This is a genomic window from Citrobacter sp. MGH 55, from assembly GCF_016906145.1.
Taxonomy (GTDB): Bacteria; Pseudomonadota; Gammaproteobacteria; order Enterobacterales; family Enterobacteriaceae; genus Citrobacter_A; species Citrobacter_A amalonaticus.
In genome coordinates, this window is sequence record NZ_CP070239.1 from 2,698,399 (window position 1) to 2,740,711 (window position 42,313).

36 protein-coding genes (1 of these 36 cut by a window edge) are annotated in these 42,313 nt (G+C 54.1%); 18 read left to right on the forward strand and 18 right to left on the reverse strand.

Translation table 11 applies throughout. The features are described 5' to 3' along the window. Positions 1-704, forward strand: partial view of an MFS transporter gene (locus JTI98_RS10615; RefSeq protein ID WP_044328039.1) — the 3' portion only. The gene continues 430 nt to the left of window position 1, outside the view; 704 of the gene's 1,134 nt are visible here — the last part of the coding sequence; the start codon falls outside the window, past its left edge; the stop codon is at positions 702-704. A 7-nt stretch (positions 705-711) separates the two neighbouring features. Here JTI98_RS10615 and xseA read toward each other — a convergent pair whose 3' ends face one another. Continuing rightward, entirely contained in the window at positions 712-2,082 is a 1,371-nt protein-coding gene (gene xseA / locus JTI98_RS10620) for an exodeoxyribonuclease VII large subunit (RefSeq protein WP_042999841.1), read from the reverse strand. A gap of 161 nt (positions 2,083-2,243) precedes the next feature. Between xseA and guaB the strand changes: the two genes are divergently transcribed. Both guaB and guaA read left to right on the forward strand, forming a co-directional pair. Further along, positions 2,244-3,710 (forward strand): IMP dehydrogenase, encoded by a 1,467-nt coding sequence (gene guaB / locus JTI98_RS10625; protein ID WP_042999842.1) that lies wholly within the window; start codon positions 2,244-2,246, stop codon positions 3,708-3,710. Positions 3,711-3,777: 67 nt separating this feature from the next. Further along, positions 3,778-5,355, forward strand: coding sequence for a glutamine-hydrolyzing GMP synthase (guaA, locus tag JTI98_RS10630; RefSeq protein ID WP_044264876.1), 1,578 nt, complete (start codon positions 3,778-3,780; stop codon positions 5,353-5,355). 112 nt (positions 5,356-5,467) lie between these two features. Here the strand turns inward: guaA and JTI98_RS10635 are convergent, their stop codons facing one another. After that, positions 5,468-5,659: a YfgG family protein gene (locus JTI98_RS10635; protein ID WP_042999844.1), complete on the reverse strand. Its 192-nt coding sequence runs from the start codon at positions 5,657-5,659 to the stop codon at positions 5,468-5,470. Between the two features lie 348 nt (positions 5,660-6,007). Here JTI98_RS10635 and JTI98_RS10640 point away from each other — a divergent pair, with 348 nt between their 5' ends. Continuing rightward, positions 6,008-8,248, forward strand: coding sequence for a sensor domain-containing phosphodiesterase (locus tag JTI98_RS10640; RefSeq protein ID WP_216081229.1), 2,241 nt, complete (start codon positions 6,008-6,010; stop codon positions 8,246-8,248). Between the two features lie 7 nt (positions 8,249-8,255). Here JTI98_RS10640 and ppx read toward each other — a convergent pair whose 3' ends face one another. The 4 genes from ppx to purM all read right to left on the reverse strand — a co-directional run bounded on the left by ppx (position 8,256) and on the right by purM (position 13,732). Then, positions 8,256-9,797: an exopolyphosphatase gene (gene ppx / locus JTI98_RS10645; RefSeq protein WP_044328043.1), complete on the reverse strand. Its 1,542-nt coding sequence runs from the start codon at positions 9,795-9,797 to the stop codon at positions 8,256-8,258. 4 nt (positions 9,798-9,801) lie between these two features. Beyond that, positions 9,802-11,868, reverse strand: a complete 2,067-nt coding sequence (ppk1, locus tag JTI98_RS10650) for a polyphosphate kinase 1 (RefSeq protein WP_042999847.1) — start codon at positions 11,866-11,868, stop codon at positions 9,802-9,804. 188 nt (positions 11,869-12,056) lie between these two features. Beyond that, a complete protein-coding gene (gene purN / locus JTI98_RS10655; protein ID WP_044328044.1) occupies positions 12,057-12,698 on the reverse strand; it encodes a phosphoribosylglycinamide formyltransferase in 642 nt (213 codons plus the stop codon). Then, on the reverse strand, positions 12,695-13,732 hold the full coding sequence (purM, locus tag JTI98_RS10660) for a phosphoribosylformylglycinamidine cyclo-ligase (protein ID WP_046402140.1): 1,038 nt from the start codon (positions 13,730-13,732) through the stop codon (positions 12,695-12,697). The genes purN and purM overlap by 4 nt, the downstream gene beginning before the upstream one ends. Positions 13,733-13,994: 262 nt before the next feature. Between purM and JTI98_RS10665 the strand changes: the two genes are divergently transcribed. The 4 genes from JTI98_RS10665 (at position 13,995) to JTI98_RS10680 (ending at position 18,416) form a co-directional block, all read left to right on the forward strand. Then, positions 13,995-15,425: a 6-phospho-beta-glucosidase gene (locus tag JTI98_RS10665; protein WP_216081230.1), complete on the forward strand. Its 1,431-nt coding sequence runs from the start codon at positions 13,995-13,997 to the stop codon at positions 15,423-15,425. 182 nt (positions 15,426-15,607) lie between these two features. Continuing rightward, entirely contained in the window at positions 15,608-16,234 is a 627-nt protein-coding gene (gene upp / locus JTI98_RS10670) for a uracil phosphoribosyltransferase (RefSeq protein ID WP_003037929.1), read from the forward strand. Positions 16,235-16,329: 95 nt separating this feature from the next. Continuing rightward, the gene (gene uraA, locus JTI98_RS10675) at positions 16,330-17,619 is read left to right on the forward strand and encodes a uracil permease (protein WP_042999850.1); all 1,290 of its coding nucleotides are present in this window, start codon (positions 16,330-16,332) and stop codon (positions 17,617-17,619) included. A gap of 95 nt (positions 17,620-17,714) precedes the next feature. Next, entirely contained in the window at positions 17,715-18,416 is a 702-nt protein-coding gene (locus JTI98_RS10680; protein WP_061069784.1) for a DnaA inactivator Hda, read from the forward strand. Positions 18,417-18,535: 119 nt separating this feature from the next. Here the strand turns inward: JTI98_RS10680 and JTI98_RS10685 are convergent, their stop codons facing one another. Genes JTI98_RS10685 through celB form a run of 3 tightly spaced genes read right to left on the reverse strand, consistent with a single transcriptional unit; the run spans position 18,536 to position 22,260 of the window. Further along, on the reverse strand, positions 18,536-19,981 hold the full coding sequence (locus tag JTI98_RS10685; RefSeq protein WP_216081231.1) for a M17 family metallopeptidase: 1,446 nt from the start codon (positions 19,979-19,981) through the stop codon (positions 18,536-18,538). After that, entirely contained in the window at positions 19,981-20,937 is a 957-nt protein-coding gene (locus JTI98_RS10690; protein WP_216081232.1) for a N(4)-(beta-N-acetylglucosaminyl)-L-asparaginase, read from the reverse strand. Before JTI98_RS10690 ends, JTI98_RS10685 begins: the two co-directional genes overlap by 1 nt. A 3-nt stretch (positions 20,938-20,940) precedes the next feature. Further along, positions 20,941-22,260 (reverse strand): PTS cellobiose transporter subunit IIC, encoded by a 1,320-nt coding sequence (celB, locus tag JTI98_RS10695; protein WP_042999854.1) that lies wholly within the window; start codon positions 22,258-22,260, stop codon positions 20,941-20,943. Between the two features lie 156 nt (positions 22,261-22,416). Here celB and JTI98_RS10700 point away from each other — a divergent pair, with 156 nt between their 5' ends. After that, positions 22,417-23,259 carry a helix-turn-helix domain-containing protein gene (locus JTI98_RS10700; protein ID WP_216081233.1) on the forward strand — a complete coding sequence of 281 codons (843 nt, stop codon included), beginning with the start codon at positions 22,417-22,419 and terminating at the stop codon, positions 23,257-23,259. Here the strand turns inward: JTI98_RS10700 and arsC are convergent, their stop codons facing one another. Both arsC and bepA read right to left on the reverse strand, forming a co-directional pair. Further along, positions 23,260-23,619: an arsenate reductase (glutaredoxin) gene (gene arsC / locus JTI98_RS10705; protein ID WP_130098146.1), complete on the reverse strand. Its 360-nt coding sequence runs from the start codon at positions 23,617-23,619 to the stop codon at positions 23,260-23,262. Between the two features lie 12 nt (positions 23,620-23,631). Next, a complete protein-coding gene (gene bepA, locus JTI98_RS10710; protein ID WP_054176570.1) occupies positions 23,632-25,095 on the reverse strand; it encodes a beta-barrel assembly-enhancing protease in 1,464 nt (487 codons plus the stop codon). Between the two features lie 223 nt (positions 25,096-25,318). Between bepA and JTI98_RS10715 the strand changes: the two genes are divergently transcribed. Beyond that, positions 25,319-26,383, forward strand: a complete 1,065-nt coding sequence (locus tag JTI98_RS10715; protein WP_042999858.1) for an AI-2E family transporter — start codon at positions 25,319-25,321, stop codon at positions 26,381-26,383. 184 nt (positions 26,384-26,567) lie between these two features. On the opposite strand, the gene bcp is transcribed toward JTI98_RS10715, so the two are convergent. Then, positions 26,568-27,038 (reverse strand): thioredoxin-dependent thiol peroxidase, encoded by a 471-nt coding sequence (gene bcp, locus JTI98_RS10720; protein ID WP_042999859.1) that lies wholly within the window; start codon positions 27,036-27,038, stop codon positions 26,568-26,570. Next, positions 27,038-27,610 (reverse strand): glycine cleavage system transcriptional repressor, encoded by a 573-nt coding sequence (locus tag JTI98_RS10725; RefSeq protein ID WP_042999860.1) that lies wholly within the window; start codon positions 27,608-27,610, stop codon positions 27,038-27,040. Before JTI98_RS10725 ends, bcp begins: the two co-directional genes overlap by 1 nt. A 145-nt stretch (positions 27,611-27,755) precedes the next feature. Between JTI98_RS10725 and dapA the strand changes: the two genes are divergently transcribed. The 6 genes from dapA to ypfH all read left to right on the forward strand — a co-directional run bounded on the left by dapA (position 27,756) and on the right by ypfH (position 34,298). Continuing rightward, positions 27,756-28,634, forward strand: coding sequence for a 4-hydroxy-tetrahydrodipicolinate synthase (dapA, locus tag JTI98_RS10730; RefSeq protein WP_042999861.1), 879 nt, complete (start codon positions 27,756-27,758; stop codon positions 28,632-28,634). 16 nt (positions 28,635-28,650) lie between these two features. Further along, positions 28,651-29,685, forward strand: coding sequence for an outer membrane protein assembly factor BamC (gene bamC / locus JTI98_RS10735; RefSeq protein ID WP_042999862.1), 1,035 nt, complete (start codon positions 28,651-28,653; stop codon positions 29,683-29,685). A 112-nt stretch (positions 29,686-29,797) separates the two neighbouring features. Continuing rightward, complete coding sequence (gene purC, locus JTI98_RS10740) at positions 29,798-30,511, forward strand: phosphoribosylaminoimidazolesuccinocarboxamide synthase (protein WP_216081234.1); 714 nt, start codon at positions 29,798-29,800, stop codon at positions 30,509-30,511. A 124-nt stretch (positions 30,512-30,635) separates the two neighbouring features. After that, positions 30,636-31,502 carry a neutral zinc metallopeptidase gene (locus JTI98_RS10745; protein ID WP_042999864.1) on the forward strand — a complete coding sequence of 289 codons (867 nt, stop codon included), beginning with the start codon at positions 30,636-30,638 and terminating at the stop codon, positions 31,500-31,502. Between the two features lie 14 nt (positions 31,503-31,516). Further along, complete coding sequence (locus JTI98_RS10750; RefSeq protein WP_216081235.1) at positions 31,517-33,526, forward strand: tRNA(Met) cytidine acetyltransferase TmcA; 2,010 nt, start codon at positions 31,517-31,519, stop codon at positions 33,524-33,526. Positions 33,527-33,599: 73 nt separating this feature from the next. Beyond that, positions 33,600-34,298: an esterase gene (gene ypfH / locus JTI98_RS10755; protein WP_044256912.1), complete on the forward strand. Its 699-nt coding sequence runs from the start codon at positions 33,600-33,602 to the stop codon at positions 34,296-34,298. Between the two features lie 40 nt (positions 34,299-34,338). On the opposite strand, the gene JTI98_RS10760 is transcribed toward ypfH, so the two are convergent. Genes JTI98_RS10760 through JTI98_RS10770 form a run of 3 tightly spaced genes read right to left on the reverse strand, consistent with a single transcriptional unit; the run spans position 34,339 to position 36,053 of the window. Further along, positions 34,339-34,539 (reverse strand): YpfN family protein, encoded by a 201-nt coding sequence (locus JTI98_RS10760; protein WP_012906607.1) that lies wholly within the window; start codon positions 34,537-34,539, stop codon positions 34,339-34,341. Between the two features lie 26 nt (positions 34,540-34,565). After that, on the reverse strand, positions 34,566-35,693 hold the full coding sequence (dapE, locus tag JTI98_RS10765; protein ID WP_042999867.1) for a succinyl-diaminopimelate desuccinylase: 1,128 nt from the start codon (positions 35,691-35,693) through the stop codon (positions 34,566-34,568). Between the two features lie 3 nt (positions 35,694-35,696). Next, positions 35,697-36,053 (reverse strand): ArsC family reductase, encoded by a 357-nt coding sequence (locus JTI98_RS10770; protein WP_042999868.1) that lies wholly within the window; start codon positions 36,051-36,053, stop codon positions 35,697-35,699. Between the two features lie 388 nt (positions 36,054-36,441). Here JTI98_RS10770 and ypfM point away from each other — a divergent pair, with 388 nt between their 5' ends. Further along, complete coding sequence (gene ypfM / locus JTI98_RS10775; RefSeq protein WP_001386977.1) at positions 36,442-36,501, forward strand: protein YpfM; 60 nt, start codon at positions 36,442-36,444, stop codon at positions 36,499-36,501. Positions 36,502-36,594: 93 nt separating this feature from the next. Here the strand turns inward: ypfM and acrD are convergent, their stop codons facing one another. Continuing rightward, complete coding sequence (gene acrD, locus JTI98_RS10780; protein ID WP_054176573.1) at positions 36,595-39,708, reverse strand: multidrug efflux RND transporter permease AcrD; 3,114 nt, start codon at positions 39,706-39,708, stop codon at positions 36,595-36,597. Positions 39,709-39,876: 168 nt separating this feature from the next. Then, positions 39,877-41,583, reverse strand: coding sequence for a nitrate/nitrite two-component system sensor histidine kinase NarQ (gene narQ, locus JTI98_RS10785; protein ID WP_216081236.1), 1,707 nt, complete (start codon positions 41,581-41,583; stop codon positions 39,877-39,879). A gap of 212 nt (positions 41,584-41,795) precedes the next feature. On the opposite strand from narQ, the gene JTI98_RS21190 reads away from it, so the two are divergent. Continuing rightward, the coding region (locus tag JTI98_RS21190) for a 4Fe-4S dicluster domain-containing protein (RefSeq protein WP_252869578.1) at positions 41,796-42,313 on the forward strand (518 nt) is incomplete at its 3' end.

Genomic DNA, 42,313 nt, shown 5'->3' on the forward strand with positions numbered 1-42,313 from the left:
TCATCCTGTCGGTTCTGGTGTTACGGGTTATGTCGGGCAACTGGCGCCTGGCATGCATCGTCTTTGCAGTCATGGCGCTACTCTGTCTGTTTGCCGCACTGCGTACGTTGCCTGGGGAACACGCGGAACAGCTCCGAGCGCCGCCGCGCTGGCGCGTTGTCCTTGCGAAATCGGGGATGTTTCGCCTGCTGGTGATAGCCTTTGTTAGCGGTGTCGCCAGCGCGGCATGGTGGAGTTTTGGCCCCGAATTGCTGCAGCGTCATACCGGGCTGGACAGTGCCATCACCCATATGCTGTGGCTGGTCAGCGGTGGTGCAGGAATTGCCGCTGTATTTACCGGAAGTGCGGCAAAGCGTATCGGTATGCGCGGGGTTTACTGTTGCTCGCTGCTGTTTATGGCGGTTTCGCTAGTGTCCCTGGCGCTAAGCCACGGTTTCGCCTGGTGGCTGTTTCCGGTCGCGGCGTTAAACGGGGCGGGATATGTCATTTTATCCGGTGTGCTGTTGGTGCGGGGCGCCGCGCTGGCGGAGCCTTCACCGGCGGCGGGCGTCAGTCTGGCTTTCCTGATGCTGGCCGTTGGGCAAATTGTTGGCTCAGTGGCATTTGGTCAGCTTTATGGCGCGATTAGCGCGGCGGGGGCACTGGTTGTTTTTTCTGGGCTGTCGGGGGCATTGCTGTTCATTTCACCTGAAGGTGAACGCTAGCCTGATGTCAGGCTTTTTTTCGCGCGCGTTTTTTCACCGGCGTTATGCTTTTGACTTCACTTTCTACCCAGCCGTCTTCCAGCCGGGTCGTCATCACATCACCGGCTTTCACTTGTGTCACTTTTTTCAGCACTTTGCCGTCGGTGGCCGTAGAGACGCTGTAACCACGCGCCAGGGTCGAGAGTGGGCTGACCGCTTCCAGGTGGGTAACTGCGTTGCCAAAGCGTTCCCGCGTGGCGCTCAGACGGGAACGTACATTCTCCGCCAGACGATATTCCAGTTGCTGAATGCGGGTTTGCGCACGATGAATGCGTGGCTGCGGATTTTGCTGGTTCAGGCGTTGCAGCAGACGGGATTGCCGCTGGCTGGTGCGCTTCAACTGGCCGTCGATGGCCACGTTCATACGCTGATGCAACCTCTCCAGTGCCGTCTGCTGACGAGCGAGACGCAACTGCGGATGTTGCTGTTGCAGGCGATGATAAATCTGAGTGAATCGACGACTGCGGTTCGCCAGAAAGTAATCCATCGCCATGCCGAGACGCTGCTGTGCAGACAGGATCTGACGCAGCAACTCCTGCTGATTGCGACTGACCATTTCAGCGGCGGCCGAAGGCGTCGGCGCACGCAGGTCGGCAATAAAATCGGCAATGGTGACGTCCGTTTCGTGGCCGACGGCGCTGACTACCGGAATCGCGCTGGCAAAAATAGCCCGTGCGACACGCTCGTCGTTAAAGCTCCATAAATCTTCCAGCGAACCGCCGCCGCGACCGACGATCAGGACATCACACTCCTGGCGCGCATTCGCCAGTTCGATTGCACGGACAATCTGCCCCGGTGCGTCGTCACCCTGGACGGCGGTCGGATAGATGATAACCGGTAAAGAGGGATCGCGACGTTTCAGAACATGGAGAATATCGTGCAGTGCGGCCCCGGTTTTCGAGGTAATCACCCCCACGCAGTGGGCGGGAGAGGGAAGTGACTGCTTATGCTGCTGATCAAAAAGCCCTTCAGCCTGCAGTTTAGCTTTTAACTGTTCATACTTTTGCTGGAGCAGACCTTCACCGGCAGGCTGCATGCTTTCGACGATAATCTGATAGTCGCCGCGCGGCTCGTACAGGGTGATATTGGCGCGAACCAAAACCTGCTGGCCGTGCTGGGGGCGAAAGGTCACCCGACGATTGCTGTTGCGGAACATGGCACAGCGAACCTGTGCCGTATCATCTTTTAGCGTGAAGTACCAGTGCCCCGATGACGGCTGTGAGAAATTGGAAATCTCGCCGCTGATCCAGACCTGTCCCATTTCCTGTTCTAACAGCAGACGAACCGTCTGATTAAGGCGGCTAACAGTAAAAATTGCGGAGGTCTGAGAGGATAACATGTGAGCGGGATCAAATTCTAAATCAGCAGGTTATTCAATCGATAGTAACCCGCCTGAGCAGGAGCGCAAGCATTATTTGCAAAAAAGTGTGGATGCAACCGATTACGCTCTGTATAATGCCACGGCAATATTTATCCACCCCCAGGTTAGAGATATTGCCCATGCTACGTATTGCTAAAGAAGCTTTGACGTTTGACGACGTCCTCCTCGTTCCCGCTCATTCCACCGTTCTGCCGAATACTGCTGACCTCAGCACGCAGTTGACGAAAACGATTCGTCTGAACATTCCTATGCTCTCCGCAGCGATGGATACCGTGACTGAAGCGCGCCTCGCGATTGCACTGGCACAGGAAGGTGGCATTGGTTTTATCCACAAAAACATGTCGATTGAGCGTCAGGCAGAAGAAGTCCGCCGCGTGAAAAAACATGAATCTGGCGTAGTAACTGACCCGCAAACCGTTCTGCCGACGACTACCCTGCGTGAAGTGAAAGAACTGACTGAACGCAATGGCTTTGCAGGTTATCCTGTCGTGACCGAAGACAATGAGCTGGTTGGGATCATCACCGGTCGTGACGTGCGTTTTGTCACCGATCTGAGCCAACCGGTCAGCGTTTACATGACGCCGAAAGAGCGTCTGGTCACCGTTCGCGAAGGCGAAGCGCGTGACGTCGTGCTGGCAAAAATGCACGAGAAACGCGTTGAGAAAGCGCTGGTTGTTGATGACAGTTTCCATCTGCTTGGCATGATCACCGTAAAAGATTTCCAGAAAGCTGAACGTAAGCCGAACTCCTGTAAAGATGAGCATGGCCGTCTGCGCGTTGGCGCTGCGGTTGGCGCAGGCGCTGGCAACGAAGAGCGTGTTGATGCGCTGGTCGCGGCAGGTGTTGACGTGCTGCTGATTGATTCTTCTCACGGCCATTCTGAAGGTGTTTTACAGCGCATTCGTGAAACCCGTGCGAAATACCCGGATCTGCAAATCATTGGCGGTAACGTGGCGACCGGCGCGGGGGCTCGTGCCCTGGCGGAAGCGGGCGTGAGCGCGGTGAAAGTGGGTATTGGCCCTGGTTCCATCTGTACCACTCGTATCGTGACTGGCGTGGGTGTTCCGCAGATCACCGCAGTGTCTGATGCTGTTGAAGCGCTGGAAGGGATGGGGATTCCCGTTATCGCTGACGGCGGTATCCGTTTCTCTGGCGATATCGCCAAAGCTATCGCGGCTGGCGCAAGTGCGGTGATGGTGGGTTCCATGCTGGCGGGCACGGAAGAATCCCCGGGTGAAATCGAACTTTACCAGGGCCGTTCCTACAAATCCTACCGCGGTATGGGCTCTCTGGGCGCAATGTCCAAAGGCTCTTCTGACCGTTACTTCCAGAGCGATAACGCCGCAGACAAACTGGTGCCGGAAGGTATTGAAGGCCGCGTTGCCTATAAAGGCCGCCTGAAAGAGATTATTCACCAGCAGATGGGCGGCCTGCGCTCCTGTATGGGGCTGACCGGCTGTGGTACTATCGACGAATTGCGTACTAAAGCGGAATTCGTACGTATCAGTGGTGCGGGTATTCAGGAAAGCCACGTTCACGACGTGACCATCACCAAAGAGTCCCCGAACTACCGTATGGGCTCCTGATAAGTTTCCGCGCCCGGTTTTAACCGGGCGTTTTGTTATTGTTTCACTTGCCTCGGAATTAGCGTCAATGACAGACAATATTCACAAGCATCGCATTCTCATCCTTGATTTCGGATCGCAGTACACACAGCTGGTTGCACGTCGCGTACGTGAACTGGGTGTTTACTGTGAACTGTGGGCGTGGGATGTAACTGAAGCACAGATTCGCGAGTTTAATCCTAGCGGTATCATTCTTTCCGGTGGCCCGGAAAGCACCACGGAAGACAACAGCCCACGTGCACCGCAATACGTTTTCGAAGCCGGCGTTCCGGTCTTCGGCGTGTGCTACGGCATGCAGACGATGGCGATGCAGTTGGGCGGTCATGTTGAAGGGTCGACTGAGCGTGAATTCGGCTACGCGCAGGTTGAAGTTGTAACCGACAGCGCGCTGGTTCGCGGTATCGAAGACTCCCTGACCGCTGACGGCAAACCGCTGTTGGATGTGTGGATGAGCCACGGCGATAAAGTGACGGCAATTCCGTCCGACTTCGTCACCGTTGCCAGCACCGAAAGCTGCCCGTTTGCCATTATGGCGAACGAAGAAAAACGCTTCTACGGCGTTCAGTTCCACCCGGAAGTGACCCATACCCGTCAGGGGATGCGTATGCTGGAGCGTTTTGTCCGCGATATCTGCCAGTGTGAAGCGTTGTGGACGCCGGCAAAAATCATCGACGACGCCGTTGAGCGTATCCGCCAGCAGGTTGGCGATGACAAAGTGATCCTCGGCCTTTCCGGTGGCGTGGACTCTTCCGTCACGGCGATGCTGCTGCACCGTGCGATCGGTAAAAACCTGACCTGTGTCTTCGTCGATAATGGTCTGCTGCGTCTGAATGAAGCTGGGCAGGTGATGGATATGTTCGGTGATCACTTTGGTCTGAACATTGTGCATGTTCCGGCTGAAGATCGTTTCCTGACCGCGCTGAAAGGCGAGAACGATCCAGAAGCGAAACGTAAGATCATTGGCCGCGTCTTTGTTGAAGTCTTCGACGAAGAAGCGCTGAAGCTGGAAGATGTGAAATGGCTGGCGCAGGGCACCATCTATCCTGACGTTATCGAATCTGCCGCTTCTGCGACCGGTAAAGCGCATGTCATCAAATCTCACCATAACGTAGGTGGTCTGCCTAAAGAGATGAAGATGGGTCTGGTTGAGCCGCTGAAAGAGCTGTTCAAAGACGAAGTGCGTAAAATTGGTCTGGAACTGGGCCTGCCGTACGATATGCTCTACCGTCACCCGTTCCCGGGACCAGGTCTGGGCGTGCGCGTGCTGGGTGAAGTGAAGAAAGAGTACTGCGACCTGCTGCGTCGTGCGGACGCTATCTTCATTGAAGAACTGCACAAAGCCGACCTGTACAACAAAGTGAGTCAGGCGTTCACCGTGTTCCTGCCGGTTCGCTCTGTTGGCGTGATGGGCGATGGCCGTAAATACGACTGGGTGGTTTCTTTGCGTGCGGTCGAAACCATCGACTTCATGACCGCGCATTGGGCACACCTGCCGTATGACTTCCTGGGCCGTGTGTCTAACCGCATCATCAACGAAGTGAACGGCATTTCCCGCGTCGTGTATGACATCAGCGGTAAGCCGCCAGCTACGATCGAGTGGGAATAATATCCCCACACGTCACTGACGTATAATCGACAAAACCCTCTGTTTATACAGGGGGTTTTTGTTTTATTTGGGCGTATAAAAGACCAAATGGCGTCTGTCTGAAATAACAGGATTAACGTTGAGCAGGCGTTTCGACAGACAGAGTAGACTGTTGCGCGTCTTTTTTGTCCTGATGATGATGCCAGGCACCGATAGAAGAGTAGACAAAACGTCCAAAAAAGAAGATAAAGCTGATAAGCAATACGATACGGGTCATGCGACTGTTAAATCGATGTCGTTTTCGCATACTGGTTGCCTGACTCACAAAAGGTTCCTTAAGGGATGCCCATACGGGCGATAGATACATTAAGGCACACTGTGTCAGGCGGGTCAATTCTTGATTATGTAAAATTGCGTCAGTTGAATCATATCTCGTTGTTATGAAGAATAATGATATTATTTACATTAATAATATGAGAATGATAACAACGTGAAATAAAGGTAATAATTGATTAATGGGGACGGAATTATTTGATATACGTCAAATATAACTTCCCGTTGATAACTAAAATCTGTGCGACATGTATGGTGAGTTTTTCATCTTAATTTTGACGTCAGGTGGGATGCCTGTCTGATTCACCCCTTAAGGATCCAGGGGTTCCGCTGAGCGTCTATGCGACTGAATAAAACTTATATTGCAATCAGAGATAAGTGGTGGGGACTGCCTCTGATTTTGCCTTCCCTGTTTTTACCGCTCGTGAGCCATACGAATACCTATGCGCATGTGGCCACCGGGGATGTCATCCTTTTCTACTTACCGTTATCACTCATGATGAGCCTGATGATTTTTTTCGGTTGGGCGGCATTACCCGGTATTGTTCTGGCGGTTTTTATTCGCAAATATCCGCAGGTAGGTCTGGCGGAAACATTGCCTGTTATTGCGCATTTTCTTATTGCTGTCGTGCTCAGTTGGGGCGGTTACCGCGTTTTTACGCCCCGACGTAACAACATCTCGCATGGTGACACGCAGCTGGTCTTCCCCCGCATTTTTTGGCAAGTTTTTTGTCCCGCAACGCTATTTCTGGTGCTTTTCCAGTTCGCAGCCTTTGTGGGATTGTATGAAAGTAAGTTGAGCTTAATGGGGGGAACACCATTTAACATCAATGCATTAATAAACTATCAGGGCATTCTGGTGGGCAATTTGATTGGTGTACCGCTCTTCTATTTTATTATTCGCGTTATTCGTAACCCGCTACATTTACGCGGCTATTATTCACAATTAAAGTTACAGTTTGACACCAAGGCCTCGCAAAAAGAGATCATTATTTGGTTGCTGGTATTGTCCGCCTTAATGTCTTTGCTTTGTATGCCACTGAATGAAAATAGTTCCATATTCAGCACGAACTATACTATGTCATTATTACTCCCGGTTATGTTATGGGGAGCGATGCGTTATGGCTATCGATTCATATCACTGCTATGGGCGCCAGTTTTAATTATTGCGATCCATAATTACAGAAGCTATACGCCCTATTATTCAGGTTACGATGTACAACTGGCGATTACCTCTTCCAGTTTCCTGGTTTTTTCTTTTATTGTGAATTACATGGCGGTGCTGGCGACGCGTCAGCGGATTGTGAGCAGTCGTGCCCGACGGCTTGCGTTTCTTGATCCGGTTGTCCATCTTCCCAATCTTCGTGCGCTCAACCGCGCGCTGAGAAATACGCCCTGGTCTGCGTTGTGCTTTCTGCGCGTTCCTGAACTCGAGTTTCTCGTGAAAAATTACGGAATAATGCTGCGTATCCAGTACAAGCAACAGCTCTCCCACTGGATTGCCGAAAAGTTGGGTCCTGATGAACATGTTTATCAAATGTCCGGGCCTGACCTGCTGCTACGCTTAAATACGGAGTCACATCAGCAACGCATTGACGATCTGGATGAGCATATCAAGATGTTCCGGTTTGTCTGGGATGGCATGACGTTCCAGCCACAGGTGGGGATGAGCTATTGCTATGTGCGTTCCCCGGTAAATCACATTTACCTGTTGCTGGGGGAGTTGAGCACGACGGCTGAGCTGTCCATCATGACCAACACGCCGGAAAATTTAGAGCGTAGTGGTGCGATGAACATGCAGCGTAATCTGCGAGACAAAGTCGCAATGATGAACCGGTTACAGCATGCGCTGGAGCATGACCGTTTTTGTCTGATGGCGCAGCCAATCGAAGGGCTTCGCGGCGATGTTTATCATGAGATTTTACTGCGATTGCTGGATGAGGACGGCGGCATGATCAACCCTGATGCCTTCCTGCCCGTCGCGCATGAGTTTGGTCTCTCCTCGAGAATTGATCTCTGGGTTATCGAACACACGTTACGCTTTATGGCGGAGAATCGTGCGCAGATGCCTGCCCGTCGCTTTGCGCTTAACCTGTCGGCGTCCTCGGTCTGTCGGGCCAGGTTTGCGCAGGATATCAGCAAACTACTGAGCAAATACCAGATCGAAGCCTGGCAATTGATATTTGAAGTGACAGAAAGTCAGGCGCTGATGAATGCCGGACAGGCGGAGGCAACGCTGCAAAACCTGCAACAACTGGGCTGCCAAATCGCTATTGATGACTTCGGTACGGGTTACGCCAGTTATGCAAGGCTGAAAAACGTTAACGCCAATATTCTGAAGATTGACGGTAGTTTCATCCGCAATATCGTTTCGAATAGCCTCGACTATCAGATTGTGGCCTCAATCTGTCATCTGGCGCGTATGAAGAAAATGCAGGTGGTCGCTGAATTTGTCGAAAGCGAGGAGATTCGCCATGCCGCGATCTCTCTGGGGATTGATTATATGCAGGGATATTTAATCGGTGTGCCGCAGCCGTTAAGCGACACGCTGAAAGAGCAGGTGCCAGTGACTGGCACCTGAGTGTGCTTCACGCGGCGATTTCCGGTGAGCGTTCTTCTTCAATTTTCAGACGCCAGCCGGTCACCGCTTCCCAGTATTGCTGTTCTTTTTCCAGATCGAGCAAAACCAGCGCGTTCTGGCTGAACCAGTCGTGAGGGAAACGCAGGGTCCAGTGGTTGTCATCGGTGATGAGCGTCAGCGTAGGCGGTGTGGTTGTGGCCTGGCGCTGGTTGTTCAGCAGTACGCCAAGACGCAATAGCTGAATGAGCGGCAGGAACTGCTTCTTCTTAAACAGCGTAAAGCGCGGGAGATCGTCCAGCTTCACCGCCTTACGATGATAGCGAACCAGCGTCGCCATCATGGTTTGCTGCTCCTGATTAAAACCAGGCAAATCGCTGTTTTGCAGGATATACGCCGAGTGGCGATGCAGACCGCTGTGATTAATGTTCAGTCCAACCTCGTGCAGCATCGCTGCCCATTTCAGCAGCGCTTCTAACTGCGGATGCGCCAGTTTAGGCTGCTGCGCCTGCCACTGCTCATACATCTGCATGGTGGTTTCCAGCACGCGTCGCGCCTGTTCGCTGTCGATATTGTACTGATTTGCCAGGCTGCTGGCGGTGCGACTGCGAACATCCTGATGACGAAAGCGACCTTCCATTTCGTACAGCACGCCTTCGCGCAGCGCGCCATCGGAAAGGCGTAACTCGCGGATCGCCAGCGCATCAAAGACACCGCATAAAATCGCCAGACCTGGAACAAAGACCGCTTTTCGCTCTTCAGATAACCCCGGCAGGCTTAGCGATTCGAAACTGCGGTGTTGCAGCAGTTCGGTTACCAGTCGGTCCAGACGCTCTGGGGTGATGAACCCGTCTTTCTCGCCCATTTCTAAGAGCACTTCGTGCGCGGCTTTGATGGTGCCAGAGGCCCCCAGCGCAACGTTCCAGCCCTGAATACGGAATTGCCAGGTCAGGGTTTCAAGCTTCTGCGCCGCCGCCATTCTGGCACGCTGGAAGTTTTCCTTGCTGATGACGCCGCCGGGGAAATAGATCTGGGCAAAACTGACGCAACCCATACGACGGCTTTCAACCAGCTTCGGTTCGAAGTTTTCGCCAATGACCAGCTCCGTCGAGCCGCCGCCAATGTCGATGACCAGCTTGCGGCCTTTTTCCGGTTGCGTATGTTCTACGCCCATAAAGATCAGACGCGCTTCTTCATTACCGGAAATGATCTCGATCGGATAGGGGATAACCTTTTCCGCTCGTTTGAGAAAATCGGTGGCGTTTTGCGCCTGACGAAGCGTATGGGTACCGACAATACACACGCTGGAGGGGGCGAACCCCTGAAGACGTTCAGCAAACAGTGACAGGCAGCTTAGCCCGCGCTCCATTGCCTCTTCGCTCAGCATGTTGTCTTCGCCGAGACCGTCCGCCAGATGCACGCGCTGTTTCAGGCGACCGATAATCTGCATGGCGCCATCCACCACACGGGCAATCACCATGTGAAAACTGTTTGAACCGAGGTCGACCGCCGCAAACTCCTGCGGTCGTGGGGTCTTATCATGTATTGGCATAGCGTTAGTCAGATTGCTCGAGTGATTTGATATAGTCGTAAATAGCCAGTTGCGACTGCACTTTGCGGCGGTTTCCACGCGGCACGTAGCGATTACTCAGTTCTTTATCGATGTAGCGGGCTTTTACCGTATCGCTGAACAGGATGTCAATAATATCCAGCACCCGCTGCTTCAGGCGCGGATCAAGCAGCGGCGTCGCCACCTCAATGCGGTAGTCGATATTACGCGTCATCCAGTCGGCGGAAGAGAGATAGACCTGCTTATCGCCGCCGTTTTCGAAGATATACACCCGGTCATGCTCAAGATAACGGTCCACAATACTGATGACGCGGATATTATCGCTGATACCTTCCAGATTCGGAATAAGCGAACACATACCACGAATCAACAGATTGACCGGTACACCTGAGCTGGAGGCGGCATACAGCCGATCGACCAGCCCTTTGTCCACCAGGTTATTCAGTTTCAGTGTGATGCCGGAGGGGAGTCCCTGTTGAGCGTTGGCGATTTCACGATCGATCATCTCATACAGCAGGCGGCGCGAGTTTTGCGGCGAGACCAGCAGATAATCAAACGTCACCGGGCGATACGGGTTCTCGATAAAATTGAACACCCGACGGACTTCGTTAGTGATCCGTGCGTCGGCGGTCAACAGCGAATAGTCGGTATACAGACGCGCGGTTTTTTCGTTGAAGTTACCGGTGCCGATATGGGCGTAACGCACCACCTCTTCGCCTTCTTTGCGCGAAATCAGGAACAGCTTGGCGTGAATTTTTAAGCCGGGCGCGGAGAAGATGACATGCACGCCCGCTTCCGTCAGGCGTTTCGCCCAGTGAATGTTGGCCTCTTCATCAAATCGTGCCTGTAACTCCACCACAACGGTCACTTTTTTACCGTTATGGGCGGCGTGGATCATTGAGTCGATGATCCGCGAGTCTTTTGCCACGCGGTAGATGTTGATTTTGATTGCCAGCACGCTCGGGTCAAACGAGGCCTGGCGCAGCAGTTCCAGAACGTGCTCAAAGGTGTGATACGGATAGTAAAGCAACACATCGCGTTCACGAATGGCGTCAAATCCGTTACGGAACTTCTCTTTATCAAACCAGATATGGCGTAAGCGCGGCAGCGGCTTATTCACCAGATTGGCTTTGCCGACATTAGGGAAGTTAATGAAATCTTTGAAGTTGTGATAACGTCCGCCGGGAACGATAGAGTCATAGCGTGAAATCGTCAGCTTCTCGCGCAGCACTTCGACCAGTGCATTAGGCATGTCGCGCTGATAAACAAAACGCACCGGCTCGGCGGTCAGACGCTGTTTCAGGCTGGAGGACATCAGCTCCATCAGGCTGGATTCCATCTCGTGCACCAGATCGTACTCGGCGTCACGGGTCATCTTCATGGAATAGGCGTTCAGTGCGTCGTAATCAAAGAAGCCCTTAAAGATGTCGTCCAGACAGTAGCGCAGAATGTTATCCAGCAGGATCATTGGCTTACGGCGACGCGGGGCTTCCGGCGGCAGATTCACAAAGCGTGGAACCTTGTCAGATGGAATTTCCAGCAGCGCATAGCGAATGGTGTCGCCGCGAATAATTTCGACTGCCAGATAGGTGTAGTCATCCTTCAGGAACTGTACCAGATCCGTTTCGCGGTTAATTAAAATTGGGGTGATGTGCTGGCGCAGATACTGTTTGAAATAGTGGCGCAGCCAGCTTTGCTGATTGACTGACAGTTGACGCTCGTTGATCAGGAAGATCTGATTACGCGCCATCTCCAGCAGCAGTTCGTTATACAGGCCATCGAATTCCTGGTCGGCTTTCAGTACGCGGGACTGGATTTTGCCTAACAGGTGGCGAGAATGTGAATTTGAACCCTGTTCTTCGCTGATGATGATGCGGCGTTTGAGCTCTGCGAAGCGAACTTTGTAGAATTCATCCAGGTTATTGGAATAGATGCCTAAGAAACGCATCCGTTCAATTAGCGGGTTTGATTTATCCGCGGCTTCCTGGAGCACACGTTCGTTGAACGCTAACCAGCTTAGCTCTTTCTCGATATAAAGCTTTTCCTGACCCATTAATACTTATACTCCGTTTTATTCACGGGACACTGCCTGATTATTATGGCGAGCATTGCGCTCAGATGTCCAACTGTGCCAGAAAAATATGACAATAAACCGTCTGATCGCCAAGGGGAAGGGGGACTGGAGGTCTGAAGAGAAGCGCTGGCCGGATAACGGATGTCATCCCTTATCCGGCACCGTTTTTACTCGTCGGCAGCGTAGCCCTGTGGCGGCAGGCGAACACCGTCCAGCCAGGCGGCGTTATCGCGCATTTTCAGCCGTCCGTCCACAAACCAACTGACGACCAGCGGGTAAATGGCGTGTTCCTGAACCTGAACGCGAGCGGTGATTTCATCTTCGTCATCGCCCTCAAAAACCGGAACTTTGGACTGCAAAATGACCGGTCCGCCGTCGAGCTCGTCAGTGACAAAGTGGACCGAGGTGCCGTGTTCCTCATCGCCGTTTTCCAGCGCCTGACGGTGGGTGTGCAAACCGGGATATTTGGGCAACAAGGAAGGGTGAATATTCAGCAGTCGACCGTTGTAGTGTGCGACGAACGCCGGGCTCAGAATGCGCATAAAACCGGCCAGCACCACCACGTCAGGCGCATACGCGTCGATCTCAAGGATCAGCTCGCGGTCAAATGCTTCACGGCTGGAAAACTGATCCGCCGTTAGCGTATGGGCCGGGATTGCCGCTTTTCTGGCACGCTCAAGGCCGAACGCGTCGGCCTTGTTGCTGAATACTGCCCGCAGGGTGCCGTTGATTTTCTTCTCTTTGCAGGCATCAATAATCGCCTGCAAATTGCTTCCGTTACCGGAAATAAGCACCACAATATTCATTATTCAATAACCACGCGCTGCGCGGAATCGGAAGCCTTGATGACGCCGAGCTTCCAGGCTTCTTCACCTTTTGCCTTCAGCAGGGTAAGGGCGTTGTCTACTTCCGCCGCCGGCAGAGCAATGACCATGCCGACGCCGCAGTTAAAGGTACGATACATTTCATGCTGGCTGACGTTACCGGCGCTTTGCAGCCAGTTGAAAACGGCTGGCCACTGCCAGGAGGATTCATCGATCACCGCCTGCGTGTTGTCCGGCAGTACGCGCGGAATGTTTTCCCAGAAGCCGCCGCCGGTCAGGTGCGCGATAGCGTGCACATCAACCTTTTCAATCAATTCCAGAATCGATTTCACGTAGATGCGGGTCGGCGCCAGCAGGTGGTCGGCTAACGGTTTGCCTTCCAGAACCGTCGTTTCTGGATCGCAGCCGCTGACTTCAACAATTTTACGTACCAGTGAGTAACCGTTGGAGTGCGGACCGCTGGAACCCAGTGCAATCAACACATCGCCATCGGCTACTTTGGAACCGTCAATGATGTCTGATTTTTCGACCACGCCGACGCAGAAACCCGCGACGTCATAATCTTCACCGTGATACATCCCCGGCATTTCAGCGGTTTCCCCGCCGACCAGCGCGCAGCCGGATTGCAGGCAGCCTTCGGCGATACCGTTAATCACGCTGGCTGCGGTATCCACATCCAGTTTGCCAGTGGCGTAATAGTCGAGGAAAAACAGCGGCTCAGCACCCTGAACGACCAGGTCGTTGACGCACATCGCCACGAGATCAATGCCGATGGTATCGTGACGCTTCAGATCCATCGCCAGACGCAGTTTTGTCCCGACGCCATCAGTACCGGAAACCAGCACTGGTTCACGATATTTTTGCGGCAATGCGCACAGCGCACCGAAGCCACCCAAACCACCCATCACTTCCGGGCGGCGAGTTTTCTTCACTACGCCTTTGATTCGATCCACCAGAGCATTACCCGCGTCAATATCAACACCGGCATCTTTGTAGCTAAGAGAGGTTTTATCGGTCACTGCCTGGTTCCCCACGTTTTCTTACGGTAAAAGTAAAATTCGGCGCAATTCTAGCAGGGAAAGCAAACGTTTGCGAGCCTGTGTTGCATCCGTTTTTATCTGTCGAGATTTGCTGCATTTTCTCCGCGGCGCGGTGTTTTTATGACCTGAACCACGAAAATGAAACCGGGTTCAGTTTCACCCTTGAAAGCAGTGCCGGGATTGCTCAGTATCATACTGAAACCGGTTTCTGTTTTGTCATAGCAAATCAACGAGGGAAACTATGTCTGGATTTAACGCGAATTTCATGTGGGGCGGGGCGGTCGCCGCTCATCAGCTTGAGGGCGGCTGGCAGGAAGGCGGAAAAGGGATCAGCGTTGCTGACGTCATGACGGCGGGCGCTCATGGCGTGGCGCGAGAAATTACCGATGGCGTGCTGCCCGGCAAAAACTACCCTAACCACGAGGCGATCGATTTCTATCATCGCTACAAAGAAGACATTAAGCTTTTCGCGGAAATGGGCTTTAAATGTTTCCGGACGTCCATTGCCTGGACGCGCATTTTCCCACTTGGGGATGAAACGCAGCCAAACGAGGCGGGACTGCAATTTTACGACGATCTGTTTGATGAATGCCTGAAGTACGGCATTGAACCGGTGATTACCCTGTCGCATTTCGAGATGCCCTACCATCTGGTGACGGAGTATGGCGGCTGGCGCAACCGGAAGCTGATCGACTTTTTTGTCCGCTTTGCGAAGGTCGTCTTTACCCGCTATCAGGGCAAAGTGAAGTACTGGATGACCTTCAATGAGATCAACAACCAGGCCAATTACCATGAGGATTTTGCACCGTTCACGAACTCCGGCCTGAAGTATCAGCCAGGTGAAGATCGTGAACCGGTAATGTACCAGGCGGCGCACTATGAACTGGTGGCCAGTGCGCTGGCGGTGAAGGCGGCACGAGAAATTAACCCGGCATTGCAGATCGGCTGCATGATCGCCATGTGCCCCATCTACCCACTGACCTGTGCGCCAAACGACATGATGATGGCGATGAACGCCATGCACCGTCGCTACTGGTTTACCGATGTGCATGTGCGGGGGAAATATCCGCAGCATATTCTCAACTATTTTACGCGCCGCGAGTTTGACCTCGATATCACGGAAGAAGACCGTGTTGCTCTGTCCGAAGGCTGCGTCGACTACATCGGTTTTAGCTATTACATGTCGTTTGTCACCAAAGCGACAGACGATAACCCGCAACTCGATTATGACGAGAGCAAAAGTCTGGTCTCCAATCCCTACGTACAGAAATCGGACTGGGGCTGGCAGATTGATCCGGTGGGATTGCGCTATTCGCTGAACTGGTTCTGGGATCACTACCAGTTGCCGTTGTTTATCGTTGAGAACGGGTTTGGTGCGATTGATGTTCAGTTGCCTGACGGCACCGTGGATGACAGCTACCGTATCGAGTATATGGCGGCACATCTTCGTGAAATGAAAAAAGCGGTGGAACAGGATGGCGTGGATCTCATGGGGTACACGCCGTGGGGATGTATCGATCTGGTTTCTGCGGGAACGGGAGAGATGAAAAAACGCTACGGGTTTATCTACGTTGATAAAAATAATGACGGTAGTGGGACGCTGGCGCGTAGCCGTAAGAAATCTTTCGCCTGGTATCAGCAGGTGATAAAAAGTAACGGTGAATCCCTCTGATTTCAGCCACTTGATACTTGGCCCCGCACAGAATGCGGGGCGTGTTTTATACTCATCACCCAAACGTATACTACTTTGCTTGATCCAGGTCATGCATACGTTATGTTGCGCCAGAGAGGAAAAGCGGTATAATCCGGCGATTTTTTTTGTGGTTGCCACTCGTCTGAGGAAAGGAGAAGAGTATGAAGATCGTGGAAGTCAAACACCCACTCGTCAAACACAAGCTGGGTCTGATGCGTGAGAACGATATCAGCACCAAACGCTTTCGTGAACTCGCCTCGGAAGTAGGCAGTCTGCTGACCTACGAAGCGACTGCGGGCCTGGAAACCGAAAAAGTAACCATTGAAGGCTGGAATGGTCCGGTCGAAGTGGATCAAATCAAAGGCAAAAAAATTACCGTTGTACCTATCCTGCGTGCCGGTCTGGGCATGATGGAAGGCGTGCTGGAAAACGTACCCAGCGCACGTATCAGTGTGGTCGGCATGTACCGCAACGAAGAAACGCTTGAGCCGGTCCCGTATTTCCAGAAGCTGGTGTCCAATATCGACGAGCGCATGGCGCTGATCGTCGACCCGATGCTGGCAACCGGGGGTTCTGTTATCGCCACTATCGATCTGCTGAAAAAAGCGGGCTGCAGCAGCATCAAAGTGCTGGTGCTGGTGGCGGCGCCGGAAGGGATCGCCGCGCTGGAAAAAGCGCATCCGGATGTGGAACTCTACACCGCGTCGATCGACCAGGGCCTGAACGAGCACGGATACATTATTCCGGGGCTGGGTGATGCCGGCGATAAGATTTTTGGTACGAAGTAAGTGAATAACTGATAAATAGCCGACTTTAAGAGTCGGCTTTTTTTTGAATAAAACAACTCAACGACTCATAACAAACACACTCAGAGGAAAACACTATGACGCGCCGTGCTATCGGGGTGAGTGAAAGACCGCCACTTTTACAGACAATCCCGCTTAGTTTGCAACACCTGTTCGCCATGTTTGGCGCAACCGTGCTGGTGCCAGTTCTGTTTCATATCAACCCGGCTACCGTTCTGTTATTCAACGGGATCGGGACCTTGCTGTATCTCTTTATCTGTAAAGGAAAAATTCCTGCCTATTTAGGTTCAAGCTTCGCGTTTATCTCACCGGTTCTGCTGCTGTTGCCGTTGGGATACGAAGTGGCGCTGGGCGGCTTCATCATGTGTGGTGTGCTGTTCTGCCTGGTGTCCTTCATTGTCAAGAAAGCGGGAACCGGCTGGCTGGACGTGATGTTTCCTCCTGCGGCAATGGGCGCAATCGTTGCCGTCATCGGTCTTGAACTGGCAGGCGTGGCCGCTGGTATGGCTGGATTGCTGCCTGCGGAAGGACAATCTGCGGATTCGAAGACCATCATTATCTCGATGGTGACGCTGGCGGTGACCGTGTTTGGCTCGGTGCTATTTCGTGGTTTCCTTGCGATTATCCCGATCCTGATTGGGGTACTGGCAGGTTATGCACTGTCATTTGCGATGGGCGTGGTTGATACCACACCGATTGCCGAGGCGCACTGGTTTGCGCTGCCGACTTTCTACACGCCGCGCTTTGAGTGGTTCGCCATTCTGACTATTCTGCCTGCGGCGCTGGTGGTGATTGCCGAACACGTCGGTCACCTCGTGGTCACGGCGAATATCGTCAAAAAAGATCTGGTTCGCGACCCGGGCCTGCATCGCTCGATGTTTGCCAACGGTTTGTCGACGGTGATTTCTGGCTTCTTTGGCTCCACGCCGAACACCACCTACGGTGAGAACATTGGTGTAATGGCAATCACCCGTGTTTACAGTACCTGGGTAATTGGCGGCGCGGCGATTTTCGCGATTCTGCTGTCCTGCGTCGGTAAACTGGCGGCGGCGATCCAGATCATTCCGCTACCGGTGATGGGTGGGGTGTCATTGCTGCTGTACGGGGTGATCGGGGCATCCGGTATTCGCGTGCTGATTGAATCGAAAGTGGATTACAACAAAGCGCAGAACCTGATCCTGACCTCTGTCATTCTGATCATTGGCGTCAGCGGCGCGAAAGTGCACATTGGTGCGGCGGAGCTGAAAGGAATGGCGCTGGCGACGATCGTTGGGATCGGGCTGAGCCTGATCTTCAAGCTGATTTCTGTCCTGCGCCCGGAAGAAGTGGTGCTGGACGCGGAAGATGCGGATACGCCGAAGCCGTAAAATGGGATCCGGGCAGTGATGCTGCCCGGTTCTAACGCGACGGAATTCTGTGGTAAACTCATCACGATTTTAATGAAATCTGGATTGAGGTCTCTCTGAACACACCGGCACAGCTCTCTTTGCCACTTTATCTGCCTGACGACGAAACGTTTGCAAGTTTCTGGCCGGGAGATAACGCCTCTTTACTGGCCGCACTGCAAAACGTGCTGCGCCAGGAGCATAGCGGATACATCTATCTCTGGTCGCGTGAAGGCGCCGGCCGCAGCCATTTGCTGCATGCTGCCTGTGCTGAATTATCGCAGCGTGGTGATGCCGTGGGCTATGTGCCGCTGGACAAGCGCACCTGGTTTGTACCGGAAGTGCTCGACGGGATGGAACACCTGTCGTTAGTCTGTATCGACAATATTGAATGTGTCGCGGGTGATGAAGAGTGGGAGATGGCGATATTTGATCTCTACAACCGCATTCTGGAATCCGGAAAAACGCGGTTACTGATCACCGGCGATCGTCCTCCACGGCAGTTAAAGCTGGGGCTGCCCGATCTGGCCTCGCGTCTGGATTGGGGGCAAATCTACAAGCTGCAACCGCTGTCGGATGAAGATAAATTGCAGGCGCTACAACTACGCGCCCGACTGCGCGGATTTGAACTCCCGGAAGACGTGGGGCGCTTCTTGCTCAAACGGCTCGACAGAGAAATGCGCACGCTGTTTATGACGCTCGATCAGCTTGATCACGCCTCCATCTCCGCGCAGCGCAAATTGACCATTCCGTTCGTGAAAGAAATTCTGAAGCTCTAGCCGAAATACAAGGTTACGCATCGCAGTCGGTCTGATAAGCGTAGCACCATCAGGCAGAACGGTGCGGATGCCGGAGGGCGACGTCGCCTTATCCGGCCTGATTACCCAAACAAACGCCCTCACTCAGAGGGGGAATCCTCAACTGCCAGATCGTTAAGTAAATGCTGCATCAGCAGTGGAATCGGTCTGCCCGACGCCACGCTTCTCCCTCCTTCGCGCCACAACGCCGTACCGCTGACGTCGAGATGCGCCCACGGAATCGTCGCCGGACAAAAATGATGAAGCAGCCAGGCCGCCGATGCGCTGATTGCCGCGTTGTTAGTCGGCGTATTGCACAGATCGGCAATCGCGCTCTCCGTTTGTTTTTTCAGGTGAGCGTCCAGCGGCAGCGACCAGACTCTGTCTCCGCTCTGTTCACCGGCAACGGTTAACGCCGCACGCAGTGCGCTATCCTGAGTCATCAACCCACTCAGCTCATAGCCCAGCGCTTTCACCACGGCGCCGGTCAGCGTTGCTAAATCAATGATATAGCGAGTCTCTTTGTGGCGCTGGCTGGCCCAGGCAATGGCGTCTGCAAGTACCAGTCGTCCTTCGGCGTCGGTGTTGTTGATCTCCACCGTCATCCCGTTACAGGCGCGTGCTACGCTACCCGGCTGCATGGCGTCGGGACCAATGGCGTTTTCCGCCAGCGCCAGTACGCCCATGACTCGGACCGGCAGCGCCAGCCGGGCAATACTCAGCATCAGCCCAAGCACGTTGGCTGCGCCGCACATGTCGTACTTCATGGTGTACATGCCCGCGCCTTCTTTCAGCCACAAACCGCCGGTGTCGAAAGTGATGCCTTTCCCGACATAGCTGCGCACCGGGCCGCTGCTGACGCCGTCGTAATGAATCGCCAGCAGGCGGGGCGGGCGGCTGGAGCCTTTCCCCACGGCGTGCAGCAAGCCAAGGCCTTGCGCTACGATGGCCTGTTCGTCCAGCACTTCGCAGCGCAGGTCAGGGTAAGCCGCGCATAGACGTTGGGCCTCTTCGACAACGAACTGCGGCGTACACTGCTCGGATGGCATATCCGCCAGGCGGCGGGCGGCGACCATGCCGTTGGCAATGGCCTGCTGCCGACGGAAAATTTCCTCTAACGCTTCCTGCTGTTCGGGTAAACAAAGCGCCGTTATGTGGTCGAGTCGTATCGTCGCGTTGTCTGTAGTTTTCAGTTGCAGGTCGTCAAGGCGATGTACCTGATTGAACAGAAAACGCAGAACCTGAAGCAGCACGGTTTCGTGTATTTCGCGAACATCAATGATCACGTGAGAACTGACCGGCGTGGTGAACAGTGGACGTAATGCGTTCAGCAAACCGTCGGTCAGGTTGTCCTGCCACAGTGCTGATGGAATGAGGGTGATGCGTTTGAAAGGGGCGCAGCCAAAACAGGTATCCGCCAAGTTACCCGTGGCACGCATTTCGTTCATCAGCGCGGTGTCTGGTAACTGTTGGCTTGTGGGACGGGCAATCAGGTGCGCGTTGGGTTGCGCCTCTGAAAGGGACTGAATCAACTGATATGTCATCATTATTCTTCCTCTATTGGCGCACGGATCCGTGCCGCATAGGCCTGCATCCACGCCTCATCGACTGGCTGGTAATACGTCTTTTCGTGCCGACGTTCCGCGAGATAGACGGTAAGTGGGTGACTGGCGGTGGCAACGGTAAATGAGAAGGTTTTGATATTGGTCCCCGCGCCAAATTCTCCCCGGTGATTCATACACACGACGGATAAATCGCCCACCCGGCCAAAGCGGGACATCAGGTTGTCCTCCAGTTCAAAAACCACTGAGTCCGCAGCCTGCTGCGGCGTCATGCCCTGTGCCATACGGCGAACGATTTCGTAGCTGGTGCAACCCTTCATCAGGTCTTCGCCAACGCCAGTGGCGGTCGCGGCGCCGATTTGACTGTCGCAGTAGAAGCCGGAACCAATAATCGGGGAATCTCCCAGACGACCGCGTTTTTTCATAAACAGACCGCTGGTGGAGGTCGCCACGCTCATCGAACCTTGTGTGTCCAGTCCGATAATACCGACGGTATCATGGCCGTCATAAGGACTCAGTCCCTTATCCAGCGTCTCGCGGCAGCGTTTGCGATAGTGTTGGATGGCACGGTCGGTAAGCATGGTTTTTTCTGCAAACCCCTGGCTTAACGCCCATTCTCGGGCACCCTGGCCGACAAGCAGGCTGTTATACCGTTGACGACTCAGGGCGTGCGCAACGCGTACCGGATTGGCGATATCCACGAGATTGCCCACGGCGCCGAACGCCAGCGTGTCGCCATCCATGAATGCGGCATCCAGTTCCACCTCACCCTTTTCGGTTGGCAGTCCGCCGTAGCCAACGGACTTGTATAATGGGAAGTCCTCAACTGCGGCAACGGCATCGACTACCGCACTGGCCGCTGTTTGGCCTGCAGCCAGCGCGGAAGCGGACTCAGTAACGCCTTCAAGCGCCATTCGCCAGGTGGCGATAATTCCCCACATGTTTTACTCCTGTTTAACGGGTGTACTCTCGTTTTGTGCCAGCGTGGTGACTTCCGCCGCGCGGTACTGTTTATCGACAATGCGCATAAATGGCAGATAGAGCATTGCGCCAATCAGTAAATTGATGATCTGCATGACGCTACCGCTGAGATGGCCTGTGACGATAAAACCACTGATAACCGGCGGCAGCGTCCATGGAATAAACACGCCCGTCGTGACGGCAACGGCGCCAATTTTCATTGCGACGTACTGGATGGTGACTAACACCAGAGGCACCAGGTTGAACGGTATTAGCATGATGGGGTTCATGATGACCGGCAGACCGAACAGAATGGGTTCGTTGATATTGAAAATCGATGCGCCGGCCCCCAGTCGGGCCACTTCCCGCATGTTTTTACTGCGGGCAAAAATCAGCATCGCGATGACCAGCGATAAGGTTGCGCCAGCGCCCCCCATCCAGATCATGTCAAAAAACTGCTCGGTGATAATATGCGGTGGCGTGACGCCCGCCTGAATGGCGGCGATGTTATCCGTCTGGTTCTCCATCCACAGTGGCCGGATAATGCCGTTGATCATTGAGCCAGAGTTAATCCCTACCGACCATAAAATCGTAATGCTGAAAACCGTCATCAGCGCGCCAAAATAGGAGGTGCCATAGTGACGAACCGGCGTCGCAACCACTTCATAGATAAAGCGGTGAATTGTCTGGTAGTGGGTATTTTCAAACAGGATGCGAATAATCAGCACCAGGATCATTACCAACAGGGCGGGGATCAGCGCGGCAAATGATTCCTGCACGGCAGGCGGAACCCCTTCGGGCATCTTGATAACCAGTTTTTTGCGTTTCAGCCAGCAGAACAATTCCGTCCACAGCAACGAGCCAATCATTGCCACAAATAGCCCTTTAGTGCCGATCCATTCTACTGGTATCACGGTGATGCCGCCGTTATCCGCAACTTTGATAAACGGGGTGAGGATCAGAAAGCAGACCAGCGCCAGGATGCCGCAAGAGATACGGTCTTCACCGTAATGTTCCGCCAGACGGTAGGCAACCAGGAAACTGATGAACAGTGACATCGTTGAGAACACCGCGTTAAACGGGATCTCGATAATACTGCTCCAGCTTTCGCCAAACGCGCCAGACATAAATTGCTGATAGGTCTGGTTCGGAAAGGAGGAAATAACTAGCAGAATGGAGCCGACGATAATGAACGGCATAAAGGAAACATAAGCGCCGCGGATCGCGCCCAGGTGACGCTGCTGCGCCGTTTTGGCCGCAAGCGGCATCAGTTTTGCTTCAAGAAATCCCAGAACATTGTTCATTGTGAACTCCGTACAAGATCGGATGAGAGTATTTATGGTATGCCAGAGGATTATCAGTGAAGCACCGCAGCCGAAAGGTGAATCTGGTCACAATGTGTTCGCCTTATAAATATAAATCTCATATGATTAGTTATCTCTTTGGAAAAGGATTTGGCGATGGAAATAAAACTGCATGCCAATGCCACCACGACACCGCGCATCCGTCGTTATCTGCAGCAGTCGGATAAAAGCGACAGAGCGCTGGCCGCTGAGCTGGGGATTTCCGTCACCACGGTCAGACGCTGGCGACAACGTGAGCAGACTGCCGATCGGCAAACTACGCCGAAAGTGATACACAAAGTGATGAGACAAGAGCAGATTGCGCTGATTAACGGACTGCGGGATGCGACCGGCGCGCCGTTAGATGAGCTTTTGTTACTGGTCAATGAAGGGCTGGGCATTCACGTATCCCGTGCGACGCTAAATCGTTATCTTAAACCTGCAAGGTTGATGCGTCAGGGGACACCTTTGCAGGGGAAAAAGGCACTGAAGGCCGGGCATTTCCCTCATGTGCTTGAGGTGCATCACCTCCCGCTTTCACTGCATATGGAGGATGGCGGGGAGCATCATGTGCTCTGGGCTCGTGAACCGGTGAGCGGCTGGTGCTACGCGCGACTGTATGCTGGGATTTCGCCGCATCTGGTCATGAAATGGCTGGATGCGCTGCTGACAGCCTGTCCGGCTGATATACAATCTATTGAGACATTCTTTTCTGACACCTATCTTGATGGGCTGGAACAGGGGCTGATAGCACGAGGGATGACGCACAACATAAACCATAACGTGCAGAATGCGATTCAGGTTAACCTTCCGCTGGTGGCGATTGTGCCGCGGGTAAAGGACGTATCAGCCAGTCAACTGCTGGCAGAGATTTGCGAAAGTTATAATACCGGCAAGGCGCAGAAAAAACTGGGAGAGATGACGCCGCAGGCTTTTCTCGAAGCACTACGGCGGGAGTGATTAGCCGATGATTTCCAGCACGTGTTCCGGTGGACGGCCAATACGCGCCTGGCCGTTCGCCACTACAATTGGACGTTCCATCAGTTTCGGGTGTTCCACCATCGCCTGAATCAATTCACCTTCACTCAGACTGCTGTCAGCCAGGTTGAGCGACGCGTAGAGATCCTCTTTTCGGCGCATCAGTTCCCGGGCGCTTTCCATGCCCAGCATCTTCAACAACTGACGCAGTGTTGCGGCATCGGCAGGCGTTTCCAGGTAAAGCACCACTTCTGGCTCCACACCGTGCGATTGCAGCAGGTTCAGCGTTTCGCGGCTCTTGGAGCAGCGCGGGTTATGGTAGATTTTTACGGCCTTTGACATGGAGAATCCTTTTTACATTTTCGTGTACGGCTTAAAGCGTTCCTGCAACTGGCGCAGTTGGTCGATGCGCGCATCGTAACGCGCTTGTTGTTGGCTGCCCAGCTTCACTTGCGAACTGGCGCTGCTCAGTAACGAGATGGCCTGATCGAGACGGCCCGCCAACGCATACCCTTCCGCACGCGCGGCCAGTTCCTGATCGCGGTTATACAGCGCGGCTTCCGCCTGCGCCAACAGATCCCAGCCATTGGCGTCGTCCTTGTTATTAAAGGTATAACGGTTAAGGATGGTTGCCGCTTCTTGCGGCTGACCGCCCTGTAGCAGGGCGTTCGCAAGGTTAAGTTGCAAAACCGGGTTGACTCGCAAATCACGCGCTTTTTTCAGTCGGGCAATCGCGTCACTGGTTTTCTTTTGTCCGAGGTCGATGTCGGTGGCCAGATCCAGATACCAGGCGTTATTGGGCTCTGCGGACAGCAGCGGTTGCAGCGCTTTGCGAGCCTCGTCGTATTTATTGGCTTCCATCGCCTGTAACGCACGGCCATACTGCGCTGCGCGCTGCTGTCGGACGTTACCTTTTGCCCACTCGTCGAGCATGTCGCTGGTCAGTTGGTTTCGCCCGGAGTTATACATCCCCAGAGTTCGCGCTTTCGCCAGATAGAAATCTTCAGAGGATTGCACCACCACCGGACGCATCTGGTTTGCGCGATTGCGGGTATCTGAAAGACGACTTTCCGGCAGGGGGTGGGTCAGCAAAATTTCAGGCGGACGCGAGGAGTAACGCGCCTGGTCGAGCAGTTTTTCCAGGAAGGTCGGCATCGCCTGTGGATCGAATCCAGAACGTTGTAAAACCTGAATGCCGATACGGTCTGCTTCCTGTTCATTTTGCTGCGTGAAGCTAATCATCCCTTGACGCGATCCCGCCAGCGTGCCGGTGAGCGCGGCCATCCCGGCCTGAGGGCTCGCCATCGCCAATAGAATGGAGCCTAACGCGCCAACCCAGGTCAGCGGCGCGCTGCGTTTCTGATCTTCCATGGCGCGCGCCAGGTGGCGCTGGGTGACGTGCGAGATTTCGTGCGCCATAACTGAGGCGAGCTGACTTTCGTTATCGGAATAGCGAAACAGGGCAGAGTGCAGCACGACGTTACCGCCAAAAAAAGCAAAGGCGTTGATTTCGTCATTGTTAATCAAAAAGAAATGGAAGGGCGTCTTGACCGAATCGGCGTGTGAAACCAGACGCATACCCAACCCATTAATGTACTGAACCAGCAGCGGATCGTTAATCAGCGGCGCGCTGCCACGCAGCTGGCGTACATAATAATCGCCCATCTGCATTTCCTGGCCGATAGAAAGCGTACTTGCCGCCGAGGTTCCCATGTCTGGCAAGCTGTCCGCGGAGTTTGCGAACGCGGGAGCCACCTGACTCAGGGTCAGCGCGGCAATGAGGGTAGCAACCAGGTTCTTCTTAAACTGCCTGAACATAACCTCTGTCCTGTTTTCTTTGAGATAGTCATTTGACCGATGCCGGGTCGTATCGTTCCGTGTCTGCCGACACAGGCAGTGTAACGGCGAAATTTGTCGATGAATACCCTGCACAAATGACTTTTCAGTTTCCAGAATCAGCAATAAAAAGCGAAGTCTTTTTTGTGACATTTCGATACAATTCGGGATCGCAATCCCGCTATTGAGGTTCAGGGAAGGTTTTATGCTCGAAATGTTGATGCAATGGTATCGCCGTCGTTTTAGCGACCCCGAGGCGATTGCCTTGCTGGTTATTCTGGTTGCCGGGTTTGGCATTCTTTTCTTTTTTAGCGGATTACTGGCACCGCTGCTGGTTGCCATTGTGCTGGCGTACCTGCTGGAATGGCCAACGGTGCGTCTTGAAGCCATCGGCTGTTCGCGCCGCTGGGCGACCTCTCTCGTGCTGATCGTATTTGTCGGCATTTTGTTGTTGATGGCCTTTGTGGTGATGCCGGTGGCATGGCAACAGGGGATCTTACTGATTCGCGACATGCCAGGCATGTTGAACAAACTGTCGGATTTTGCCGCCACGCTGCCGCGTCGTTATCCGGCTTTAATGGATGCGGGCATTATCGATGCGATGGCGGAAAATATGCGCACCCGCATGCTGACGATGGGCGATTCGGTAGTGAAATATTCGCTGGCCTCTTTGGTCGGGCTGCTGACTCTGGCGGTCTATCTGGTGCTGGTGCCGCTGATGGTATTCTTCCTCGTCAAAGACAAAGAGCAGATGCTGAACGCCGTGCGTCGTGTGCTGCCGCGTAATCGCGGGCTGGCGGGGCAGGTCTGGAAGGAGATGAACCAGCAAATCACCAACTATATCCGCGGCAAGGTGCTGGAGATGGTGGTGGTGGGCGTGGCGACCTGGCTGGGCTTCCTGATGTTTGGCCTCAACTACTCACTGCTACTGGCCGTGCTGGTGGGGTTCTCGGTACTCATTCCCTATATTGGCGCTTTTGTAGTCACTATTCCTGTGGTAGGCGTTGCGCTGTTCCAGTTCGGTCTGGGGACCGAGTTCTGGAGTTGTTTCGCCGTCTATTTGATTATCCAGGCGCTGGACGGCAACCTGCTGGTGCCGGTGTTGTTTTCTGAAGCAGTCAATTTGCATCCGCTGGTGATTATCCTGTCAGTGGTGATCTTTGGCGGCCTGTGGGGATTCTGGGGCGTTTTCTTCGCCATTCCGCTGGCGACGTTAATCAAGGCCGTTGTCCATGCCTGGCCGGATGCGCAGGTCGTTGACGAGTCCTGATGCGTTTATGTAACAGGGAAGGTGGTGAACTGTGTGCTAGTCGATGCGCTCTGAGCGAAAGGCAAAAAGGTAGCGCGAGATAAAAAGGCGAGTGTAAAAAAGGACGCTTAAACAGACAGCCGATTACCCGGCCTACACACGGTAGGCCGGACAGGGCGTCAGCCGTCATCCGGCAGCGTGAAAGTCAGGCGTTTTCTTTCAGCCAGTTCAGCACCACATCGTGGTGATTACTGGTTTTGAAATCATCGAAAACGTGTTCAATCTTACCGTCAGCGTCAATCAAGAAGCTGATGCGATGGATCCCATCATAGGTTTTCCCCATAAAGGATTTCTCGCCCCAGACGCCAAACTGCTCGCAGACCTGATGATCCTCGTCGGACAGCAGGGTAAAGTTAAGCAGCTCTTTTTCGGCAAAACGGGAAAGCTTTTCAGGCTTGTCAGTGCTGATGCCCAGCACGTCTACACCTGCTTTTTTCAGCTCATCCATGTTATCTCGCAGGCCACAAGCCTGAACGGTACAGCCTGGCGTCATGGCTTTCGGATAGAAATAGACCAGCACACGCTGTCCCTGGAAGTCGGTCAAATTTACTTGTTCTCCGTCTTGATCCGGCAAGCTAAATTTCGGTGCGATGTCACCGGCTTTCAGTGGATTCATTACTTAACTCCATCCTGTTCATCATGTTGTGAATAATTAACAACGTTAATACTGCCTTGTGCATTGAGTTCTGTACATAGTGCTTTAAAGGCCTGTTCAATATTTGCGGCATCATCCGACGCCGGACTGTGGGCGGTAATCTGGATGTATAACTGCGCCGCCTTATCATTTTCAGCAGGTTGCGTGCGCGAAACCAGTTCCGCAATGTTCATTCGATGGTTATCAAACAGGGCTGTAAATCGTTCAATTAAATGTGGCGAATCCGGTACATCAACCTGAACCCATACCGTTGCCGGCATTGGCGGACGGGGATGCGCCGTCGTACGCTTCATCACAATCAGTAAATCCAGCTCTGCACCTTTCAACGGCAGGGTCGATTCGATCAGGGTGATGGCATTCCAGGTACCCGACAGCAGCATGATAAACGTAAACTCATCGCCCAACATGGCCAGGCGACTGTCTTCGATATTACAGCCGCAACTGCTGACATGGCGGGTGATCGTGTTCACAATTCCAGGGCGATCGGCACCCAGCGCAGTAATAACCAGGTAATGTTGCGATGAAGGTGTCAAACCTGTTCTTCCTTTGAGAGGTGGGGTAATCATAAGGAAAGCATAAAAAAAACCTGCATACAACAATCAGAAGGGCTCTCGTCGCTTGCTTTTATTGTCGTACCAAACGTAACATTGAGACACTTGTTTGCACAGAGGATGGCCCATGTTCACGGGAAGTATTGTCGCGCTTGTTACACCGATGGATGAAAAAGGTAATGTCTGCCGGTCAAGCCTGAAAAAACTGATTGATTATCATGTCGCCAGTGGCACCTCGGCGATCGTTTCTGTTGGCACTACCGGTGAGTCCGCTACGCTGAGTCATGATGAACATGGCGATGTGGTGATGATGACGCTGGAGCTGGCTGATGGGCGTATCCCGGTGATTGCCGGTACGGGCGCGAACGCGACCGCAGAAGCCATTAGTCTGACGCAGCGTTTCAATGACAGCGGAATTGTCGGCTGCCTGACGGTAACGCCTTACTACAACCGTCCGACTCAGGAAGGTTTGTTCCAGCATTTCAAAGCCATCGCGGAACATACTGACCTGCCCCAAATTCTGTATAATGTGCCATCCCGTACCGGTTGCGATATGCTGCCGGAAACCGTTGGCCGTCTGGCGGAATTAAAAAATATTGTCGCAATTAAAGAGGCGACAGGGAACTTAAGTCGGGTTCACCAGATCAAAGAGCTGGTTTCCGATGATTTTCTGCTGCTCAGCGGCGATGACGCGACCGCGATGGACTTTATGCAGTTAGGCGGTCATGGCGTGATCTCCGTGACGTCTAACGTTGCGGCGCGTGATATGGCGGAAATGTGCAAACTGGCGGCGGAAGGGCGTTTTGCCGAGGCGCGTACCATTAATCAGCGTCTGATGCCGTTACATAACAAACTGTTTGTCGAACCCAACCCAATCCCAGTGAAATGGGCATGTAAGGCGTTGGGCCTTGTGGCGACCGATACGCTGCGCTTGCCGATGACACCCATCACAGACAATGGTCGTGAAATTGTCAAAGCGGCGCTCAAGCATGCCGGTTTGCTGTAAAGTTTAGGGAGATTTGATGGCTTACTCAGTACAAAAGTCGCGCCTGGCCAGGGTTGCGGGTGTTTCGCTTGTTTTGCTGCTCGCGGCCTGTAGTTCTGACTCGCGCTACAAGCGCCAGGTGAGTGGTGATGAATCCTATCTGGAAGCCGCACCGCTTGCTGAACTTCATGCGCCTGCCGGTATGATTCTGCCGGTGACCACGAGCGACTACAACATTCCGGTCACCAACGGCAGCGGTGCCGTTGGGAAAGCGCTGGATATCCGTCCGCCGGCACAGCCGCTGGCGCTGGTTTCCGGTGCCCGGACCCAGTTTGCGGGCGATACCGCCACGCTGCTGGTGGAAAACGGGCGTGGAAATACGCTGTGGCCGCAGGTGGTCAGCGTGATTCAGTCTAAAAACTACACGATTGAAAAACGTGATGATGCCAGCCAGACGCTGACAACCGGTTGGGTTGACTGGAACCGTCTGGACGAAGACGAGCAGTACCGTGGCCGTTATCAAATCTCGGTTAAACCGCAGGGCTATCAGCAGGCGGTGATGGTGAAACTGGTCAACCTTGAGCAGGCCGGTAAGCCTGTGGCGGATGCCGCTTCACTGCAGCGTTATAGCACTGAGATGATGAACGTGATTTCTGCGGGTCTCGATAAGACCGCGACTGACGCCGCGAATGCTGCACAGAACCGTTCTGCCGCCACGATGGATGTGCAGAGCGCCGCGGATGACACCGGTTTACCGATGCTGGTGGTGCGTGGCCCATTCAACGTCGTCTGGCAGCGCCTCCCGGCAGCACTGGAGAAAGTCGGCATGAAAGTGACCGACAGTACCCGTTCGCAGGGGAGTATGGCTGTTACCTACAAACCGCTGTCCGATAGCGGCTGGCAGGAGCTGGGCGCTCGCGATCCAGGGCTCTCTTCCGGTGACTACAAACTGCAGGTCGGTGATTTAGACAACCGCAGCAGCTTGCAGTTTATCGATCCGAAGGGGCATACCCTGACGCAGAGCCAGAACGACGCGCTGGTTGCTATCTTCCAGGCAGCGTTTAGCAAGTAAAAAAACAGGGCTGGAGAAATCCGGCCCTTTTTATTTCCGTGCTACGCAAACGTGTGCGTGGCATAATATTCCCCGTTTTGAATACAAATGATCACACCCAGGAGTAATGAAGATGCAAAAGCAAGCTGAGTTGTATCGTGGTAAAGCGAAGACCGTATACAGCACGGAAAACCCGGACCTGTTGGTGCTCGAATTCCGCAATGATACGTCAGCAGGGGATGGCGCGCGCATTGAGCAGTTTGATCGTAAGGGTATGGTGAATAACAAGTTCAACTATTTCATCATGACCAAACTGGCCGAAGCGGGTATCCCGACGCAGATGGAGCGACTACTCTCTGATACCGAATGTCTGGTGAAAAAGCTGGATATGGTGCCGGTCGAGTGCGTGGTGCGTAACCGTGCGGCAGGCTCTCTGGTTAAACGTCTGGGTATTGAAGAGGGCATCGAACTGAATCCGCCGTTATTCGACCTGTTCCTGAAAAACGATGCAATGCATGACCCAATGGTCAACGATTCCTACTGCGAAACCTTTGGTTGGGTGAGCAAAGAGAATCTGGCACGAATGAAAGAGCTGACCTATAAAGCGAACGATGTGCTGAAAAAAATGTTCGATGACGCAGGACTGATCCTCGTCGACTTCAAACTGGAGTTCGGTCTGTACAAAGGCGAAGTGGTGCTCGGCGATGAATTCTCTCCGGACGGTAGCCGTCTGTGGGACAAAGAGACCCTCGAGAAAATGGACAAAGACCGTTTCCGTCAGAGCCTGGGTGGCCTGATTGAAGCCTATGAAACCGTGGCGCGTCGTCTGGGTGTGGATCTCGACTAACTTACCTTTCGGGTCGGGGACGCTCTCCGACCCGCTCTTCGCACTTCAATCTTGTTTTCCTGTGGTAATCTTCCGCTGAACCGCCTACGATCATCATCATAACGAATAGAGTGTTGAGGTGAGTATGCGCTGGCAAGGGCGTCGTGAAAGTGACAATGTGGAAGACAGGCGCAGCAGTTCAGGCGGTGGTCCCTCTCTGGGCGGGCCAGGATTTCGTCTGCCGAGCGGCAAAGGCGGGATTATCCTGCTTATCGTCGTGCTGGTTGCCGGGTATTACGGCGTCGATTTAACCGGACTGATGACGGGACAACCGGTCTCTCAGCAGCAGTCTCAGCGTTCCATCAGCCCGAATGAAGATGAAGCGGCAAAATTTACCTCGGTGATTCTGGCAACGACAGAAGACTCCTGGGGACAGCAGTTTGAAAAAATGGGGCGTACCTATCAACCGCCAAAGCTCGTGATGTACCGTGGAGCAACGCGAACTGGCTGCGGTACCGGGCAATCCATCATGGGGCCGTTTTATTGCCCGGCGGATAGCACGGTCTATATCGATCTCTCCTTCTACGATGACATGAAAGACAAACTGGGCGCGGACGGTGATTTCGCTCAGGGGTATGTGATTGCTCACGAAGTCGGTCATCACGTCCAGAAACTGCTGGGCATCGAGCCGAAAGTGCGTCAGATGCAGCAGAACGCCTCGCAGGCGGAAATCAACCAACTCTCTGTCCGTATGGAACTACAGGCGGACTGCTTTGCCGGTGTCTGGGGCAACAGCATGCAGCAGCAGGGCGTACTGGAGTCCGGCGATCTGGAAGAAGCATTGAATGCCGCCGAAGCGATTGGCGACGATCGTCTCCAGCAGCAAAGTCAGGGGCGCGTCGTTCCGGACAGCTTCACCCACGGGACGTCAGAGCAGCGCTATCGCTGGTTTAAGCGCGGTTTCGATAGTGGCAATCCGGCGCAATGTAATACCTTTGGTAAAGGTTTTTAACTTCTGAGGCAGGGATGTCTGGTTACACCGCGCTGAATGCGTTAACCGCGCAAATGACCCGGGAGGGAATTCGCCGCCTGCTGGTGCTGAGTGGCGAGGCGTCCTGGTGTCATGAACAAGTACAGCACCTGCGCGACACGTTGCCCGGCGACTGGCTATGGGTTTCCCCTGATGCCGCCGCCGAACCCAGTTGCACGCCGCTGGCGCTGCAAACGTTACTGGGACGTGAATTCCACCATGCCGTTTTCGATGCTCTGGCCGGGTTTGATGCGGCGGCTTTTGCTGCGTTAAGCGGAACGCTGCGCGCGGGCAGTTGGCTTGTGTTACTCACGCCACCACTGGCGCGCTGGCATCTCTGTCCTGATAATGATTCGCTGCGCTGGAGCGACTGCGCGCAACCTATTGCGACTCCCCATTTTATCCACCGCATTCGTCGCCTCATCGCGGCGGATGAACAGACGCTGTGCTGGCAACAGTCGCAGCCGTTTTGCGTACCGTATTTTTCAGAACGTCCTCACTGGCAGTCCGCAACCGGTGCGCCGCTGCCGGAACAGGCCGCTATTCTGACGCAACTGCTCCAGATGCCCGAAGGGATCGCCACGGTGACCGCCGCGCGTGGACGAGGGAAATCGGCGCTGGCCGGTCAGTTGATTTCACGTATTACGGGCAATGCCCTTGTGACGGCACCGGCGAAAGCGGCAACGGACGTGCTGGCGCAATTTGCCGGTGACCGTTTCCGCTTTATGGCGCCAGATGCGCTGCTGAGTGCGGAGGTTGATGCCGACTGGCTGGTGGTGGATGAGGCGGCGGCGATCCCTGCGCCGCTCCTTCAGCGTCTGGTTTCCCGTTTTCCGCGCGCCCTACTGACAACGACCGTACAGGGCTACGAAGGCACCGGACGCGGCTTTTTGTTAAAATTTTGCGCCCGCTTCCCGGAACGACAGCGTTATGAACTTCAGCAACCCGTCCGCTGGGCACAGGGATGTCCGCTGGAGAAATGGGTTAGCGACGCGCTGGTTTTTGATGATGACGATTTTGCGACTACCCCGCAGGGCTGCATGGTGATTAGGCCTTTCGAACAGGACGCCTGGCAGACGCAACCGGAAATGCCTCTGGCGGTCTATCGGCTGCTTTCCGGGGCGCATTATCGTACCTCTCCGCTGGATCTACGCCGAATGATGGATGCGCCGGGGCAGCATTTTTTCCACGCCACCTGTGACAGGAAAATCGTCGGGGCACTCTGGCTGGTTGAGGAAGGCGGTCTTGCTCCCGAACTCAGCCAGGCGGTCTGGGCGGGATTTCGGCGACCGCGGGGGAATCTCGTCGCGCAGTCGCTGGCGGCACACGGCGGCGATCCGCTGGCGGCTACCCTGACCGGTCGTCGAATCAGTCGCATTGCCGTCCATCCGGGACGTCAGCGTGAGGGGATTGGACAACAGCTGATCGCGCAGGCTCATACGGCACACTGTGACTATCTTTCCGTGAGCTTTGGCTATACGCCGGAGCTGTGGCGCTTCTGGCAGCGCTGTGGTTTTATCCTGGTGCGGGTAGGCAACCACAAGGAGGCCAGTAGCGGCTGCTATACCGCAATGGCGCTCTTACCGCTAAGCGCGGCAGGCAGGCGCCTGGCCGAATATGAGCACCACCGTTTGCGTCGCGATGCGGATATTCTTGCGCGGTGGAATGGGGAGGCGATCCCGGTTGAACCGCTGAAAGCGACTACGCTTAATGAAGATGACTGGCAGACGCTGGCAGGGTTTGCTTTCACGCACCGTCCGTTGTTGACCTCTCTCGGTGGTCTGAACCGCCTGCTGTCGACCAGCGCGTTGCCGCTACCGGCGCTGCGGGGCAGCCTGCAAGCACGCCTCAGCGATGCGGAACTCTGCGTGACATTGCGCCTCTCAGGGCGCAAAGCACTGCTGAAGCGTCAGCGGGAAGAGGCGGCGCAGGCGTTAGCCGGGCTGGATCCCGCACGGACTGAGCATGACCGTAATCGCATTCTGCAATGGCAATTTTTTCACTAACTCCTTCAATTTTCTGGCATGGTCATTGCGATTGAGCAGCGTAGAATTAACGACATCAGTTAAGGAGATCGCCATGAAACATGACCATTTTGTTGTTCAAAGTCCGGCCCAACCTGCTCAACAGCTGTTGCTGCTGTTTCATGGCGTGGGTGATAACCCCGTTGCGATGGGAGAGATTGGTTCGTGGTTTGCCCCTCTCTTCCCGGACGCGCTGGTGGTCAGTATCGGCGGCGTTGAGCCGAGCGGACCGGCATCCGGGCGGCAGTGGTTTTCCGTGCAAGGGGTGACGGAAGAGAACCGTCAGGCACGGATTGACGCTATCATGCCGGTGTTTATCGAAACCGTACGTTACTGGCAAAAACAGAGTGGCGTAGGGGCAAATGCCACGGCGCTGATTGGTTTCTCGCAGGGCGCGATTATGGCGCTGGAGAGCATCAAAGCCGAGCCTGGGCTGGCCTCGCGGGTGATTGCGTTTAACGGACGCTACGCCAGCCTGCCGGAAACGGCATCGACCGCCACCACGATTCATCTGATTCACGGTGGAGAAGATCGGGTCATTGAACTTTCGCATGCGGTCGCCGCCCAGGACGCGCTGTTAAGCGCAGGCGGGGATGTCACGCTGGATATTGTGGAAGACCTCGGTCACGCGATTGACGACCGTAGCATGCAGTTTGCCCTCGACCATTTGCGCTATACCGTGCCGAAGCACTACTTTGACGAAGCGCTCAGCGGCGGTACGCCGAACGATGATGACGTAATTGAGATGATCTAAAAGACAAAGCCGGAATGGGGAAACCCCTTCCGGCTCTGGTTTATTTCTTCGGTTGGTCTTTCTTCGGCCAATCGTCGTCGTCATCCCACTTATCGTTAAAATCACGATGCGGGGGAAGTTCCGGTTTATTCGCGAGGAATTTTTTGTGGTCGACGCGTTTGAGATCCTTGATCACATTCAGCAGCACACCTACCAAAAACACCAGCACCAGAATCCACCAATATTTTGCCAGCCAGTCCATGCGCGTTACCTCTTGCAGGAATCTCGTCAGGCGACGAGTTGTTCCATTATACGTTGATACATACGGGCAAGCAGTTGCAGGTCGGCGGCGTTCACACATTCATTGATTTTATGAATCGTGGCATTCACCGGACCGAGCTCTACGACCTGCGCCCCCATACGAGCGATAAACCGTCCATCGGACGTACCGCCCGTGGTCAATAACTGCGGTTTAATTTCATTATAGTGCTCGATGGCGTTCACGACTGCATCCACCAGTTTCCCGCGATCGGTCAGGAACGGCTGGCCAGAGAGCCACCAGTCAACGGTATAGCGCAACTGATGTTTCTCGAGCAGCGCGTGCACCCGCGCTTTGATCATCTCGTCAGTCAGTTCGGTACTGAAACGGAAGTTGAACTGCACAAACAGTTCACCGGGGATGACGTTATTGCTACCGGTACCCGCCTGGACGTTGGCAATCTGCATGCTGGTGGCCGGGAAAAACTCATTGCCCTGATCCCACTCAATATTCACCAGTTCATTAAGCATCGGTGCGGCACGATGTACCGGGTTATCCGCCAGGTGTGGATAGGCGACGTGACCCTGTACACCGTGGATAGTCAGGTTACAGGTGAGCGATCCGCGACGGCCGTTTTTCACCACGTCACCCACGACTTCAGTACTTGAGGGCTCGCCAACCAGACAGTAATCCAGGCGCTCATTTCGCGCCATCAGCGCCTCAACCACCTTAACGGTACCGTTTTTCGCGCTGGCCTCTTCATCGGAGGTGATCAGAAACGCCAGCCGCCCTTTGTGGTTCGGGTGCTGAGCGACAAAACGCTCTGCCGCCACCACCATGGCCGCCAGCGAACCTTTCATATCCGCCGCGCCGCGGCCGAATAACATCCCGTCGCGGATGGTTGGCTCGAAAGGTGGGTTGATCCAGCGATCGGCATCGCCCGCCGGCACGACGTCGGTGTGACCGGCAAACGCCAGCGTCTCACCCTGTCCGCGCCATGCCCAAAAATTCTGTGTATCCGCAAAATCCATGCGCTCAACGGTAAAACCGATCGCGCGCAGGCGTTCAATCATCAACGCCTGACATCCGGCATCATCCGGGCTCAGGGAAGGGCGGCGAATAAGCTGTTGTGTCAGCTCAATAACCGGGCACGACATAGACTACACCTCGTCAAAAAACTGCTGATAACTGGATTCACTAAAACCCAGCAGCATAGGCTTCCCGGGCGCACAGAGCAATGGGCGTTTGATGATTGCCGGCATTTCAGTCATTAATGCGGCGGCGGACGCGGCATCCGTGATGTGACTGCGTGTGGTTTCATCCAGTTTTCGCCACGTCGTCCCACGGGTGTTGAGAAGCGGTTCCCACCCTAATTCATTGATAAATGAAGTGAGAAGTGTGCTGTCCAGACCATCGACACGGTAATCATGAAAACGGTAGTCAATGCCACGCGCTTCCAACCAGCGGCGGGCCTTTTTAATGGTGTCGCAATTTTTAATACCGTAGAGGGTAATCATGTGCATCCTTATTAACGTAAACTGATTATATAATCATCAATATCGTTACGTCCGATAATACATCTTGTCATTTAATCGTGATCGGTAAATATAACATTGTTGAAGTAATGTGAATAATAATTCCTGAATTTGTTGGAATTTTCTTCTTAATCAAAATTCGGAATTTTCTCCGACGCAGTCACTTGTTTTTAATCGAAATTGAAGAGGTACCAGATAAGGTATGATTGTTGCGAATTATTGCAGTAAGTCACATAAAATTTATGGTGACCGCGCCATAGTAATCACATCAACCACACCCCGGAGGATGTAATCACAGCAATCGGTTAATTTGTCTTCACCAGATGAGAATGTTTTTGTAGAATACCCATAATAAGAAGCAGAGGTTGTTATGATTGAACGCGAACTGGGGAACTGGAAAGATTTTATCGAAGTTATGCTTCGCAAATAAATTTCTGGAAGGATGACCAAATAACAGAACATACCGTGTGAGATTCATCACACAGAAAGGGCGACCCGTTGGCAGGTCGCCTTTTTTTATCTGTTATTCCGGACGCGGCTTCAGTGGGAAGCGGCGACGCACCAGCACGAAAAATAGCGGCACGAAGTAGATTGCCAGCACCGTTGCCGAGATCATCCCGCCCATGACGCCCGTCCCGACGGCGTGTTGACCGCCGGAGCCTGCGCCGCTGCTGATCGTCATCGGCAGTACGCCAAAGATAAACGCCAGTGAGGTCATCAGGATCGGACGTAAGCGCTGCCGACATGCATGTAGCGTCGCATCCAGCAGATCGTGTCCTTTCTCATTCATCTCATTGGCAAATTCAACGATCAAAATGGCGTTTTTCGCCGAAAGCCCAATGACCGTCAACAGCCCGACCTGGAAATAGACATCGTTTTCCAGGCCACGCATCCAGGTCGCAAGCAGCGCGCCGATGACCCCCAACGGCACCACCAGCATCACTGAGAACGGTACTGACCAGCTTTCATACAGCGCAGCCAGGCACAGGAATACCACCAACAGTGAAATGGCATACAGGGCCGGTGCCTGCGCTCCGGAGAGTCGCTCCTGGTAAGACATGGCGGTCCATTCCAGTCCAAATCCGGTCGGCAACTGACGCACCAGCGACTCCATCACATCCATCGCTGTCCCGGTACTCACCCCTGGTGCGGCTTCACCGACAATCTCGACGGCGGAATAGCCGTTGTAGCGCTCCAGACGTGGAGAACCCGTCTCCCAGCGAGAGGTGGCGAAGGCGGAGAAAGGCACCATACCGCCGCTGTTATTGCGCACGTACCACAGGTTGATGTCGTCTGGCAGCATACGGTATTTCGCTGCCGCCTGGACGTAGACCTTCTTGACGCGGCCACGGTCCATAAAGTCGTTGACGTAGCTCGATCCCCAGGCGGTCTGCAACGTATCGTTGATATCGTCAATGGATACACCCAGCGCCTGCGCTTTGCGTTGGTCGACATCAATTTGCAACTGAGGACTGTCGTCCAGACCGTTGTGGCGCACACGGGTCAGGGCGCTATCCTGCGACGCCAGGCGAAGCAGTTGGTCACGCGCGGCCATTAAGGCGTCATGACCGGCGCCGGCGTGATCTTGTAGTTCCATATCAAAACCTGCGGAACTGCCGAGACCGCTGATGGCAGGCGGACTGCTGGCGAACACGCGCGCCTCTTTGATTTTGTTAAACGCCTTCGTCGCACGTTCGATAATGGCAAACGAGGTGCCAGTCGTCGGGTCGCGTTCGCTCCAGTCTTTCAGGCGTACAAACATACGTGCCACGTTCTGACCGTTGCCCCCTGGGCCAGAACCGACCGTCGCAAAGACGGACTGGACGGTATCCTTTTCCTGGGTGAAATAATATTTCTCGACTTCCTGTACCACTTTTAAGGTTTGTTGCTGCGTCGAGCCGCTTGGCAACTGAACCGAGGTGATAAACATGCCGCGATCTTCCAGCGGCAGGAACGAGGTCGGCAGACGCAGGAACAGAACCACCATCGCGCCAAGCAGCAGCACATAAATCAGGAGCCAGCGCAGGCTGCGATGCAGAATTTTGGCAACGCCTTTTTCGTAGCGTTCGGCGTTACGGTTGAAGGTACGGTTAAACCAGCCGAAGAAACCGGTTTGCCCGTGATGCTCGCCTTTATGCAGTGGTTTAAGCAAAGTGGCGCACAGGGCAGGGGTAAGGATCATCGCCACCAGAACGGAAAGCACCATCGCCGCCACAATGGTAATGGAGAACTGACGGTAGATTGCCCCAGTGGTTCCGCCAAAAAAGGCCATCGGTACGAAGACGGCTGACAGCACCATCGCGATACCGACCAGCGCACCCTGAATTTGTCCCATCGATTTTCGCGTCGCCTCGCGCGGCGTGAGGCCTTCCTCACTCATAATACGCTCGACGTTTTCCACAACCACGATGGCGTCATCCACCAGCAGGCCGATTGCCAGTACCATTGCAAACATCGTCAGGGTATTGATGCTGTAGCCGAAGGCATAGAGCACTGAAAACGTCCCCATCAGTACCACCGGTACGGCAATGGTGGGGATCAGCGTGGCGCGGAAATTTTGCAGGAACAGGTACATCACGAGGAACACCAGTGCGATGGCTTCCAGCAGTGTTTTCACCACGTCTTCAATCGAGGCTTTAACAAAGGAGGTGGTTTCATAGGCCACCTTGTACTCAAGACCATGTGGGAAGTATTGCGCCAGTTCATCCAGACGCTTAATGACCTGGGTCGCGGTGGCCATTTCGTTGGCCCCCGACGCCAGTTTCACTCCAAGACCGGATGCCGCATTGCCATTGAAGCGGCTGAGATAGTCATACTTCTCAGCCCCCATTTCGACGGTGGCGACATCGCCCAGGGTTACTTCTGAGCCATCCTGATTGACACGTAACGTAATGGCACGGAACTGTTCCGGCGTTTGCAGCAGCGACTGGGCGTTAATGGTGGCATTCAGCGCCTGGGTATCAATGGAAGGGGTTCCGCCAAGCTGTCCGACGGCGATCTGCGCGTTCTGCGACTCAATGGCGTCGGTGACATCTTTCGCCGTCATCTGGAAGCTGTTGAGCTTTGCCGGATCCAGCCAGATGCGCATGGAATATTGCGAGCCGTAGGCATCGATGTCGCCGACGCCGCTCACCCGGCTGAGCGGATCCTGAATATTACTGGCGACGTAGTCCGCGATATCCTGCTTATCCATCGACCCGTCGGTGGAGACAAAAGCAATCGTCAGGATGTTGGTATCCCCGGTCTTACGGACCGTGACACCCTGGTTCTGTACCGCCTGCGGCAGTTTACGCATCGCCGACTGTAACTGGTTCTGGACCTGTTGTACGGCTTCATCCGGATCGGTGCCCGCCACGAAGCTCAGCGTAACCGACGCTTGCCCGGTGCCGCTGCTTTGCGATGACATGTACATCAGATTATCGAGGCCGGTCATGTTCTGCTCAATGACCTGGGTGACGGTGTTTTCCAGCGTTTGGGCGGAAGCGCCAGGATAGTTTGCCGTGATGCGCACGTTTGGCGGTGCCAGATCAGGATATTGCTCCACCGGCAAAGAGAAAATCGCCAGGGTACCTGTCAGACACAACAGAATAGCCAGCACCCAGGCAAATATGGGGCGATCGATAAAGAAATTCGCCATCAGAAAGAGGACCTCATTATTCTACATATCTTTATAGGTATGACTTGCTTCACTGTATCGGGAAGGTACGAGCCAAACGTGGAGAAAAAAAGGAGATAATGTAAATTATCATGCCTGATTACAGTGTTTGTCAGCTTCCCACATGCTCACGTCCGGTTTTGTGCGATTTTATGCCAGATGACTCGCATCCTCTTCTGATTCTGTCGAGCGAAAGCTAATGCTCACTAACGTCCCACCGCCGGAAGGCTGCGAAAAACTTAACGTGCCGCCAAGACGTTCCGCGCGCTCGCGCATAATGTTCAGGCCGTAATGCCCCGCCGGTTCTTTAGGTTCGCCAATGCCCACGCCGTTATCGCGAATATACACCGTGTGATTGCCATCCGGCGCAGTCACACAGCTGACGGCAATCTCACTGGCACTGGCGTGCTTCATCGCGTTGAGCACCGCTTCCCGGATAATCTGTAACAGATGGACCTGCATCTGCGCATCGAGCGCCAGCGTCGGCAACCGGCAGTCCAGAGTGAGTTTAGCGGCAGTTTGCCCTTGTAGCGCTTCGAGCATTTCATGCAGTGCGGAAGGTAAATCGGCCTGTTGCAGGGTCAGGCGGAAGGTGGTCAGCAGTTCACGCAACTGACGATAGGCGTCGTTCAGCGCCCGCGAGAAGTCATCCATAATGGCCTGCGCCGGGGCGTTATCCTCAGGAATGGCGCGTTTGAGCAGCGTCAACTGAATGCGCAGATACGAGAGCACCTGCGCCAGAGAGTCATGCAGTTCACGGGCAATAGTGGCGCGCTCTTCCATCAGCAACAGTTGCTGGAAGTGTTTTTGCGCATGGTTGAAGTACAGGCCGCGCCCCAGCATTGTCGATACGCTGTTTAACAGCGGGATCGCGCTGGCGACATGTTGACTTTGCCAGTGCAGCTCGCCGTAGACCGTCTCCTGCATGGTCACCGGCAGGATTTGCATCGGCAGGTCGGCCTGTTTTTCACCTTCACTGATACGCCAGTTTTCGCCGACGGTAAGCTCCAGAAATAGTGCCGCTTCGTTATCACGGACAATCTGCAAAATATGGCGGAAGCAGTGCACATCAATCTGACTGGTATTCAGCGCCTGAGAACACTGGTACAGCACTTCCAGACGCCGCTTGGCTTCATGGAGATCGTGGGTCTTTTCTTCGACCTTCGCTTCCAGCGAGCGGTACAGCTTATGCAATTCGCTCGACATCTGATTAAAGGTCTTCGCCAGTAGCCCCAGTTCGTTGGGAAGGTGCGTATCCAGCGGCGGCGAATCAAACTGACCGTGTTCGATGCGCTGGCTGGCCATTACCAGTTGGTTCAGTGGGCGCACAACCTGATGACGAATACGGCGCAGGGTGAAAAAGACGAGAGTAAAGATCCCGATACCGCCCGCCAGCGAGATCCCGACCACCAGCATGACTTTGCGTTCGGCATAGTGCTGCAAGGCCAGCACGAAGAGATCGATCTTATCGACGTAGGCATTAATGTTGTTCTGATACCACTGCAGATCCCCATCAATCAGGCGGGTATTCATCTCCAGCCAGTTGGCATGCAGTTGCGCGTAGCGACCTTTCACCGCCTGAGGCACATACCAGGCATTCAGATTGCTTAACGCCGATGAGTTGAGGGCCTGTTGAAAGAGCAGACGATGGGCGTTTAATTGCGGGCTGCGGCTTTGCAGATCGTACCCCAGACGATAGCTCTGCATACGTAATGAACCCGCCACGTTAATGGCTTCGGCATCCCGCAGGCTACTCGCCAGCGTCAGTAACGCCACGCCGGTTGAGAGAATCGAGAGCAGGACAATGTAAAAAAAAGCCCGGGCCAGGCTGGCCGAGACGGGGCGTTTGACGATCACACGCGTAATTTCCTTTAAAAGTGCTTACGATAAAAATCTCTCGCAGAACTGAAACGTAATTTCACCTGGGCTGAAATAAATTGATCTGCCACAGGTTCAGTAGAAATAGTTGTGCTTCCTGGGCAAATGAACATTGCCGACGTGTAGTCAGTCGGTTAATAACAACACTTATATAAAGAATAAGGTTTTTACAACCAAAAAAGAAGGTCGCCATGAACCGTTTTATTATGGCCAACAGCCAACAGTGCCTGGGATGCCATGCCTGTGAAGTCGCTTGCGTTTTGGCCCACAATGAAGAGCAACACGTCCTTAGCCAACGTCACTACCAGCCCCGGATCACGGTTATCAGGCATCAGCATCAGCGAAGTGCAGTGACCTGCCACCATTGCGAAGATGCGCCCTGCGCCCGAAGTTGTCCGAATGGAGCGATAAGCCATGTCAACGACAGCGTGCAGGTCAATCAGCAAAAGTGTATCGGCTGTAAATCCTGCGTGGTGGCTTGTCCGTTTGGCACCATGCAAATCGTCCTGACCCCCGTCGCCAACGATCAGGTCAAAGCCACAGCACATAAATGCGACCTCTGTCAGGGGCGGGAAAAGGGGCCGGCCTGCGTGGAGAACTGTCCTGCGGACGCGCTGCAACTGGTGACGGAAGCCTCGCTCACGCATCTGGCGAAAGCGCGCCGCTTACGTACCGCCCGCCAGGAGAACCAGCCCTGGCATGCCGATGC

What these genes read in the sequence shown, in the direction of transcription:
- xseA (WP_042999841.1), bottom strand. Translation starts at nt 2,082, where the DNA reads ATGTTATCCTCTCAGACCTCCGCAATTTTTACTGTTAGCCGCCTTAAT.
- guaB (WP_042999842.1), top strand. Translation starts at nt 2,244, where the DNA reads ATGCTACGTATTGCTAAAGAAGCTTTGACGTTTGACGACGTCCTCCTC.
- guaA (WP_044264876.1), top strand. Translation starts at nt 3,778, where the DNA reads ATGACAGACAATATTCACAAGCATCGCATTCTCATCCTTGATTTCGGA.
- JTI98_RS10640 (WP_216081229.1), top strand. Translation starts at nt 6,008, where the DNA reads ATGCGACTGAATAAAACTTATATTGCAATCAGAGATAAGTGGTGGGGA.
- ppx (WP_044328043.1), bottom strand. Translation starts at nt 9,797, where the DNA reads ATGCCAATACATGATAAGACCCCACGACCGCAGGAGTTTGCGGCGGTC.
- ppk1 (WP_042999847.1), bottom strand. Translation starts at nt 11,868, where the DNA reads ATGGGTCAGGAAAAGCTTTATATCGAGAAAGAGCTAAGCTGGTTAGCG.
- JTI98_RS10665 (WP_216081230.1), top strand. Translation starts at nt 13,995, where the DNA reads ATGTCTGGATTTAACGCGAATTTCATGTGGGGCGGGGCGGTCGCCGCT.
- upp (WP_003037929.1), top strand. Translation starts at nt 15,608, where the DNA reads ATGAAGATCGTGGAAGTCAAACACCCACTCGTCAAACACAAGCTGGGT.
- uraA (WP_042999850.1), top strand. Translation starts at nt 16,330, where the DNA reads ATGACGCGCCGTGCTATCGGGGTGAGTGAAAGACCGCCACTTTTACAG.
- JTI98_RS10685 (WP_216081231.1), bottom strand. Translation starts at nt 19,981, where the DNA reads ATGATGACATATCAGTTGATTCAGTCCCTTTCAGAGGCGCAACCCAAC.
- JTI98_RS10690 (WP_216081232.1), bottom strand. Translation starts at nt 20,937, where the DNA reads ATGTGGGGAATTATCGCCACCTGGCGAATGGCGCTTGAAGGCGTTACT.
- celB (WP_042999854.1), bottom strand. Translation starts at nt 22,260, where the DNA reads ATGAACAATGTTCTGGGATTTCTTGAAGCAAAACTGATGCCGCTTGCG.
- JTI98_RS10700 (WP_216081233.1), top strand. Translation starts at nt 22,417, where the DNA reads ATGGAAATAAAACTGCATGCCAATGCCACCACGACACCGCGCATCCGT.
- arsC (WP_130098146.1), bottom strand. Translation starts at nt 23,619, where the DNA reads ATGTCAAAGGCCGTAAAAATCTACCATAACCCGCGCTGCTCCAAGAGC.
- bepA (WP_054176570.1), bottom strand. Translation starts at nt 25,095, where the DNA reads ATGTTCAGGCAGTTTAAGAAGAACCTGGTTGCTACCCTCATTGCCGCG.
- JTI98_RS10715 (WP_042999858.1), top strand. Translation starts at nt 25,319, where the DNA reads ATGCTCGAAATGTTGATGCAATGGTATCGCCGTCGTTTTAGCGACCCC.
- bcp (WP_042999859.1), bottom strand. Translation starts at nt 27,038, where the DNA reads ATGAATCCACTGAAAGCCGGTGACATCGCACCGAAATTTAGCTTGCCG.
- dapA (WP_042999861.1), top strand. Translation starts at nt 27,756, where the DNA reads ATGTTCACGGGAAGTATTGTCGCGCTTGTTACACCGATGGATGAAAAA.
- bamC (WP_042999862.1), top strand. Translation starts at nt 28,651, where the DNA reads ATGGCTTACTCAGTACAAAAGTCGCGCCTGGCCAGGGTTGCGGGTGTT.
- purC (WP_216081234.1), top strand. Translation starts at nt 29,798, where the DNA reads ATGCAAAAGCAAGCTGAGTTGTATCGTGGTAAAGCGAAGACCGTATAC.
- JTI98_RS10745 (WP_042999864.1), top strand. Translation starts at nt 30,636, where the DNA reads ATGCGCTGGCAAGGGCGTCGTGAAAGTGACAATGTGGAAGACAGGCGC.
- JTI98_RS10750 (WP_216081235.1), top strand. Translation starts at nt 31,517, where the DNA reads ATGTCTGGTTACACCGCGCTGAATGCGTTAACCGCGCAAATGACCCGG.
- ypfH (WP_044256912.1), top strand. Translation starts at nt 33,600, where the DNA reads ATGAAACATGACCATTTTGTTGTTCAAAGTCCGGCCCAACCTGCTCAA.
- JTI98_RS10760 (WP_012906607.1), bottom strand. Translation starts at nt 34,539, where the DNA reads ATGGACTGGCTGGCAAAATATTGGTGGATTCTGGTGCTGGTGTTTTTG.
- dapE (WP_042999867.1), bottom strand. Translation starts at nt 35,693, where the DNA reads ATGTCGTGCCCGGTTATTGAGCTGACACAACAGCTTATTCGCCGCCCT.
- JTI98_RS10770 (WP_042999868.1), bottom strand. Translation starts at nt 36,053, where the DNA reads ATGATTACCCTCTACGGTATTAAAAATTGCGACACCATTAAAAAGGCC.
- acrD (WP_054176573.1), bottom strand. Translation starts at nt 39,708, where the DNA reads ATGGCGAATTTCTTTATCGATCGCCCCATATTTGCCTGGGTGCTGGCT.